At 60.9% G+C, this 54,637-nt stretch carries 62 protein-coding genes and 1 tRNA gene (2 of these 63 only partly in view); 30 read left to right on the top strand and 33 right to left on the bottom strand.

Going from position 1 to position 54,637, the window contains the following annotated elements:
* From CSING_RS13470 to CSING_RS13070, 7 genes are all read left to right on the top strand, one after another.
* Window positions 1-861 carry the 3' portion of a hypothetical protein gene (locus CSING_RS13470; RefSeq protein WP_144403088.1) on the top strand. Its footprint begins 318 nt before the window's first position, so 861 of the gene's 1,179 nt are visible here — the last part of the coding sequence; its start codon lies beyond the left edge, outside the window; the stop codon is at window positions 859-861.
* A gap of 153 nt (window positions 862-1,014) precedes the next feature.
* Window positions 1,015-2,544, top strand: coding sequence for an IS1634 family transposase (locus CSING_RS00590; RefSeq protein WP_042532986.1), 1,530 nt, complete (start codon window positions 1,015-1,017; stop codon window positions 2,542-2,544).
* A gap of 40 nt (window positions 2,545-2,584) precedes the next feature.
* Window positions 2,585-3,733 carry a hypothetical protein gene (locus tag CSING_RS13465; RefSeq protein WP_144403087.1) on the top strand — a complete coding sequence of 383 codons (1,149 nt, stop codon included), beginning with the start codon at window positions 2,585-2,587 and terminating at the stop codon, window positions 3,731-3,733.
* Window positions 3,734-3,800: 67 nt separating this feature from the next.
* A complete protein-coding gene (locus tag CSING_RS00580) occupies window positions 3,801-4,016 on the top strand; it encodes a hypothetical protein (protein WP_042528793.1) in 216 nt (71 codons plus the stop codon).
* A gap of 22 nt (window positions 4,017-4,038) precedes the next feature.
* Window positions 4,039-5,040 carry a ThiF family adenylyltransferase gene (locus CSING_RS00575; RefSeq protein ID WP_042528791.1) on the top strand — a complete coding sequence of 334 codons (1,002 nt, stop codon included), beginning with the start codon at window positions 4,039-4,041 and terminating at the stop codon, window positions 5,038-5,040.
* A 33-nt stretch (window positions 5,041-5,073) separates the two neighbouring features.
* Window positions 5,074-5,310: a type II toxin-antitoxin system RelB family antitoxin gene (relB, locus tag CSING_RS00570; protein WP_042528789.1), complete on the top strand. Its 237-nt coding sequence runs from the start codon at window positions 5,074-5,076 to the stop codon at window positions 5,308-5,310.
* Window positions 5,294-5,557 (top strand): type II toxin-antitoxin system RelE family toxin, encoded by a 264-nt coding sequence (locus tag CSING_RS13070; RefSeq protein ID WP_083311434.1) that lies wholly within the window; start codon window positions 5,294-5,296, stop codon window positions 5,555-5,557. Before relB ends, CSING_RS13070 begins: the two co-directional genes overlap by 17 nt.
* Here the strand turns inward: CSING_RS13070 and CSING_RS00565 are convergent.
* Window positions 5,554-5,868, bottom strand: a complete 315-nt coding sequence (locus CSING_RS00565; RefSeq protein ID WP_042528787.1) for a DUF4288 domain-containing protein — start codon at window positions 5,866-5,868, stop codon at window positions 5,554-5,556. The genes CSING_RS13070 and CSING_RS00565 overlap by 4 nt on opposite strands.
* 252 nt (window positions 5,869-6,120) lie before the next feature.
* On the opposite strand from CSING_RS00565, the gene CSING_RS00560 reads away from it, so the two are divergent.
* From CSING_RS00560 to CSING_RS14180, 4 genes are all read left to right on the top strand, one after another.
* A complete protein-coding gene (locus tag CSING_RS00560) occupies window positions 6,121-6,300 on the top strand; it encodes a hypothetical protein (protein WP_042528786.1) in 180 nt (59 codons plus the stop codon).
* Between the two features lie 233 nt (window positions 6,301-6,533).
* Window positions 6,534-7,265, top strand: a complete 732-nt coding sequence (locus CSING_RS00555) for a DUF1648 domain-containing protein (protein ID WP_042528784.1) — start codon at window positions 6,534-6,536, stop codon at window positions 7,263-7,265.
* Window positions 7,266-7,269: 4 nt separating this feature from the next.
* Entirely contained in the window at window positions 7,270-8,025 is a 756-nt protein-coding gene (locus CSING_RS00550; RefSeq protein WP_042528783.1) for an NAD-dependent deacylase, read from the top strand.
* Window positions 8,026-8,058: 33 nt separating this feature from the next.
* Window positions 8,059-8,379, top strand: a complete 321-nt coding sequence (locus tag CSING_RS14180) for a type II toxin-antitoxin system Phd/YefM family antitoxin (RefSeq protein WP_391497934.1) — start codon at window positions 8,059-8,061, stop codon at window positions 8,377-8,379.
* Here CSING_RS14180 and CSING_RS13790 read toward each other — a convergent pair.
* Both CSING_RS13790 and CSING_RS00530 read right to left on the bottom strand, forming a co-directional pair.
* Window positions 8,376-8,516, bottom strand: a complete 141-nt coding sequence (locus tag CSING_RS13790; RefSeq protein WP_169744719.1) for a type II toxin-antitoxin system Phd/YefM family antitoxin — start codon at window positions 8,514-8,516, stop codon at window positions 8,376-8,378. The genes CSING_RS14180 and CSING_RS13790 overlap by 4 nt on opposite strands.
* Window positions 8,517-9,358: 842 nt before the next feature.
* Window positions 9,359-9,446 (bottom strand) — tRNA-Ser (locus CSING_RS00530).
* Between the two features lie 168 nt (window positions 9,447-9,614).
* Here CSING_RS00530 and CSING_RS00525 point away from each other — a divergent pair.
* Window positions 9,615-10,511 (top strand): NAD(P)/FAD-dependent oxidoreductase, encoded by an 897-nt coding sequence (locus tag CSING_RS00525; protein ID WP_042528777.1) that lies wholly within the window; start codon window positions 9,615-9,617, stop codon window positions 10,509-10,511.
* Window positions 10,512-10,524: 13 nt separating this feature from the next.
* Entirely contained in the window at window positions 10,525-11,481 is a 957-nt protein-coding gene (locus CSING_RS00520) for an NAD(P)H-quinone oxidoreductase (RefSeq protein ID WP_042528775.1), read from the top strand.
* 10 nt (window positions 11,482-11,491) lie between these two features.
* Here the strand turns inward: CSING_RS00520 and CSING_RS00515 are convergent, their stop codons facing one another.
* The gene (locus CSING_RS00515) at window positions 11,492-12,703 is read right to left on the bottom strand and encodes an aminotransferase class V-fold PLP-dependent enzyme (RefSeq protein ID WP_042528773.1); all 1,212 of its coding nucleotides are present in this window, start codon (window positions 12,701-12,703) and stop codon (window positions 11,492-11,494) included.
* 196 nt (window positions 12,704-12,899) lie between these two features.
* Between CSING_RS00515 and wzm the strand changes: the two genes are divergently transcribed.
* Both wzm and wzt read left to right on the top strand, forming a co-directional pair.
* Window positions 12,900-13,751 carry a galactan export ABC transporter permease subunit Wzm/RfbD gene (gene wzm, locus CSING_RS00510; protein WP_042532983.1) on the top strand — a complete coding sequence of 284 codons (852 nt, stop codon included), beginning with the start codon at window positions 12,900-12,902 and terminating at the stop codon, window positions 13,749-13,751.
* 12 nt (window positions 13,752-13,763) lie between these two features.
* Window positions 13,764-14,561 (top strand): galactan export ABC transporter ATP-binding subunit Wzt/RfbE, encoded by a 798-nt coding sequence (wzt, locus tag CSING_RS00505; protein ID WP_042528771.1) that lies wholly within the window; start codon window positions 13,764-13,766, stop codon window positions 14,559-14,561.
* Between the two features lie 111 nt (window positions 14,562-14,672).
* Here wzt and CSING_RS00500 read toward each other — a convergent pair whose 3' ends face one another.
* Complete coding sequence (locus tag CSING_RS00500; RefSeq protein ID WP_042528769.1) at window positions 14,673-15,278, bottom strand: GNAT family N-acetyltransferase; 606 nt, start codon at window positions 15,276-15,278, stop codon at window positions 14,673-14,675.
* 33 nt (window positions 15,279-15,311) lie between these two features.
* Between CSING_RS00500 and glfT1 the strand changes: the two genes are divergently transcribed.
* The gene (glfT1, locus tag CSING_RS00495; RefSeq protein ID WP_201773960.1) at window positions 15,312-16,226 is read left to right on the top strand and encodes a galactofuranosyltransferase GlfT1; all 915 of its coding nucleotides are present in this window, start codon (window positions 15,312-15,314) and stop codon (window positions 16,224-16,226) included.
* A gap of 24 nt (window positions 16,227-16,250) precedes the next feature.
* On the opposite strand, the gene CSING_RS00490 is transcribed toward glfT1, so the two are convergent.
* Genes CSING_RS00490 through CSING_RS00475 form a run of 4 tightly spaced genes read right to left on the bottom strand, consistent with a single transcriptional unit; the run spans window position 16,251 to window position 18,472 of the window.
* On the bottom strand, window positions 16,251-16,709 hold the full coding sequence (locus CSING_RS00490) for a GtrA family protein (RefSeq protein ID WP_042528765.1): 459 nt from the start codon (window positions 16,707-16,709) through the stop codon (window positions 16,251-16,253).
* Window positions 16,710-16,719: 10 nt separating this feature from the next.
* Window positions 16,720-17,109 (bottom strand): GtrA family protein, encoded by a 390-nt coding sequence (locus CSING_RS00485; protein WP_042532981.1) that lies wholly within the window; start codon window positions 17,107-17,109, stop codon window positions 16,720-16,722.
* A gap of 44 nt (window positions 17,110-17,153) precedes the next feature.
* Window positions 17,154-18,029, bottom strand: coding sequence for a hypothetical protein (locus tag CSING_RS00480; RefSeq protein ID WP_042528763.1), 876 nt, complete (start codon window positions 18,027-18,029; stop codon window positions 17,154-17,156).
* 20 nt (window positions 18,030-18,049) lie between these two features.
* A complete protein-coding gene (locus CSING_RS00475; RefSeq protein ID WP_042528761.1) occupies window positions 18,050-18,472 on the bottom strand; it encodes a hypothetical protein in 423 nt (140 codons plus the stop codon).
* 36 nt (window positions 18,473-18,508) lie between these two features.
* Between CSING_RS00475 and CSING_RS00470 the strand changes: the two genes are divergently transcribed.
* The 5 genes from CSING_RS00470 (at window position 18,509) to CSING_RS00450 (ending at window position 26,497) form a co-directional block, all read left to right on the top strand.
* Window positions 18,509-18,787: a hypothetical protein gene (locus tag CSING_RS00470; RefSeq protein ID WP_042528759.1), complete on the top strand. Its 279-nt coding sequence runs from the start codon at window positions 18,509-18,511 to the stop codon at window positions 18,785-18,787.
* A 150-nt stretch (window positions 18,788-18,937) separates the two neighbouring features.
* On the top strand, window positions 18,938-20,353 hold the full coding sequence (locus CSING_RS00465) for an FAD-binding oxidoreductase (RefSeq protein ID WP_042528757.1): 1,416 nt from the start codon (window positions 18,938-18,940) through the stop codon (window positions 20,351-20,353).
* A gap of 14 nt (window positions 20,354-20,367) precedes the next feature.
* Window positions 20,368-21,126, top strand: coding sequence for a decaprenylphospho-beta-D-erythro-pentofuranosid-2-ulose 2-reductase (locus tag CSING_RS00460; RefSeq protein ID WP_042528754.1), 759 nt, complete (start codon window positions 20,368-20,370; stop codon window positions 21,124-21,126).
* 38 nt (window positions 21,127-21,164) lie between these two features.
* A complete protein-coding gene (locus CSING_RS00455; protein ID WP_042528752.1) occupies window positions 21,165-23,102 on the top strand; it encodes a galactan 5-O-arabinofuranosyltransferase in 1,938 nt (645 codons plus the stop codon).
* 44 nt (window positions 23,103-23,146) lie between these two features.
* Window positions 23,147-26,497, top strand: a complete 3,351-nt coding sequence (locus CSING_RS00450) for an arabinosyltransferase domain-containing protein (RefSeq protein ID WP_042528750.1) — start codon at window positions 23,147-23,149, stop codon at window positions 26,495-26,497.
* A 12-nt stretch (window positions 26,498-26,509) separates the two neighbouring features.
* On the opposite strand, the gene CSING_RS00445 is transcribed toward CSING_RS00450, so the two are convergent.
* Together CSING_RS00445 and CSING_RS00440 are read right to left on the bottom strand one after the other, a co-directional pair.
* Complete coding sequence (locus CSING_RS00445) at window positions 26,510-27,355, bottom strand: alpha/beta hydrolase (RefSeq protein WP_042528748.1); 846 nt, start codon at window positions 27,353-27,355, stop codon at window positions 26,510-26,512.
* A gap of 14 nt (window positions 27,356-27,369) precedes the next feature.
* Complete coding sequence (locus CSING_RS00440) at window positions 27,370-29,286, bottom strand: M13 family metallopeptidase (protein ID WP_042528746.1); 1,917 nt, start codon at window positions 29,284-29,286, stop codon at window positions 27,370-27,372.
* Window positions 29,287-29,328: 42 nt separating this feature from the next.
* Between CSING_RS00440 and CSING_RS00435 the strand changes: the two genes are divergently transcribed.
* On the top strand, window positions 29,329-29,823 hold the full coding sequence (locus CSING_RS00435) for a hypothetical protein (RefSeq protein WP_042528744.1): 495 nt from the start codon (window positions 29,329-29,331) through the stop codon (window positions 29,821-29,823).
* Complete coding sequence (locus tag CSING_RS00430; RefSeq protein WP_042528742.1) at window positions 29,820-30,662, top strand: PrsW family intramembrane metalloprotease; 843 nt, start codon at window positions 29,820-29,822, stop codon at window positions 30,660-30,662. The genes CSING_RS00435 and CSING_RS00430 overlap by 4 nt, the downstream gene beginning before the upstream one ends.
* Before the next feature lies 1 nt (window position 30,663).
* On the opposite strand, the gene CSING_RS14135 is transcribed toward CSING_RS00430, so the two are convergent.
* The 10 genes from CSING_RS14135 to CSING_RS00385 form a co-directional block, all read right to left on the bottom strand.
* Window positions 30,664-30,786 (bottom strand): hypothetical protein, encoded by a 123-nt coding sequence (locus tag CSING_RS14135; protein WP_265340016.1) that lies wholly within the window; start codon window positions 30,784-30,786, stop codon window positions 30,664-30,666.
* Between the two features lie 29 nt (window positions 30,787-30,815).
* Entirely contained in the window at window positions 30,816-31,601 is a 786-nt protein-coding gene (locus tag CSING_RS00425; RefSeq protein ID WP_052471349.1) for a hypothetical protein, read from the bottom strand.
* Window positions 31,602-31,630: 29 nt separating this feature from the next.
* Entirely contained in the window at window positions 31,631-31,939 is a 309-nt protein-coding gene (locus CSING_RS00420) for a DMT family transporter (protein WP_042528740.1), read from the bottom strand.
* Window positions 31,936-32,286, bottom strand: coding sequence for a DMT family transporter (locus CSING_RS00415; protein ID WP_042528738.1), 351 nt, complete (start codon window positions 32,284-32,286; stop codon window positions 31,936-31,938). The genes CSING_RS00420 and CSING_RS00415 overlap by 4 nt, the downstream gene beginning before the upstream one ends.
* Before the next feature lie 15 nt (window positions 32,287-32,301).
* The gene (locus CSING_RS00410) at window positions 32,302-32,610 is read right to left on the bottom strand and encodes an MGMT family protein (RefSeq protein ID WP_042528736.1); all 309 of its coding nucleotides are present in this window, start codon (window positions 32,608-32,610) and stop codon (window positions 32,302-32,304) included.
* A gap of 10 nt (window positions 32,611-32,620) precedes the next feature.
* Complete coding sequence (locus tag CSING_RS00405) at window positions 32,621-33,325, bottom strand: VOC family protein (protein ID WP_042528734.1); 705 nt, start codon at window positions 33,323-33,325, stop codon at window positions 32,621-32,623.
* Complete coding sequence (locus CSING_RS00400) at window positions 33,325-33,609, bottom strand: RNA-binding S4 domain-containing protein (protein WP_042532977.1); 285 nt, start codon at window positions 33,607-33,609, stop codon at window positions 33,325-33,327. The genes CSING_RS00405 and CSING_RS00400 overlap by 1 nt, the downstream gene beginning before the upstream one ends.
* 30 nt (window positions 33,610-33,639) lie before the next feature.
* A complete protein-coding gene (locus tag CSING_RS00395; protein WP_042528732.1) occupies window positions 33,640-34,314 on the bottom strand; it encodes a LysE family translocator in 675 nt (224 codons plus the stop codon).
* Between the two features lie 80 nt (window positions 34,315-34,394).
* Window positions 34,395-35,096 (bottom strand): SDR family oxidoreductase, encoded by a 702-nt coding sequence (locus tag CSING_RS00390; protein ID WP_042528730.1) that lies wholly within the window; start codon window positions 35,094-35,096, stop codon window positions 34,395-34,397.
* Window positions 35,097-35,101: 5 nt separating this feature from the next.
* Window positions 35,102-35,647 carry an NADPH-dependent FMN reductase gene (locus CSING_RS00385; protein WP_042528728.1) on the bottom strand — a complete coding sequence of 182 codons (546 nt, stop codon included), beginning with the start codon at window positions 35,645-35,647 and terminating at the stop codon, window positions 35,102-35,104.
* Window positions 35,648-35,819: 172 nt separating this feature from the next.
* Here CSING_RS00385 and CSING_RS00380 point away from each other — a divergent pair, with 172 nt between their 5' ends.
* From CSING_RS00380 to CSING_RS00370, 3 genes are read left to right on the top strand one after another with little or no spacing between them, the layout of a single operon-like run.
* Window positions 35,820-36,905 carry a Fic family protein gene (locus CSING_RS00380; protein ID WP_236683992.1) on the top strand — a complete coding sequence of 362 codons (1,086 nt, stop codon included), beginning with the start codon at window positions 35,820-35,822 and terminating at the stop codon, window positions 36,903-36,905.
* Window positions 36,906-36,928: 23 nt separating this feature from the next.
* Entirely contained in the window at window positions 36,929-37,507 is a 579-nt protein-coding gene (locus CSING_RS00375) for a sugar O-acetyltransferase (RefSeq protein WP_236683991.1), read from the top strand.
* Between the two features lie 9 nt (window positions 37,508-37,516).
* Window positions 37,517-39,733 (top strand): ATP-dependent RNA helicase, encoded by a 2,217-nt coding sequence (locus tag CSING_RS00370; protein ID WP_042528722.1) that lies wholly within the window; start codon window positions 37,517-37,519, stop codon window positions 39,731-39,733.
* Here CSING_RS00370 and CSING_RS00365 read toward each other — a convergent pair.
* Complete coding sequence (locus CSING_RS00365; RefSeq protein ID WP_042528721.1) at window positions 39,730-40,500, bottom strand: TSUP family transporter; 771 nt, start codon at window positions 40,498-40,500, stop codon at window positions 39,730-39,732. The genes CSING_RS00370 and CSING_RS00365 overlap by 4 nt on opposite strands.
* Between CSING_RS00365 and CSING_RS00360 the strand changes: the two genes are divergently transcribed.
* Window positions 40,499-41,575 (top strand): AbrB family transcriptional regulator, encoded by a 1,077-nt coding sequence (locus CSING_RS00360; RefSeq protein WP_042528719.1) that lies wholly within the window; start codon window positions 40,499-40,501, stop codon window positions 41,573-41,575. The genes CSING_RS00365 and CSING_RS00360 overlap by 2 nt on opposite strands.
* Here CSING_RS00360 and CSING_RS00355 read toward each other — a convergent pair.
* The 3 genes from CSING_RS00355 to CSING_RS00345 all read right to left on the bottom strand — a co-directional run bounded on the left by CSING_RS00355 (window position 41,555) and on the right by CSING_RS00345 (window position 45,207).
* Window positions 41,555-42,805, bottom strand: a complete 1,251-nt coding sequence (locus CSING_RS00355; protein WP_042532975.1) for an ATP-binding protein — start codon at window positions 42,803-42,805, stop codon at window positions 41,555-41,557. The two genes, CSING_RS00360 and CSING_RS00355, sit on opposite strands and share 21 nt — an antisense overlap.
* A gap of 95 nt (window positions 42,806-42,900) precedes the next feature.
* Window positions 42,901-44,568: a DUF885 domain-containing protein gene (locus CSING_RS00350; RefSeq protein ID WP_042528718.1), complete on the bottom strand. Its 1,668-nt coding sequence runs from the start codon at window positions 44,566-44,568 to the stop codon at window positions 42,901-42,903.
* Between the two features lie 69 nt (window positions 44,569-44,637).
* The gene (locus CSING_RS00345) at window positions 44,638-45,207 is read right to left on the bottom strand and encodes an LOG family protein (RefSeq protein ID WP_042528715.1); all 570 of its coding nucleotides are present in this window, start codon (window positions 45,205-45,207) and stop codon (window positions 44,638-44,640) included.
* Window positions 45,208-45,305: 98 nt separating this feature from the next.
* Here CSING_RS00345 and CSING_RS00340 point away from each other — a divergent pair, with 98 nt between their 5' ends.
* Window positions 45,306-46,376, top strand: a complete 1,071-nt coding sequence (locus tag CSING_RS00340; RefSeq protein ID WP_042528713.1) for an ROK family protein — start codon at window positions 45,306-45,308, stop codon at window positions 46,374-46,376.
* 52 nt (window positions 46,377-46,428) lie between these two features.
* On the top strand, window positions 46,429-47,493 hold the full coding sequence (locus CSING_RS00335; RefSeq protein WP_201773959.1) for an HNH endonuclease signature motif containing protein: 1,065 nt from the start codon (window positions 46,429-46,431) through the stop codon (window positions 47,491-47,493).
* Window positions 47,494-47,605: 112 nt separating this feature from the next.
* On the opposite strand, the gene CSING_RS00330 is transcribed toward CSING_RS00335, so the two are convergent.
* The 7 genes from CSING_RS00330 to CSING_RS00300 form a co-directional block, all read right to left on the bottom strand.
* On the bottom strand, window positions 47,606-48,184 hold the full coding sequence (locus tag CSING_RS00330; protein ID WP_042528709.1) for an HAD-IA family hydrolase: 579 nt from the start codon (window positions 48,182-48,184) through the stop codon (window positions 47,606-47,608).
* The gene (locus tag CSING_RS00325; protein WP_042528707.1) at window positions 48,117-48,524 is read right to left on the bottom strand and encodes a hypothetical protein; all 408 of its coding nucleotides are present in this window, start codon (window positions 48,522-48,524) and stop codon (window positions 48,117-48,119) included. The genes CSING_RS00330 and CSING_RS00325 overlap by 68 nt, the downstream gene beginning before the upstream one ends.
* A gap of 64 nt (window positions 48,525-48,588) precedes the next feature.
* On the bottom strand, window positions 48,589-49,071 hold the full coding sequence (locus CSING_RS00320) for a ferritin (RefSeq protein ID WP_042528706.1): 483 nt from the start codon (window positions 49,069-49,071) through the stop codon (window positions 48,589-48,591).
* A 60-nt stretch (window positions 49,072-49,131) separates the two neighbouring features.
* Window positions 49,132-50,601, bottom strand: coding sequence for a SulP family inorganic anion transporter (locus CSING_RS00315; RefSeq protein WP_042528704.1), 1,470 nt, complete (start codon window positions 50,599-50,601; stop codon window positions 49,132-49,134).
* Window positions 50,601-51,116: a phosphoribosyltransferase gene (locus CSING_RS00310; protein WP_042528702.1), complete on the bottom strand. Its 516-nt coding sequence runs from the start codon at window positions 51,114-51,116 to the stop codon at window positions 50,601-50,603. The genes CSING_RS00315 and CSING_RS00310 overlap by 1 nt, the downstream gene beginning before the upstream one ends.
* A gap of 53 nt (window positions 51,117-51,169) precedes the next feature.
* Window positions 51,170-52,573 (bottom strand): AMP nucleosidase, encoded by a 1,404-nt coding sequence (gene amn, locus CSING_RS00305; RefSeq protein ID WP_042528700.1) that lies wholly within the window; start codon window positions 52,571-52,573, stop codon window positions 51,170-51,172.
* 10 nt (window positions 52,574-52,583) lie between these two features.
* A complete protein-coding gene (locus tag CSING_RS00300) occupies window positions 52,584-53,009 on the bottom strand; it encodes a MarR family winged helix-turn-helix transcriptional regulator (RefSeq protein WP_042528699.1) in 426 nt (141 codons plus the stop codon).
* Between the two features lie 227 nt (window positions 53,010-53,236).
* Here CSING_RS00300 and CSING_RS00295 point away from each other — a divergent pair, with 227 nt between their 5' ends.
* On the top strand, window positions 53,237-54,019 hold the full coding sequence (locus CSING_RS00295) for an esterase/lipase family protein (RefSeq protein ID WP_042528697.1): 783 nt from the start codon (window positions 53,237-53,239) through the stop codon (window positions 54,017-54,019).
* On the opposite strand, the gene CSING_RS00290 is transcribed toward CSING_RS00295, so the two are convergent.
* Window positions 54,016-54,637, bottom strand: the 3' portion of a protein-coding gene (locus tag CSING_RS00290) for a Sir2 family NAD-dependent protein deacetylase (RefSeq protein ID WP_042528695.1). The gene runs 302 nt beyond the window's last position; the window shows 622 of its 924 coding nt (coding positions 303-924); its start codon lies beyond the right edge, outside the window; its stop codon occupies window positions 54,016-54,018. The genes CSING_RS00295 and CSING_RS00290 overlap by 4 nt on opposite strands.

Raw genomic sequence — 54,637 nt, 5'->3', positions numbered from 1 at the left:
TTGGTTGTCTTCGATTCAGATTTTCGCAAGCAATCTGAGAAACCACTCGAAGGTTTAGGCCTACCAACCCAAACAACTTCTGCTGGTTCTGTGGACAATAAAACAGCAGTATTTGTTTTTAATGAAAGCACGAGTGATAGTCCGTATTCGAGCCGCATTGTGCTCGCAACTAAGGAAACTACAAGCGCGGTACCTCGCGATAGGAGACCAGTCGCGTTAAGGGCTTGTACTAATGAAACAGCTGTCTGGCTAGAACGTGATGAAGATGACGGAAGCGGATTAACACTTGTGCGTATGGGAACCGACGGGTTGTTGTCTGAATCTCGCCTTGATACGCCTGCCGGAACAGTCGCATCCGAATACTTCTCTACTCTTGGCTGTGGGAAAGAAAAATCATATATTTCATTTCCTGACGATATTGGCGGTGCGGACGTTGTCTCGGTTGGTAGCCCGAATGAAAAACCAACTTTGATGCATGAAGGAAGGATCGAAGGGCTGCCGATACCAGGCGTAAATAGGTCATCTCGCTACGAAGAAGGAAGCGTGTCGTACTTTACAAGTCGAGGAACGATCGTGGCAGTTGATCTCGAGCATCAGGAAGTTAAAGAAACTGAACCCCTAATCGGCACAGATCGCCGTCCTGTATCTGCAACGATCGACGGCGGAAATGTACACATCGTGACTCAGCCGATTGACGGTGCTGAGGAGCTTCGCGTACATTCTTTTTCATTCAAGGACCCAGTTGCGGATAAGGATGGCACGCATATCGCGAAGCTTAGCCAGCTTATGCAAGGTAGTACTGCACATGGGGCATACACAATTCCGATGTCTATTTACCCTTTCGATAAACGGACGGATTAACGTCTAGAAGAGCATTATTTTTCGGCCTGACTTAGGTCATGGGTGGGTGAGTAACGTCACTCTTGACACTGTTACCTGTTGGTTTTCATCGGCGGGGAGGAATTTTTCCGCACTAAGTGGGTAGTGCCGGGGGTGTTCAGTAGTCTGATTTTTGTGAGTCCTTATATTCGCACCGTCAAGACCGCTTCTGGGGCGACGGCGGTGCAGGTGGTGTTCTCTGAACGCAAAGGTGCGAAAAGGATGAAGCATATCGGCTCAGCACATTCAGAGTCTGAGCTTGCGCTTTTAAGAGCTGAAGCTCAACGCATCGTCGATGGTGACCAACTCGCAATGGACTTCGGCGAGGTGAAACACATCCCACCGGCAACAGGCAGCGTTTCCAACCCGCTGCCGGTAGTCGGTCAGCGTGCCGGATACTTGCTGGACTGTATTGATGCGTGTTTCAACGAGTTAGGCCTTGCTGCAGCAAGCGGTGATGATCCGGTGTTTCGCGATCTGGTGCGTGCCCGGATCATCCATCCCGGCTCAAAGCTGGATTCCATCGAGACTCTTGCCGAGGTTGGCATCACCAGCGCAAGCTACCGCACTATCCAGAGGCGTCTTCCCACCTTCGCGACCGAATCGTTTGGGGAGACACTAACCCAAGTGTTGGCCCATCATGCAGGTATCGGGCCAGGCGCATTCATCTTGTACGACGTGACCACCTTGTACTTTGAAACCGATACTCCTGATGAGCTTCGCAAACCCGGGTTTTCCAAAGAGCGCCGTGTAGAGCCACAAATCCTTGTCGGGCTGCTTACTGATGCCACCGGGTTTCCACTGCATGTTGGCGCGTTTGCTGGCAACTCGGCAGAAACCCACACGATGCTGCCGATGATCACACGGTTCCAAGAGGCCTACCAGCTCGACGAGGTCACCGTCGTTGCTGATGCAGGCATGTTTTCAGCAGCGAACAAACAAGCACTCATTGACGCAGGGCTGCACTACATTTTGTCGGTGAAAACCCCCACCGTGCCAGAGGTAATTGAAACCTGGCGGCGGGAAAACCCCGGTGAAGACTACACCCACGGCCAGATCTGGACACAAGCCTCGGCAAGCGATGGGCGCAAACACACAACCCCAAATACGGTGACGCATTACCAGTACTCCCACGACCGGGCCAGACGCAGCCTGCGCGGAATCAAAGAGCAAGTCGCAAAAGCCAAACGCGCTGTTGACGGCGATATCGCTATCAAGCGCAACCGCTATATCGATCTTTCCGCCCCGAACAAGAAGGTCAACTACGCTCTTGCTGCCAAACACCGAGCCCTAGCCGGAATTAAAGGCTATGAAACCGACCTGACCGCTCTTGACGCCCAGGAGGTTATCGGGCATTACCGCAGGCTATTCAACATTGAGAAATCGTTTCGGATGTCGAAATCAGACCTGAAAGCACGCCCAATCTACGCCAGGAAACAAGACTCGATCACAGCACATCTCCATATTGTGATGGCAGCACTAGCCGTGGCCCACCTGATGGAGACCCGCAGTGGTCAATCCATCAAGCGCCTCGTGAGAACACTCAAGAAATACCGCAGCTTTCAACTCGTCATTGGCAGCGAAACCATTCACGCCGCCGTACCACTCCCGCCCGACCTCACCGCCACCATCCAGGCAATCACCGGCCACGAACTTCCGCACTAAATTGGCCTAAGTCAGGTTAGATTCAGAAAGTGAAAGCGCAATGCTCATAGCACTACTTCGAAAACTCCTAGCGGTTTACGCTCTAGGCGTCTGTGCACTTGTCGTTTCTTCGTGTGCGCAAGAGCGTTCACAAACATCGAAATCTTTTGCCACTTGGGAATGGGGTGGGATCGCTAGAGCTGTCTCTGCAGCTCCTTCCGCAAGCAATCCCAATTATGTTTTTGGAACGAGCACTGACGAGGTAGGCTCTCTCGCTGAACTTGCATCGGTGTATAACCCTTCGATGGAAAGACTTGGTGAAGGGTATGTAGCTCCAGATAAGGATCAGTTGGTTGTCTTCGATTCAGATTTTCGCAAGCAATCTGAGAAACCACTCGAAGGTTTAGGCCTACCAACCCAAACAACTTCTGCTGGTTCTGTGGACAATAAAACAGCAGTATTTGTTTTTAATGAAAGCACGAGTGATAGTCCGTATTCGAGCCGCATTGTGCTCGCAACTAAGGAAACTACAAGCGCGGTACCTCGCGATAGGAGACCAGTCGCGTTAAGGGCTTGTACTAATGAAACAGCTGTCTGGCTAGAACGTGATGAAGATGACGGAAGCGGATTAACACTTGTGCGTATGGGAACCGACGGGTTGTTGTCTGAATCTCGCCTTGATACGCCTGCCGGAACAGTCGCATCCGAATACTTCTCTACTCTTGGCTGTGGGAAAGAAAAATCATATATTTCATTTCCTGACGATATTGGCGGTGCGGACGTTGTCTCGGTTGGTAGCCCGAATGAAAAACCAACTTTGATGCATGAAGGAAGGATCGAAGGGCTGCCGATACCAGGCGTAAATAGGTCATCTCGCTACGAAGAAGGAAGCGTGTCGTACTTTACAAGTCGAGGAACGATCGTGGCAGTTGATCTCGAGCATCAGGAAGTTAAAGAAACTGAACCCCTAATCGGCACAGATCGCCGTCCTGTATCTGCAACGATCGACGGCGGAAATGTACACATCGTGACTCAGCCGATTGACGGTGCTGAGGAGCTTCGCGTACATTCTTTTTCATTCAAGGACCCAGTTGCGGATAAGGATGGCACGCATATCGCGAAGCTTAGCCAGCTTATGCAAGGTAGTACTGCACATGGGGCATACACAATTCCGATGTCTATTTACCCTTTCGATAAACGGACGGATTAACGTCTAGAAGAGCATTATTTTTCGGCTCTTCACCTCGCGTGGAAATCGCAAGTCTACTGCCTGGCTGATGCGCCTAGCCGGCGTTCCTGGCAAAGGTAAACTCGTCATCAAGGTCAACACACTGATGGCCATCAAGGGCGTGGATAACGTTCGAGTGAGCGTCGAGGTAGGACGAAGCACGATTCCGCCGAAGCTTAGAATATCGACACCAACCGGGATTGAAACCGAATTCTTTAATCAGAATCCGCTGCAGGAAACAATAGAAATCAAGGCAAAAGCCTAGGAAGAGCTCGGAGCACTTCAAAATGAGTTCACGCTACGCACGACAGGAAGCCCTCTGGGGAACCTCCACACAGCAACGGCTTCACACTTCCACAGTCGCCGTCATTGGTGCTGGCGGCCTCGGCTCACCTGCCCTGCTCTACCTGGCAGGCGCGGGCGTGGGGCGCATCCTGCTTTTCGACGACGACCTCGTCTCCCTCTCCAACCTGCACCGCCAGGTCATCCACACCACGGCGACCGTGGGCCAGCCCAAAACCGAATCCGCCGCAGCAGCCTTGAACGCTCTCAACCCGGAATGCACCATCGAGCAGTTCTCGCGCCTCACGCCTGATACCGCCCTGGCGCAGCTGCGCGGGGCCGACCTCATCATCGACGGCACCGATAACTTCTACTCCCGCCACTTGGCTTCCTGGGCCGCCCACGAACTGGGCATTCCACACGTGTGGGCCTCGCTCCTGGGCTATGACGCGCAGCTTTCCGTTTTCCACTCCGGCCACGGACCGGTCTATGAGGATCTCTTCCCCACCGATCCGCAGGTGCCCTCCTGCTCGCAGGCCGGCGTATTGGGTCCGGTCGTCGGCGTGGCCGGCTCCGCCCTGGCGGTAGAAGCAATCAAGCTCCTCACGGGCATCGGCACCCCGCTCATCGGCACGCTGGGATACTACGATTCCCTCGCCGGGACCTGGGAATACATCCCCGTGCGCGCAAGCGGCGTCATCCCGGCGCGCCCGGCCAACCCCACCGACGTCCGCGACGTTCCAGAGGGCGCCACGCTCATCGACGTCCGCACCGCCCCCGAGCGCGCCGCTTCCCTCATCCCCGGCTCGCAGCACCTCCCGCTCGATGACATCCTCACCGGCCACAACCCGCCCATCGACCCCGCCGACCTCGCCGTCCTCTACTGCGCCAGCGGCCTGCGCTCCGCCCAAGCCGTCGAAGCTCTGCGTGCCCGCGGCTTCAGCAACGTCTACTCACTGCGCGGCGGCATCGACGCCTGGCAAGAATCTCATCGCGATGGGGTCTAGACATGGGACTTCACCTCGTGTAATCATGTTTACATGAGTAGTTCAGTTATCAGTTTGCGTATTGACGCAGAGCAAAAGGAGCGCCTTGATTCTTTGGCGTCCAAGACTGGACGTTCTGGCGCGTTTTACCTCCGAAAGGCACTTGACGCTTACTTGGACCAGTTGGAATACGTCTATGCGCTGGAGGCCGAGGCCGAGGCCGCACGCCGTGGCGAGCTAGAGACCATTTCTCTTGAAGACCTAGAGGCTGAATGTGGCGTGGAGAATTAGCTTCACGCCGCGCGGTGCGAAAGCCTTCCGAAAGTTAGACAAACCAACGCAGAAGAGAGTCAGCAGGTTTCTTCGCGAAGTGGCAGAACTCGAAGACCCGCGCTCGCGCGGCAAGGGTCTCGTGGGGGATAAATCCGGTCTGTGGCGCTGGCGAGTCGGGGACTACCGCGTTATCGCGGCAATATACGAAAACACAGTCACTGTCACTGTTGTTGACTTAGGTCACCGACGCGAAGTCTACGATTAATCAGCCAACGGGTCGGTTCCGCCGAGCTTCATCTCGAAACGCTCGTAGTCCTCTAGGTTCGCAAAGTGCCGCGAGTAGAGATCACAATCGCGATCTACATAACCATAGAGGGCTGGCGCGACGTCCACGATGTGCCGTACCTTCACGTCCTCACCATCAGCCTGCTCGTTCGCCATCGCTTCAACGCGTTCTCGAGCCTTCTCGTCCGACTCCGCATACACAATATAAAAGTCCTCGCGGAAGAAGCTTTGGGCAGATGAACTGGACTTCTTAGCAAGCTCCATCACGACAATTCCAACATAAGGTTCCATTGCCGGCTACTGTCCTTTCCGGTTCTAGGTCAGATTGGACTCGACTCTACCTGCTCACCCAGACCATGTAACGCGGAAAACTCAGCCGGCCGCCTTAAAAGCTCACTGTCATGCAGACCCGCCAGTATTACGTCGCCACCACTGCGGTGTGTGCTCTTACGCTGGGGCCAAACTGCGGCGCAAGGACTCGGCCCCAGGTCCCATCCCTGACCGCTTCGATCCGAAGTCTGTCCTCAACGCAACGGCTCTGATATGCGCTATAGCGTTACCGCTGCAGGTGTCACCATCTTCTACTCCGCGCAAGCAGTCGACGCCCTGCGCGCCCGCGGCTTCAGCAACGTCTACTCGCTGCGCGGCGGCATCACCGCCTGGCAAGAACACATTTCCGAGCTTGAGTCCGAGGCCGAGGCCGCCCGCCGCGACATTCTCTAACCCCTCAGCCGGCGGCTCCCACCATCTCTACGCCGCCGTGCCACATGGTCCCTCTAGTTTGGTCCCCATACTCTGGTCCCTACTCACTGCAAAGGGACCTTTTACAGCCAGTTTCCTGCGCCCAGATGGTCCTTTTGCTCAGTGAAAGGACCAAAGTAAAGAGACCACTATGAAGGGACCATCTTTGCCCCCTTCATCGAACAACCAGTCACCCCCTTTGTAAGCTCACTGCCATGAGGATCCGCCAGTATTACGTCGCCACCGCTGTGGTGTGTGCTCTCACACTGATGTACATTCTGCTGCGCTGGGACTCGGTCCCCGATCCCATCCCGGTCCACTTCGATGGCTCGGGCAACCCGGACCGCTTCGAGCCCAAGTCTTTCTTCAACGCCACCGCTTTGGTGTGGATCGGCGTTGTATTCGCCATCGCGCTGCCGTTGTGCGTGCCGCCGATCTCGCTGGCGCGAAAGACAGTGCAGGTTCCGGCGGAGTCAGCGCTTCCTTTCTCCGAGGCCACCGCACAGCGCGCGGAGCTGCTCGCTGAAAAGACCGCCACGTTCATCGCCCAGACAGTGTTTGCCATGACGATCTGTTTATGCCTTTCCGCCGTCGGTACCGTCATACCGGATATCCCCTTCTCGGGCTTTCTCCTCGTGACCGCGTGGGTAGGCTTCACCCTGTTCATCATGATTCAGGGCGTCCGATTGACGCTGACATCCGCGAAGGACGTGAAAGCCATACCCACCGACCAGGATGAACACGTTCGCAACGAAGCACTCCGCCTTGCCGGTGGCATGGGAGTCTACAAAGAACCCAAAGACCCGATGTGCATGGCAGTCTTTTCCATGAATCCTTCGAAGCTGCAGATCAACACCGCGCACGAACCGGGCCGCCGCTACCTGTGGCGCATGGGCATCGCTCTCGCCGCATCCATAGCATTCTGCGTGCTCATCACCGTACTCTAGATGCATGGAGCACCTGTTTGAGCGCGCGCACTCGATTCTTTCTGATGCCACCCACGTCGAAGTTTTCACCGGCGCGGGCATGAGCGCGGACAGCGGCATCGCCACGTACCGCGATGCGCAGACAGGGATCTGGGAGAACGTGGATCCGGTGGCGATGGCGTCGATAAGCGCATGGCGCAGCGATCCTGAGCCGATGTTCGCCTGGTACCTGTGGCGCGCCCAGCTGGCGCAGCGGGCGGAACCCAACGCTGGGCACCGCGCGATTGCTGCCGCACGCGGCATGACGGTGACCACCCAAAACATCGATAACCTGCACGAGCGCGCCGGAAACCAGGACGTAGTCCACCTGCACGGCTCCTTGTTTGCCTTCCGCTGCACCGAGTGCGATACGCCATATGACGAGGACATTGCGTTCCCAACAGAGCCAGTTGAAAGCATCACGCCACCCGAGTGCCCCGTGTGCGGCGGCCTCGTGCGCCCGGGCGTGGTGTGGTTCGGTGAGGCTTTGCCCAACGACGAATGGGCCGAGGCCGAGCGCCGCATGTCCACCGCGGACGCGCTGCTCATTGTGGGCACCTCCGGCGTGGTCTACCCCGCCGCCGGCCTGCCACAGATTGCCCACGCGCGCGGCATCCCGATTGTGGAAGTTACCCCGCAGCCAACGGATCTCTCACCGCTTGCGGACGTCATGGTCACCGCCACCGCGGCGGAGGCGCTGCCACGCATCTTAGCGGGGCGGATCGATGGCAAAGACGAGTAGCAGCCGGAAATACCGCGGCTCTTGCCCACCGAAATGTACAAGATGTACATTTTCAGTATGAAAACGATGTCAGTGACGTCCAGCCAATTCCGCCAATCCCAAAGCCAAATTTTCGAAGAGGCACAGCACACACCCGTCGCCATCACTAGTCGTGGAAGCCGTGTTCGCGCTTTTGTCGTCTCTCCTTCATTTTTCGCCCGCGCAGTCGAAGCACTGGAAGATCGTGAGGACGTTCAGGCCGCTGAGCTTGCCCGAGGAGAGTCCGTAGAGATTTCACACGAAGACCTTAAAACAAAACTGGTTCCACCCTGCCAGAAGGTGAATACTCCACTTCGATTGGAAGATAGTTCTTAAACATCCAGATCGATGTCGTGCTCCTTAGCCTTCCCGTCCAGCACTTGCTCATAAGACTCCAATAGCCGGCGAGCATTGACTGGGGAGCCGAAAAGATAATCAGTCTCTACCCACGCCGAATAGCTATCCTCTGACATCACGAAACCGCCTTCCTTACCACAACCATTATTCCCCCCGGGAGGAGATGAATCCATGCTCTACCTTGTTCCAGGAGCCCTAGCCGGGATCATCTTTTACGCCATCCTCACAGTAGTGAGCTGGGCAATCGGGAAAGCCTGGCCACAACGACGTCTAGGCGCACATAGCCGGTTGGCCATCCACTGCTTAGTTGCTATCGCGTTTTCGATCTTTCTCGCCGTTGCTGGCGGCGGCGGGAACTGGGCCACGCACCTGCAAGTTAGCGGATTCCTATTGGCAGGATGCGTTCTGAGCTGGGTGACTGCAGCGAGGAGCAGCCGAGAGAATTCCTGAATCCGTGGAGCGATAACTTCCCTTAGTCGTCATTCCTCACATCCCTTATGGACACAAACCCTGTGAGTTGTTCTCCTGGAAGGCATATGGGCTTCTTCCCTGCATTTTCTCTTCGCTCATTAACGGAGAAAACGAATTGAGCGAACTGGGGAACAATCTGTACCGATGGAAAAAGCTCCCTTAATTGGTGAGTAATACGCCATCCCGCGTCGTACCATCGAAATCTATCGAATTGGTCCTTCCAACGCGGACGCTGGCGAAAGCTATCGGGTTTCTCGAGGAAATTCTGATGAAACTCCTCCGTCCACTCAAGGATTTCGCGCCCCAGATCGGACTCAATTCCTAAGTCTTCAGGCAGATAAAATCCGACTCTGTTAGCCCCAGAAACTATGAGTTCTTCAGACGGCCACAACGAACTTGGATGGCTGAACTCTGGGCGGAGGAATATTTGCCGATTGGCCATGGCACTAGAATAGCCCAGCGTCACTGCTAAAAATACGCAAGATTTTGGCGGAGGCGGCGGGATTTGAACCCGCGGTGAGTTTCCCCACGCTGGTTTTCAAGACCAGTGCATTCGGCCGCTCTGCCACGCCTCCTCGTCACGCGTCAGCATGCACCGCGCGCAACACGTTCAGAGTACTAGACTCCGCCGCAGGAGAAGAATTCGCCCCAACCGCGCACTGCAGTCTAGTGAGAAGCATCCGAAATCGTATGACGTCGAAGAAAAGCAATTGAAAAACTCCCTGCATGGTTTAATCGGGCCCATGCAGACAGTCGATACCCTCATCATCGGCGGTGGCGCGGCCGGCCTTCAGGCAGCCCTGGTCATGGTCCGCGCACGCCGCAGCGTCCTCGTTGTTGATTCCGCCACTCCCCGTAACCGCTTTGCCCATGAAATCCACGGAGTTATCGCTCTCGAGGGCACACCTCCGCTTGAGTTCCAGGAGCGCGGCAAGGAGCACGTGCGCAACTACGGCGTGCAGATCGTGAAGGCCACCGTGGATTCTGTCACCGATAATGACCGCACGTTGACCGCAACATTGAGCAACGGAGACACCGTCGCGGCGCGCTCCATCATCGTTGCTAGTGGTGTCGAGGACGTGCACCCAGCCATCCCGGGCCTGGAAGAAAACTGGGGAAATACGGTCCTCCACTGCCCCTATTGCCACGGTTACGAGGTGGCGGACAAGAATCTTGGCGTTCTCTGCATCGGCGAGTTCTCCCTGCAGCACGCGGCAATTCTGCGCCAGTGGTCGCAGAACATCACCTTCTTCACCAACGGCATGGAGCTCAACGAGCAACAGCGTTCACACCTCACCCGGCGAGGCATGGCGCTTGTCGACGGCCCCATCACCGCCTTCCACGACGGAAAAGTCCAGGTTGGAGACGACGACCATGCTGTTGATGCGCTGTTCTACATGCCTATCCCCCACCCGCACGATGAGTTCCTCGCTGACCTCAACCTCGAGCGCCACAGTCCTCCGTCAGGGATGGGCGGAAGCCTCATCAAGGTGGGCCCAGCCGGCGCCACCAGCCACGCGCGCATCTGGGCCGTGGGCAACGTGGTAAACCCACCAGCACAGGTGGCGATGGCCATGGGAGAAGCGAACGCCGCCGCCATCGCGGTCAACGCTTTCCTCGTCGAGGATGATTGGATTTAAGTACGGTGGTGGCATGAAAGCCATCATTCAGACCAATCTGGAAGACCCAAGCTCGCTGGAGCTGGGGGACGCTGATAAGCCGCAGCTCAAAGACGGCGAAGTGCTGGTCCAGGTCAGGGCCGCCGGCGTGAACCGCGCCGACCTGCTCCAAGCCCGTGGGCATTACCCGCCACCGCCGGGTGCTTCAGAAATTATCGGGCTGGAAGTCGCCGGCGAGGTCGTCGATGCAGGTGATACCGACATCACAGTTGGGTCAAAGGTCGGCGCACTTCTGGCCGGCGGCGGCTATGCCGAGTACGTGGCCGTGCCGAAGGGCCAGCTTGTGCCCATCCCCACCGGCTACTCCTTTGCCGAGGCAGCTTCCGTCGTCGAAGTGGCCTGCACCGTGTGGTCCAACATCGCCATGGAGGCCGGCCTCACAGAAGGCCAGACCATCCTCATCCACGGCGGTGCGGGCGGCATCGGCACCTTCGCCATCCAGGTGGCCAAGCAGCTGGGCGCCACCGTTGCCGTGACCGCCGGATCCGATGAGAAGCTCGAGACGTGTAAGGAGCTCGGCGCGGATATCCTCATCAACTACAACGAGCAGGACTTCGCCGAGGAACTAAAGAATCAGTGTGATGTCATTCTGGACATCATGGGCGCGAAGTACCTCAAGAAAAACCTCATCGCGCTGGCCAAGGGTGGCCACATGGTTACCATCGGCATGCAAGGCGGCACGAAGGCTGAGCTCAACATGGGGATTCTGCTCAACAAGCGCCTGACCCTGCAGGGCACGACGCTGCGCTCCCGCTCGGTGGAGGACAAGGCCGCCATCGTGGCCGACACCATCACGAATGTCTGGCCCTGGCTGGAGGACGGCAGCGTGAAGCACCACCTCCACGGCACGTACCCGCTTGCCGACGCCGCCAAGGCCCACAAGGCCCTCGACTCCGGCGAGGTCACGGGCAAGCTCGTCCTCGAGGTCTAGAACTTAAGCCCTAAGCCAGGGAGGCCACGACACGGGTCAAGTGCTCAATGTCGTGGTAGGTGCTGAACGGGCTCAGGGAAACTGTCACGGCGCCGCCGATTTCCTCCACACCCATCTCCGTCAGCAGAGGTGTGTGCGGAGCTGTCGTGGTGACAAGGCCGTTGTCGAAGAGCCGGCGGTGAATGACTTCCGCCGGAACGTCGCGCACGGCGAAAGTAAGCCGCGGGAGGCGGTCATCGGAGGCATCGGCAGCCGCCTCGCCTGTTACGCCCAAGATGTGGACTGCCGGCAGGGTGCCCAGCAGACTATAGAGATCACCGCAGAGCTCCTCCATGTAGGACGACAGTGCATCGAGCGAGCGTCCCAAGCGCACACGCCGTGAGCCGCGCTCGCCGCCGGCCAAGGCAGCTAGGTGATCCGCCAGCGGCCCCACGCCACCGGCCAGGCCCGGCGATACCGGGCCAACCACTAGGTCATCGAGGCGGCGGAACATTGCGGTATCGCGGAAGACCAGCGCCGCCAGCTGCGGCCCGCCCAGTTTGCCTAAATCTACGCCGAGGATATCCGCGCCCACAGAGTCGAATTCGATGCGACGGTAGGGGGCTACCGAGGAGACGTCGACAAGCGCCCAGGCCCGGGAACGCTCATGGACCGCATCAATAATGTCCGCCGTCGGCGTGACCGTGCCCAGCAGCTCATGCGCGGCGGGGAAGGCCACGAACCGCGTGGAACCATCGACCAACTCGGCGTACTGGAACGCCGGCAGCTCACCCGTGCCCAGGTCTGGCTGGGCCCAGCGGATGTCTGCGTCGAGGTGCGCGAATGCCCTGGACAGCTCCGGAGGATCGAGGCGCGAGAGCACCACTGAGGACTGACGGCGTACAAGCGGACGTAACGCTGCCGCCAGGGACTGGTAGAGCACCGGCAGGGACGGGCCGAGGATAACGCGCTCTGCCGTCGCACCCGTGAGGTCGGCCACGGCACGGCGCGCAGAAGAATACATGTCATCCGCCAGCAATTCGCCCGGCGCGCGGCGAGCCGAGTGCGCGCCGACGGTATCCTCCTGCGGCTTTACCGTAGCGGATGTACGGAAGGACCGCGCCACGCCCGAGGCCACGCGCTCCGCAATTTGCGGTGAAGAGTGGGCATTGAGGTAGGTCCATCCATCGGACAGACCAGTGTAGAGACCTCGCACACTGGCGACGTCATACTGTTCTGTCATGGTTAACCCTTCCTCCTCAAGCGGATGATCGCCTCCCTACTCTATACGTCTCACGTAAATCTTTCCTAACCCGTGATTTCCCCTGCTCGTCACCGTTTTCGCTGGTTACGGGCGTGTGTCTAGGTGTTTAGGTATCGTGCGCGCTAGGGTGAAGGGCGTGCAAGACAAGAAAAACCTGCGTGACGACGTCGCCCGCATGACCACCGCGCCTGCACCCGGCGAGGAGCCGGCCTCGCGGTCAATGACCATGTCGGCGGCTTTCGCCGACCTGCTGCAAGGCGCTCGCCAGCGCGAGCTGTGGTTCAAGCTGGGCATTCAGGACATCAAGCAGCGCTACCGCCGCTCGGTGCTGGGCCCGTTCTGGATTACCATCGCGACCGGCGTCATGGCCGCCGCTCTGGGCCTGCTGTATTCCATGCTCTTCCAGATTCCCGTGGCGGAGTTCCTGCCCCACGTCACCGTGGGCCTGATTATGTGGAACTTCATCTCCGGCGCAATCAAAGAGGGCTCGACGGTCTTCATTGATAATGAGGGCCTGATCAAGCAGCTGCCTGCCCCGTTGTCGGTCCACGTCTACCGCCTAGTGTGGCGCCAGACTTTGTTCTTGGGCCACAACCTCATCATTTGGTTGCTGCTCATCATTATCTTTCCTCGGCACCTGGGGTGGGAGTTCTTCCTGTGCATCCCGGCGCTGGCCTTGCTGCTGGTCAACGGCGTGTGGGTAGCCATGTTCTTCGGCATTATCGCCACCCGTTTCCGTGACGTTGCCCCGCTGCTGGAGGCTCTCACCCAGCTGCTCTTCTACGTCACGCCGATCGTATGGATGACCTCTACCTTGAAGGACCAGGGTGAGGCTGTTGCCAGCCGTGCGCGCATTGCGGAGCTCAACCCGCTGTATCACTACATGGAGATTGTCCGCGGCCCGCTCATTGGTGTGCACGTTCCCGCCTATCACTGGTTCATTGTCCTGGGCTGCACGGTTGTGGGCCTGCTTATCGCCGGTCTTGCCATGAAGCAGTGGCGCTTCCGCGTCTCCTATTGGGTCTAGAAAGGTTTGTCCATGGTTTCCATTGATACGTACAACGCCTGCGTGGACTTTCCCATCTTTGACGCCAAGTCCCGCTCATTAAAAAAGGCCATGCTCTCCACCGCCGGTGGCTCCATTGGGAAGAATGACCAGAACGTGGTCATGGTTGAAGCCCTCAAGGACATCAACCTTCACCTGCGTGAAGGTGACCGCGTGGGCCTCGTGGGCCACAACGGTGCCGGTAAGACGACGTTGCTGCGTCTGCTCTCCGGGATCTATGAGCCCACCCGCGGCGCTGCCGATGTGCGCGGGCGCGTGGCTCCTGTCTTTGACCTCGGCGTAGGCATGGACCCGGAGGTCTCCGGCTACGACAACATCATCATCCGCGGCCTCTTTTTGGGTCAGACCATCAAACAAATGAAAGCCAAGATGGATGAGATTGCCGAGTTCTCTGAACTGGGTGATTACCTCTCCATGCCGCTGCGCACCTACTCCACCGGTATGCGCGTGCGCCTAGCGCTGGGCGTGGTGACCTCCATTGAGCCGGAGATCCTGCTTCTCGACGAAGGCATTGGCGCCGTCGACGCCGCCTTCATGGCCAAGGCCCGCGTGCGGCTCCAAGACCTGGTGAAGCGCTCCGGCATCCTGGTCTTTGCCTCCCACTCCAATGACTTCCTGGCCCAACTGTGCGATACCGCCCTGTGGATCGACCACGGCCAGATCCGCTCGGTGGGCGAGGTCTCTGACGTCGTGGGCGAGTACGAGGGCCCCGAGGTTGGCGAGTACGTGCGCGACCTGCGTCGGCGCTTCGACAACGAGGAGAACGCCTAAGTTTCCGTGAAAACAGGCAACTATTCACTTGTTTTCACGAAATCCTCGCTGTTCCTACTGCCCTAGCTGCCAATCTTGCCGGCCCTCAGCGAATGGCTGACCAAACTTTCGTCACTTAGGGCACCTCACCCCGAGCATCGCACCCAGCTCCTCGGTCATGCCACTGACAGTCACTTCCGGCCCCGGATGGTAATCCTCTTTGCGCAGCACTGCCTTGTTGCCTTCGATGGAGTAGCGCAGCTTGCGTGATACCGCCTGGGAAGCCGCGTTGCCGGGATCCCACTCGGAGCACAACCGATGCGCGCCCAAGTACTCAAAGCAGAAGACCGCAGCCGCATGGCGAATCTTCGTGCCAATGCCGCGTCCTTGGAAGCGGCGGTAGATCCACGATCCGGTTTCGACCTCATGGTTATCGGGAAAATTCTTCGCCCGCAGATCTACCGAACCAATGACCTCACCGTCGAGGTGGACACCGAAGTCCAGCGACCATTCTTCCGGGGACATCTGAGCACGGTGCGCCCACCGGAAGCTCGGATCAGGTTTCTCCTTCAGCCACGGGAAGGTGTACTCCGGTAGCGGCTCTCCAAAAATCTCAGCAGCCGTGACGCCATGGATGGCGGCGATGTCGCCATCACGCAACACCCGCAAAGTCAGGTCTCCTACTTGTAGGGAGAGCTTAAAAGGTGCCCACATGTCTTCGACGCTTTTCACAGTCATGGCAACATTGTATTGAGCTATGCGGGTGGCACAATGGAACGCATGACTGCCACCCTGTCCCCGGCCGGAACAACGGCCGCTGTGATCGTCACCCACCAGCGCGTAGAGCTGCTGCGCGCCTCGCTTGAGCAGGTGGTGAACCAAACGCACCCAGTGCAGTGGGTCATCGTGGTGGATAACGGTGCGGAGCACGCAGTAGAGGATCTGCTCCACGAACTGGCGGGCGAGCGCGCCGTCTACGTTCCTTCGGAAACCAATCTAGGCGGTGCGGGCGGCTTTGCGCTGGGCTTTCTGACTGCACTCGCCCTGGGCGCGGACGCGGTGTGGTGCGCGGACGATGACGGCCGCCCCGCCGACCACCACGTGTTGGAGGAGCTCTACCGCGTGGCTGAGAAGAACAACCTGCACGAGGTCTCTCCCGCCGTGTGCAACATCGATGAACCAGCCAAGCTCGCCTTCCCGCTGCGCCAGGGCCTGGTGTGGCGCCGCTACATGAGCGAGTTGGAGGGGGACTTTCTACCCGGAATCGCCTCCCTCTTCAACGGCGCGCTGATCTCCGCTGAGGCGATGGAAATCATCGGCGTTCCGGACTACCGCCTGTTCATCCGCGGCGATGAAGTGGAATATCACCGCCGCCTGGTCAACTCGGGATTAAACTTCGGCACCGCCCTGACCACGAGCTACCTACACCCAGACGGTTCCGATGAGTTCAAGCCCATCCTCGGCGGCACGATGCACACGCAATACCCGGAGGGCGAGTTCAAGCGCTTCTTCACCTACCGCAACCGCGGCTACCTGCTGTGGCAGCGCGGAATGCGCAAGCTCCTGCCACAGGAGTTCGCGCGCTTCGGCTGGTTCTTCCTAGTCCAGCAGCATGACGTCAAGGGCTTTGTGGAGTGGCTGCGCCTGCACAACCGCGGCCGCAAGGAAGATTTCCGCCGCCCCTAATCCGCCGCGCCCTCAACTGCGGAGCTAGTCCACCTGAAAGGACTTGCGTGTGCTGCGGAAAATAACCCAGCGTTGAACAAAGAAGTTAATGAGCGTGGCCGTACCCTGGGCAATAACAAAAGCCATGGCCAGCGCCCACGAGGACGGCCATTCCAGGTTGTGGTCAAAGAAGGGAAACGCCCAGCGATACAGAAGGATATTGATCGCATAAGTCATGGCGTAGGTAGCGATAACGGCCGCAAAGCGACGCTTCGACGCATTCGCGTTGAAGGTCCACCGCCGATTGAGCAGGTACGCCACCAAGGTACCGGCCACAAAGCCCAAGGTGCGCGACGTTACCCCGCCGAAGAGGTCTAAGCCGATTTGAAAAAGCCACGTAATACCGACGTCAATGACCGCAGAGATTGCGCCCGTGATGGCGAACTTTGTTCCCTGCGCCTGCAGGGAGTTCGACCGGGAAAGGCGTTCGGCATGGTTGGGCATGTCAGGAATTTTACTTGTCCTTAAAAATGAACACGCGCTGAATAGCAAAGTTCGTTACCGTTGCCACACCCTGCGCAATGACGAAGGCAATGGTGTCTTTGAGCGCTCCCTCAAAGCCCATGCTGATGAGCGGAGCGTTGAGAACCCAATACAAGAAATTCTGAACCGCAAAGGTGGCGAGGTACAGCATGCCCACCGCGCCCGCGGTGCGACCGGACACGTGGGCACCGAAAGTCCACCGAGCGTTAGCGATGTAGGCGGCGATCGTGCCGAAGACCCAGCCGATGGCCTTCGCCAACGAGCGATGCAGGCCCAGATAAGTAAGGAATAGAGTGAGACCATAATCAATGGCCGCGGTGAACACGCCGACGGATACGAAGCGCACGAGCTGCGTCTTCAGAGTGGAGTCACCGGTAGAGGTTGGTTTAGTCACGGCGCAATACTCTACCCGCGCACGAGAGCCCGGTAAATGTCTAGGCGATCAACCGGTGCGGCGGCATCGACACCATAGGCCCCCAAGGACGCCAAAACGTCGAGAGACGCGGTACATAATTCCCGGATGTCAGAGCCATGAAGCTCCTCGCCGTCATCATCCACCCAGCCCAATGCTGCCATAGAGGTCTCCACCACCGAATCAGTCAGTGCGCGCCCACCCATACAGGACAAGGCCAACGCCATGGACCAGAAAGCATCCTTACCCTCATTGGTGACCTCTCGCGGCAGGGTGCGCAACTGGTTGAGCGTGGCGCCATCGACGTTAATCCCACGGTGCAGGTCAAGTGCTTGAAGGAGCGGTACGAAGTCATAGAGCCGCGAACGCTCAATGAGCGCGCGAATGGGAGCGGCAACGAGGTCAAGGACCTCATCGATTGTTTCTTGGCCGGTAAGTTCCGCATTGACGGCAGTGAGATCGAACGGAGTCTGGAAAGAACCAGAACCGCCCACACAGAGGGCTTCTGGCGTGCCGCCATCGCGCGGATAGGTCTCGACCACAACAATCTCGAAATCCCACAAGCCCCACGCATAATCAATCTGTTCACCCTCGCGGCGAAGGAACTCACGCACGGTATGGCTTGGATCAATGCGCTGGCCCCGAGCATCGCGGTGTTCAAAGAAGTGCCAAGGGGAGCTCTCTTCCGGCAATCCGAAACACACCTCGAGGATGCGGTGGAGCTCTTCCAGCGTCAGCGCATCGGAGAAACCAATCTGGCGGTGCACCTCGGCTTCCGCACGGACATTAGAGACTTGGCAGAGCAAGGTGCGAGCGGCGTCGCCACGATCGGCGCGGACCTGCGCCAGATCTGTGACCTTTGAGCTCATGGGCCCCACCATACGCACTTTTAGCTGTGGGCGGCGTGCTCGCGGGCCTCCAGCTCACTGAAAAGGAAGGTTAGAGCAGCACCAATGGCGCCCCACAGGGTCCACGGCTTGGACACGCCGCGGCGGCGGGTGAAGCTCACGATGCCCTGTTGGATCTTGATGTTCAACCAGCCACCGAGTACCAGAATGGCAAAGGCTACGGGGATGGCCCACGCAGGGACGTCGGGAAGCTCCGGCTCTGGTCGGTCCTCGTGGCTTTCTGCATTAGTAATAGCCACCAGCGCGCCGAATCCGAGGAAAGACAAGATGTAGGCGCACACAAGCGCGGTCTTGTTCTTAATCCAATCCGGGAATGCCGTCATAATTCCTACTGCAGCGGCCTGTGTAATGCGGCCGGGCAGGGTGTCATCCAGCGCGTAGTTGTCAGTCTTGGGAGTAGTCATATCGCCCTACTGTAGGCGGGCGGTAGGCTACCGTGCATGTACTCCTCTAAAAAAGAGCACCTCACCCCAGCACAGCGCGCGGCTCACGACGACCGCGCCGAAGATGACAAGCGCCACGGCCACTTCCTGGCCACTGAACACACCGCGCTGCCTCTCGACGGCTTCATGACCAGGCTCATTGCTGAGGAACTGCCGATCCTCGATTCCGCTTCACGCGGCCGGGTGTACGAGATTCTTCGCGAATATGAGGGGCCCGAGATCACTACTCAGGAGGAGCTCCCAGACGAGATTCGGGACATCATGGATCTGCACTAGCCCATCACCACACCCCACACGATCAGACAGTACGCCTGTCCGGTTTGTTTTGTATGTGTACCTAATCTCACGTTTTCCCTCACGCCATCTGTCTCTCTTGCTATGTAGGGTGGAGAATCGACCCATCACATCGAGTCAAAAGAAGAAGAGATGGAACTGCATACTACTGAGAAGTCCCTCTACGGTTGGGGCCGCACTGCGCCGTCAACCGCCCACGTCCTGTCCACCCCGGACATCGACGTCATCAAGTCCGCCGTTGCCCAGGTTGCTGAGGACAACGCCGACAAGCCTTCCCACCTCCGTCGCGGTGTCATCGCCCGAGGCATGGGCCGCTCCTACGGTGACCCCGCTCAAAACGGCGGCGGCTTGGTCATCGACATGCAGGCCCTCAACAAGATCCACTCCATCGATCCGGAGTCGGGCATCGTTGACGTCGACGGCGGCGTCACCCTGGACCAACTCATGAAGGCTGCCCTGCCGTACGGCCTGTGGGTACCGGTTCTGCCGGGCACCCGCCAGGTCACCATCGGTGGCGCCATTGGTCCGGACATTCACGGCAAGAACCACCACTCCGCCGGTTCCTTCGGTAATCACGTCACCTCTATGGAGCTGCTCGTTGCCGACGGTCGCGTCCTCCATCTGACCCCGGATGGATCAGATGAGGATCCAACAGGAGAACTCTTCTGGGCCACTGTTGGTGGCATGGGCCTGACCGGCATCATCCTGCGCGCGCAGATCAAGATGACCAAGACGGAGACCGCGTACTTCATCGCGGACACCGACCGCACGGATAACCTTGACGAGACCGTCGCCTTCCACTCTGACGGTTCGGAGCACAACTACACATACTCCTCCGCGTGGTTCGACGTCATCTCCCCGGAACCGAAGCTCGGACGCTCCACTATTTCCCGTGGCTCCTTGGCCACCCTGGCACAGCTCGAGGAGCTGGCCCCGAAGCTGGCCAAGGATCCGCTGAAGTTCAATGCTCCGCAACTCATGACCGTTCCGGACATCTTCCCGAACTTCACCATGAACAAGCTGTCTCTCATGGCCATTGGTGAGGCCTACTACCTCATGGGCTCTCCAGCCCGTAACCAAGTCAAGAACCTCACGCAGTTCTACCAGCCGCTGGATCTCATCGGCGAGTGGAACCGCGGCTACGGATCCAATGGCTTCCTGCAGTACCAGTTCGTCGTGCCGATGGACGCGGTCGAGCCTTTCAAGGACATCATCCGCGACATACAAAAGTCCGGCCACTACTCCGCGCTCAACGTGTTTAAGCTCTTCGGCCCGGGCAACAGGGCCCCGCTGTCCTACCCGATGCCGGGCTGGAACGTCTGCGTGGACTTCCCCATCAAGCCGGGCTTGGGTGCCTTCCTCGATGATCTGGACAAGCGCGTCATGGAGTTCGGCGGCCGCCTCTACCTGGCTAAGGAGTCCCGCACCTCGGCGGAAAACTTCCACACGATGTACCCAGGCCTGGAAGGTTGGCTCAAGACCCGCAACGACATCGACCCGACCGGTGTCTTCGCCTCCGACATGTCCCGCCGCCTCGAGCTGCACTAGAAAGGAATCACCTCATGCTGAATGCAGTAGGCCAAGCACAACACATCCTCCTTCTCGGTGGTACCTCCGAGATCGGCCTGGGCATCGTCGAGGAATTCCTCGATCGCGGCCCCGCCAAGGTCACCCTCGCTGCTCGCCCGGACTCCCCGCGCATCGCGCAGGCACAGGCCACCCTGGAATCCCGCGGTGCTGACGTTGAGGTCATCGATTTTGACGCTACGGACTTCGAGGCCCACCCGGGCGTCATCAAGCGCGCGTTTGAGCGTGGTGACGTCGACATCGCCATCGTCGCCTTCGGCACCTTGGGCGACCAGGAAGAACTGTGGCAGGACCAGGCCAAGGCCGTGGCTTCTGCGCAGACCAACTACACCGCACCGGTGTCCCTCGGCGTGCTCCTGGGGCAGAAGTTCAAGGAGCAGGGCCACGGCACCATCGTGGCGCTGTCCTCCGTCGCGGGCATGCGCGTGCGTCGCTCCAACTTTGTCTACGGTGCCTCCAAGGCTGGTGTCGATGGCTTCTTCATCAATCTCGGTGAGGCCCTGCGCGGTTCCGGCGCTAAGGTGCTTGTAGTCCGCCCGGGCCAAGTCCGCACGAAGATGTCGGCGGATGCCGGCGAAGCTCCGCTGACCGTCAACGTCTCTGACGTGGCCAAGGCCACCGTCAAGGCCGTTCTGGACGGTAAGCAATCCATCTACGTGCACCCGCTCTTCGAGTACGTGTCCTTGGGCTTCAAGTTCATCCCACAGGCGATCTTCCGAAAGCTACCGTTCTAAAGTTCCTCTAAGTCCGTGGCGTGTGGGAGACTTGTAGCATGACTGAGTCCCCCGCCATGGAATATGACGTCGACCGTCTGTCACGTCGCGCCTGCCTCGTGGGCATCGTCGCCGCCGCTTTCGGCGGCGGCCTTGTCACCCTTCTAGGGTTCTTTGCCTTCAAGACGGTCTCTCTACCGGCGTTTAGCACGTCCATGGTCACTCGTGCGTTGAGCACGACGGGCACGGTGCTCACTGTCGGTCTCGTCGGGGCTCTGTGCGTGTGGTGGCTCTTCGATGAGCACAAAGATGCGGTCAACCAGCGCCCGCGCTGGCGCACCTGGCTCACCACTGCCGTGTGTTACCTCTCCCCCGCGCTCCTCACCCTGGCCACCATCGGCCTGCCGCTATCAGCCTCGCGCCTCTGGCTCGACGGCGTCCAGGTGGACCAGGTGTTCCGCACCCAGTTCCTGACGCGACTGACGGAGACAAGCTCGTATGCGGACATGAACTACGAGGGCCTGCCCACCTTCTACCCCCTGGGTTGGTTCTGGATGGGCGGCCGCTTGGCCAACCTTCTCTCTATGCCCGGCTGGGAGGTGTATCAGCCATGGGCGCTGATCTCCCTGTCGGTGGCCGGCTGCATCTTGGTTCCGCTGTGGCAGCGCCTAGTCGCTTCTCTGCCCGTGGCCACCGCCATCGCGCTGACCACCACTGCAATCACGCTCACCATCGGTGCTGAAGAGCCCTACTCGGCGGTTATCGCCATGGGCGTTCCAGCCGTAGCCATCCTGTGTTCCCGCGCATATGACGGCTCCTGGCTTTCCACTCTTGCCATTGCCCTCTACCTGGGCATCTCCGCGTGTTTCTACACGCTGTACACGGGTGCTGTCGCGCTCACCATCGTCAGCCTCATCGCCCTTGTCGTCTGCGTCTCCGAGCGCACGTGGCAGCCCCTCGTGCGCCTCGCTGCGATTGCCGCAGGCTCGCTGGCCATCGCAGCCATTGCCTGGGCTCCCTACATCAACGGCGTCCTCCGTGCCTCCGCGCCCTTAGAATCCGCAGCGCAGCATTACCTTCCGGAGGAAGGCACCCAAATCCCAGCGCCATTCCTGTCGCTGTCCGTCATCGGACTGCTCAGCATCATCGGCCTGGTCTACCTCGTGCTGCGCATCGATGAGCCAGATCTCCGCGCACTGAGCACCGCGCTCGTAGGAACCTACCTGTGGACGGTGGCGTCCATGGTCATGACGCTGGCAGGTCACACGCTGCTGGGATTCCGCCTCGAAGTTATGGTGGTTGTCCTCTTCGCCACAGCCGGTATCCTCGCGCTCGCGGACGTCCGCCTCATGGGCCTTCCCACGCTGTATCCGGAGCGCTTCACTGAAAGCATGAGCAAGCGCGTTACGGCGGCCTTTGCCCTCATCTTGGGCATTGGTGGCATTTACTACGCACAGCAGATTCCGGCCACCAACGAGACAGCGCTGGATCATGCCTACACCGACACCGACGGCTACGGCGAACGCGCTGACCGCTACACCAGTGATTCTGCTGCCAACTACGGCAAGATTCGCCAGTTTATCGATGCACAAGGTTACGAAGCCGCGGACACCGTGGTGCTCACGGATGAAAAACTCTTCATGGCGTACAACCCCTACTACGGGTTCAACGCATTCACCAGTCACTACGCCAACCCGCTCGGTGAGTTCAACACCCGCAACCTGCAGATTGAAGATTGGGCTAAGCGGTCCTGGGAGCAGAACCCAGAGGAATTTGCGAAGTCTCTCGATTCATCTCCGTGGCGTGGGCCGGATGTCCTCATTTTCCGCGGCGATCTGGAAGAGCCGGGCGATGGCTACAAGACGCACTTGGCGGAAGACATCTACCCGAACCAGCCCAACGTGCGCTACCGCGCCGTCTTCTTCAACCCAGATGTCTTTGAGAAGGGCTGGGAAACCACCCAGATCGGTCCCTTCATTGTGGCGGCACGTTCCTAAGAGCGTTTCTCAATAAGGCGAGGCAGTGACGTAGACTGATCGCCGTGTCAGATAGGAAAACCTCAGCACCGCAGTCCCTGCGGCTCACCGCCATCATTGCCGGACTCATCGGCTTCCTGTGCTTTGTAGCCACGCCACTGCTGCCGGTCAATCAGACCCAGTCCTCCTTCGACTGGCCGCAGCAGGACTCCCTGCAATCCATCAACGCACCGCTCATCTCAGTGGCGCCGGAGGAGATTGAAGCAGAGATCCCACTGGGGGCCGTCGACAAGCTGCGCGATGGCCAGGACCTGCTCTACGGCACCATCCCGCCGGAGTCGAAGAAGGCCTCCAACCGCGGCATGTTCGTCCGTGCCGGCGAGGATGGCTTGTCGGTGACCAGCCTCGATGAAGTAGTGTTCTCCCTTACCCCGGAGCAGGTGGCCAAGCTGCCTGACGACGCCTCCCTCCGCATCGATTCCACCGAAGAGGCCACCACTGTCTCACTGGGCACGTACTCGAAGACCTCCGAGGAGGACCTGCGCCCGCAGGTCACCGGTGTCTACACCGAGATCGATAACACTCCGGAGAACCTGCAGGCGCTGGACAGCGACCTGCGCATCCACGTGGAGGTCAACTCCCGCTTCACCTCGTCACCAACAGCACTGAAGCTCATCGCCATGTGGCTGGGCTTGGCCATGGTCGTGATCAGCCTTGTATGTCTGTGGCGCATCGACCGTCTCGACGGCAAGCGCTTCGGCTTTATGCCGGAGACGTGGACGCAGATTCGCCCGCTCGATGGCGTGGTGGCCGCAGTCCTGGGCTGGTGGTACATCTTCGGCTCCAACACATCCGATGATGGCTTCATCCTCACGATGGGCCGCGTATCGGATCACGCGACCTACATGGCGAACTACTACCGCTGGTACGGCGTTCCTGAGGCACCGTTTGGCGCGCCCTACTATGACCTCGTCGCCTGGCTGGCGCAGCTGTCCAGCACGTCTGTTGTTGTGCGCCTGCCATCGCTCATCTCCGCGCTCATCATTTGGTTTATCCTCTCGCGGGAGATGCTGCCGCGCTTTGGCGGTCGCGTCAATGACCGGCGCCTCGCGCACTGGACCGCGGCGTTAATGTTCCTGGCCTTCTGGCTGCCCTACAACAACGGCATTCGCCCCGAGCCCATCGTGGCGTTGGGCGTCATGGTGACCTGGGCTTCCTTTGAACGCGCGATTTCCACGCACCGCCTTCTGCCTGCTGCCGTGGGCACCATCGTGGCCAGCATTACCTTGGCGGCAGGCCCCACGGGCCTCACCGCTGTGGGAATCTTCCTGGTCTGCCTCCCGGCGCTCTTCCGCATCATGGGCGAGCGCGCCCCGCAGGTGGGCTGGCTAGCTCTCATTGCGCCTTTCCTCGCCAGCGGCACGGCCGTTATGGTGGCGGCCTTTGGTGACCAGACCCTGGCCAGCGTCCTCGAGTCCACACGCGTGCGCTCCCAGGTCGGTCCCTCCCTGCCGTGGTATTCCGAGTTCGTGCGCTACGCCACGCTCTTTGAGCCTTCCGTGGATGGTTCGCTCACGCGCCGCTTTGCCATGTTCACCATGATCTTCTGCTTGGCGCTCATCATCTACGCCTTCATCAAGAACCACCGCGTGGTCGGCGCGGAGGTCGGACCTACCCAGCGCCTGCTGGCCATCATGGCGCTCTCGGCTTTCTTCCTCATGTTTACCCCAACGAAGTGGACGCACCACTTCGGTATCTATGCAGGTATTGCCGGTGTCATCGCCGCGCTTGGCTCCGTGGTGCTCTCCCAGATCGCCCTGCGCTCGCCCCGTGCGCGCACCTTCTCCATCGCCGCGGTCATTTTCCTCATGGCTATCTCGTTGGGCGGCTGGAATGCCTGGTGGTACGTGTCCTCCTTCGGCATCCCGTGGTGGGACCGCACCGTCCAGTTCAAGGCTATTGAGGCCAATACCGTCGTCCTGGCCATCGGCATGGTGGTACTGGCGATTGGCCTGTACCAGTCACTCATCCACGATTACCGCAAGAACAAGGCCGAGGCCAACGGCACACTCGAAGACTTTGAGAAAGCGTCCGCGGCCAAGGTTTCGCGCTGGGCTGGTGCTATGTCAGCGCCGATCGCTATCGCCTGCGCCCTCATCGTGGCGTTCTCCTGCGCTTCCTTTGCCAAAGGCTATGTGGCCCAAGCAGATTCCTACTCGGTGGGCAAGGGCAACCTGGCGTCCCTGCGTGGAGACACCTGCTCACTGGCAGATTCCACCCTGGTGGAGACCAACACCAACGACGCCTTCCTCACGCCCGTCAAGGGAGAATTCAAGGATTCGCTCGTTGACAAGAAGGAAGACAACTACGGTTTCGGCCCCAACCTGATCAAGGAGGATATCGAGCCGGAGAACCTCAACTCGGCGTCGGTAGGCGCCATTGCGAACAGCACCGGGGATAGCGCCGCCACCTCCAATGAACAGAAGGAGGCCACCACCACCGGCACCGCCGAACACGAGGAGAAGGCCACCGAGGTCACCGATTCCTCCGCGGGTGGTGTGCGTGGTACCCGCGGCGTGAATGGTTCGGAGATGCACCTGCCCTTCAACTTGGATTACACGAAGGTCCCGGTCATGGGCTCCTATTCGGAATCCCAGCGCTCCACCGCCACCATCACGACACAGTGGTACAACCTGCCGGAGGAGACCGAGGATACCCCCGTTCTGGCGGTGTCCGCCGCCGGCAAGATCTACCACCATGATGTCAACGGCGTGGAGCAGGAGGGCACCGAACTCACCTTGGAGTACGGCACGCTCAAGGATGGCACCGTGACGAACAAAGGTGAAGCCGAGCTTTCCGACGTCGGCGCAACCCCCAAGTGGCGCAACCTCCGCATCGCCCGCAAGGACCTTCCTGAGGAGGCCAACGTTGTGCGCCTCGTTGCGGTTGATGATTCCACCGACGAGGACGACTGGATGGCATTTACCCCGCCGCGCGTTCCGGAGCTGGCCTCTATCAACTCGCAGTTCAATGCCGAGACCCCGGCCCTGCTGGACTGGTCGGTGGCGCTGCAGTTCCCATGCCAGCGGACCTTTGACCACTATGCGGGCGTGACGGAGATTCCGGAGTTCCGCATTCTTCCCGACGCCGCCGCGCAGACCTCCCTGACGGACTTCCAGTCCTTCTCCGGTGGCGGTGCGATGGCCACAGCGGAGGCCGTGAACTATTCCTACGAGATCCCGAGCTACCTCAACAACGATTGGGCGCGCGACTGGGGCTCGATTGAGAAATACGAGCTGCGCACCAACTCCCTGGGCGAGGCCCCAGCGGAGGCGGAAATCGACCTCGAGGTCATCCAGCGCTCCGGGCTGTGGAAGAACTCAGAGATGAAAATTCGCCCCGAGTGGGAGCAGTAAATCTCGAGCCTCTTAGACGGCGGACTTCAAAAACTCCGCCGTCTCTGTAATGCGCTGGCGAGCTACCGCTGGGGTGGAGATGCGGTGCATCGACACGTACTCGGCTGTTTCCGCCCCGGGGATCTCCACGCGCTGAGCAATCTCGTCCTGCAGCGCGGTCTGCACAAGGATGCGCGAGTAAACACCGGGGAGCTTTTCCACGTCAATGGCGTAGTTATTGCGGATATCCTCCGGCAGCTTGGCTAGGGCGCCAAAGTCGGGGTAGGTGGCCAGGAGGGCGTCGGCAGGCACCAGCGCCGCAAGGGCCGCGCCGGAAGAATAACCCCACACCGTGACGTGCTCAGCGCCCTGGGCGCGGGCATAGTCGATGGCTTTCTGAACGGACTCGACCATCTGCGCCACGGTGTGCTCGGGCGCGAGCGGATAGTCCACATCAATGATGGTCGTGCCCGACAGCTGCGCCGCCGCGGCAACCTCAGGGCGCCACTGCATCTCCAGTGCCTGCCCATCACCGCGCCACCAGCCACCCGAATGCAGGGATACCGCCCAGCGGCTGCCGTCAGCATCGGACGGGGTAAAGACCGCGCCGACCTCAGACTCCGTGACCGTCACGCCCTCCGTGAAGGCGGTTCCGGGCAGCGAATGATCCACCGCAGAGCCCAGCACCATCATGGAGGCCTGCACGATACGGTCCGGCAGCAGTGCGCAATAGCGATCCGCCTCCGGCGAGCCACCACCGGCCCACGGTGGGCGGAAGTCCGGCAGCGGGTAGTGCACCTCCATGTAGGAGGAGAGCTGCTCCAGCTGCTGTTCCGGCGTTAGCTGGCGGTCTTGGCCGCCGATGGTCCACTCACTCATGGCCCCCAAGGGTACTACCAGATAGTGACGCGCTCCTCCGGCGCGATGCCGCCCTCCACATCGAAAGCCTCGTAGAACTCATCAATGTTGTCCGCAATAATGTTGCAGCGGAACTCCGCCGGGGAGTGCGGGTCGATGGCAAGGTACTGGGTCGCCATCTCTGGGCGGATAGCCGTGCGCCACACCCGCGCCCATGCCAGGAAGAAACGCTGCAGGCCGGTGTACTCGTGCTCCGCCAGTTCCGGCTCGGCACCCTCGGCCTCGAACGGCGCAACCTGGCCGTTGATGTCTAGGCCCTTGTCTGCGCAGTAGTTCTTGTAGGCCACCACGGCGATGCCGAGTCCGCCCAGGTCACCGATGTTCTCTCCGAGGGTAAAGCTGCCGTTCACACCCGCGGAATCGGTGCCCTCAAGCACCTTCGGCACCTTTCCCTGATACTGATCCACGAGCTTGGCGGTGAGCTTCTCAAAAGCGGCGCGGTCCTCCTCGGTCCACCAGGAATTGAGGTTGCCCTGGCCGTCATACTGCGAGCCCTGATCGTCAAAGCCGTGGCCGATTTCATGGCCGATGACCGCGCCAATCGCGCCGAAGTTCTCCGCGGCATCTGCGTCCGGGTTATAAAACGGCGGGCGCAGGATGGCGGCCGGGAAAGTGATGTCATTGACCACCGGGTTATAGAAGGCGTTGACGGTTTGCGGGGTGGAGAACCACTCATCGCGATCAGCCGGCTTGCCAATCTTGGCCAGCTCATAGTCGTGGTTCCAGGCGCTACCTGCGCGCACATTGGCCACAAGGTCCGCGCCCTTCGGCGAGAATTCCAGGTCAGAGTAGTCGCGCCACGTGTCGGGGTAGCCAATCTTGGCCTTGAACTGGGACAGCTTCTCCAACGCGCGCTCGCGAGTGGCAGGGGTCATCCACTCCAGCTGGGAGATGCGCTCGCGGTAGGCAGCCGTGAGGTAGTCCACGAGCTCATCCATCTCCGACTTCGAGGAGGGCGGGAAGTGCTTATCCACAAAGACCTTGCCAATTTCCTGGCCCACCATGTTCTCCGCCAAGCCCACGGCGCGCTTCCAGCGATCGCGCTGCTCTGTGGCGCCAGAGAGCGTGGTGCCATAGAACTCGAAGTTCTTACGGCCAATCTCCTCGGTAAGGTACGGCGCGCGGGAGAGCAGGATGTGCCACGTGGCCCACAGCTGCCAATCCGCCATACGGCCGACGGTAAACAGGCCCTCGAGGTGCTCAAAGTAGGAGGGCATCATGGCCACCACGCGGTGCTCGGGCAGGCCCCCACCGTTCAGGATGGCACGGGTAATGCTCGGCAGCTTATCGACGTCCCCCGGGTTGTACGTCTTCACCGCATCGCGGGCGGCCACCACATCCCAGTGCCCGGCCGCGATCTCCTTCTCCAGAGCCACGATGCGGGTTGCAGCTGCCTCCGCGCCGAGGCCGAAGAGGCGCGCTGGGTCAAGGAAGCCCAGCATGGTAGCCACGTGCTTTTCATAGGCATCCAGGATCTCCGCGTGGGCCTCCTCGCGGTAGTAGGCCTCATCGGGCAGACCCAGGCCAGACTGAATAATGTAGGCCACCGCCTCCTCGGAGCCGGAGTCCTTCTCCACCCAGAACGTCACCGGAGCGCCAATGCCCTCGCGCTCGAGTTTGCCCAGGTTGTGGGCCAGCTCTTCCGGGGTGGCGGCAACCAGCTTGTCTAGATCGGCGGCCAGCGGTGCGGTGCCAGCAGCGTTCACACCCTCGGTATCCATGTGGGAGGCATACAGGGTGCCGGGGCGTCCGGTGTCCTCCTTGACAATCTCGTGGACGAGCTCCTCGGCTTCGTCGCGCAGCGCGTGGAACGTGCCATCGACGGCGCGGTCATCGGGGATCACGTGGGACTCAATCCAGGGGCCATTAACAAATTGGTACAGATCCTTCATGCACTTCACTCTATGTCAGAAGCACGCGTTAATGTGGTGCCCATGACTTCCTATCGTTTCCCGCCGGCGAAGATGACAGGGCCCTTCTTCGCGGTGCTGGGCGCAACCGTCCTCGTCCTCGGTACGCCCGCAGTGCTGAGCCTGGCCCTGCCAGAACAGGAACCTGAGCTTGAAGACGTGGTGCTGGATGACCCCGACTGGCGCCAGCCCATCGACGGCCTCAAGTGCAGCGTCAACCATGATTCCATGGCCAACCAGGCGTGGGACTGTGGCGATACCTTGGTCGAGGCCTATGTGACCGAGGGCGTCGATGACGATGCTCTCGCCCTGCGCCGAGGGGTACGCGCCACATCCTTTGGACGCATGCCGGCGGAATCGGAGGTCACGGATCAGGACGGCATCCTTGTCCTTGGAACGTATGACGTCGTTCCGATCTACGCCTTCAGCGTCGCCAAAGGCGACCTCAACTATCAGATCATCTTCTCCGATGGTGAGCCCACCGATCTCGCCGAACAGTTTATGGAGGCCTTCCGATGAGCAAGATTTTCCGAGTCACCCTGTGGATCATCATTGGCCTGTGCTTGCCGTGGTCACTGCTCAACCTAGCCGTGACCTTCTTCGTCGCGCCGCTGCCAGGCCTAGTCAGCGTGCTCATCGGCGTGGGCTTCCTCGCACTGGGCCTTTTCCTGTGGAGCCGGAGTCCGATGTGGGCGCGGCCGGGGAAAGGGTGGGCGTCGGCAAGCGTGCTGTGGGGCGCCGGCGCCGCGGTATCTCTCGCGTTACTTACCGCCACACCACTTACCGATCTCAGCGTCGGCATCGGCTGGGAGGAGTCCATGATGTCCTGGGGCGGCGCCTATCCGGAGGAATTCGCCAAGGCCCTCGGCGTGGTTTTCGTCCTGCTGAGCTTCCGCCAGCTCAACCGCCCCTGGCACGGGTTTATCGTGGGCGCGCTCGTGGGCTGGGGCTTCGAAGTCTTAGAAAATACCCTCTACGCTTCCATGGGCGCCTTGATGCACCCCACCTCGGACTGGATTGGCATGCTGCAAATGTGGGGCCTGCGCCTCGTGGCAGGTCCGTGCCTGCACATGAGTTTTACGGCCATCGCCGGTTTCGGCATTGGCTGGGCTATCTATGCCGCCCATAAGCCCTGGTGGTGGCGCCTCGGCATCGGCGTGGGCGCGCTGTTCGTCTCCTTCTGTCTCCACTTCGCGTGGAACTACATGTGGGATGCGACCTGGCAGCTGATTACGCAGTACATCCTGGTGGCACTCATCATGTACCCGTTGGTCATCTACCTTGGCATCCGCGCCCACCGCCTTGCCAAGGCCGATGACACCTATTCACACTCGCCGGGAGCAGTGAGCCTGCAGTGACTTAGTCGAACGGGCCCTGCACAATCGCCGCGACGGTGGCGGCGATCGTGGTAAGGGAGCGCAGGGGTTCCTTCAGGACTGTAGGGCGTCCCCCGGCGCGGCGCGGCTGGAGGGTGAAAATCACCCGGGCGAACATATATTAGGTTCGTATGATTAGCACACATGGGAGGAGCTCGGTACACGGCGCTTGAGCTCCTCGCAGGCTCGATCGCGCAGGTCCTGCGGCGTCGGCGCGGCTGGTGGCGCGGGCACCTGGGGTGATGCGGGCAGGACCTCGACGGCCCCAAGGACATCCGCGGTGAGGTCGGCTGGGGAGCCATAGGTGTTCGCCGCCACGGTATAGCCCGGGCCAAAGGAAGCGGTGGCATGCACCTGGCGGTCATCCGACCAGCCAAACTTCGTCCCCAGAATGCCGGGTATCTGCGCGGTGCCGAAATCTTGGCGGTAACCATCGGCCGCTGCGGGCGCTGCCGTGGCCATGCCCTTCATAATGGGAGCGGCAGCCGGATCCGTTGAAATAACGCCCACGAAGCGCGCGAGATCCTCTGTTGACGTCGTGGTCTGACCCCAGTAGCCGTTGTGGTGGGTCTCTCCCAGGTGATACTCCGCGATGATGGACGGGATAGCCTGCGGATATTTCCGCTCCAGGTCACCCGCAGTGGCATCTTCGGAGAAGCGAATCATGTTCTCCACGCGGGCTTTGTCCTCCGGCGCACCGTATTTGAGCACCCACGTGCCCAGGTACAACTTCACCAGGCTCAAGGCTGGGCGTGACTCGTGGCTGTTGGGCGTGGAGACGACGTTGCCGTCGGCATAGCGCACGGTCATCTGCGTGCGCGGCGGAACCTTGTTTGGGTCAAAGGTCATGCCCTGGGCTGCTGGCGCAGCAGCGAGGGTGGCGGTGAGGGCGAGCGCGAAAGCTCCAGTTTTTGTCAACACCCGTCACAGCCTAGTCCTCGCCACAGCGTTTACCCCATGTCCACAAGGAGTACTCCCCCAATAATCAGCGCCACGCCCAGTCCTTTGAGCCACGTAAAAGGCTCGCGGAACAGCGCATAGGAGGCCAGCGCGGTGAGCGCGACGCCGGATGCGGTCCAGATGCCATACGCTACGCCGAGCGGCATCCCCTCCCGCAGGGCCAGCGAAAGGAAGACGTAGGAGGACACGTACGCCACCACGACCCACGCAATCCACGCCTTGTGGCCGTGTACGGCAAGCATCCGTAAGCCCAATGTTCCGGCCACTTCAATCAGGATGGCAAGAGCAAGCCAGATCACGGCGTCACCTCCGTCAGCTCAGGCTTCGGCTCGCGCCCGCCCATCTCCACGCAGGCCACGCCAGCGATGATGCAGCCCATGCCCACCACCATGAGCGGTGTGAGCTGCTCACCGAAGAAAAGCGCGGACAACCCCGCGGTAAGGACCACACCCGTGGCACCCCAGATGCCATAGGCCGCGCCCACATGCATGCCGCAGCGCAGCACCTGGTGCAGCGAAGAAAAGGCCACGATATAGCCCACCACCACGACGCCGTAGACCACCGGGTGCTCCAGCGCTACTTTGAGACACAGCGTCGCGGTGACCTCGCTGAGGATGGCGACGGTGAGGAAAAACCAGGCGCGCATCACGTGTCCTTTCACTTATGGGGCATGCTTGCCGACGTCCCCCAGATCCCCCGCATCCAGCCCACACTCCGCCAGCACTACACGATTTCCGTTGTGTGGAATCCCCTCCGCATCCCAGTGGTCCTGGGCAGCAGAAGAGTGGGTACGGCCTGTGCTGTTGACCACGCGCCACCAGGGCAGGTCAGCTCCCTTCGACATCACCCAACCCACATAGCGTGCGCCCACGCCAGCCACCTTGGCAATTTCGCCGTAGGTGGAGACGTTGCCGGGCGGGATGCGGCGCACGACTGCCCGCACATCATCCACGCGCGTATCGGTGCTCATTTTTTGTTCTTTAGATCTCGATGGGCTCGTCGGGGGCGTCCTCGACCTCGCACAAGGTCAGCGTGGCACCCGTCGAATCGGCGATGAGGCACAGGCGGCCGAAGGGGGACTCATAAGGTTCACGGATAACCTCACCACCATTGTCCACGGTGGCCTTGGCTGCCTGGTCCACATCCCGCACGCCCAGGTAGGTCTGCCAGAAGCTGGGGAGGTCCTCCGCATGCCAGAACCCGGCGAAGGCGGCACCTTCTTCTTCAGCGACGGCGTAGTGTTCATCGCCGCGGATCTCCCAGTCAAAGAGCTCACCGTAGAAGTCAACAGCGGAACGGAGGTTCTCCGAGACTGCCAGCTCGTGCCACACCGGGGTACCCGGCTCACCACCAGCCACGAAACGATCGAGCTCCGGCTGGACCAAGCCGAACATGGCGCCGCTGTTATCGAGCACGAGGGCAAGCGGCGCACCCAGCGCCAAGATCTTTCCACCGAGCTTCTCCACTCGGGCACAATCGGCCTCCAGATCGCGGGAGAGGAAGTATGTAGCCCACGTGTCCTGACCAGGAACAATCTCCGCGATGGGCAGGCCTTGCAGGCGGGCGATGCCCTCCTCAAACTCCCAGCCCAACACGGCCGAGTAGAACTTCTCCGAAGCCTTCACATCGGAGGACGCCAGAGTAATCCAGTAGGGCATTCCCACTTCTGCTTCAAAAGCCGGCATTAGAGGTTCCTCCACTTCTCCGGGTCAAAGTCATCGTCGGCGGTGGCTTCGTCGAAGTAATCATCGTCGTCGTCCTCGGCGGCGACGCGGACGCAGGTGTCGGTGACACAGATGACGTCGCCAAGCGCGAGCGTGGCCCCGCGCTGCGTGACAACCTCGCCGTTGACCGTAACCTGGCCTTGCTCGATGAGCTCCTTCGCCTCGCCGCCAGTGGCGACCAAGGAGGCCAGCTTGAGGAACTGGCCGAGCTTGATGGATTCTCCCCTAATTGAGACGTCTAGCATGCCGCCCAGCATACCCAGCCACCAGTGCGCCTAGAGAGCCAGGACCCCGCGAATGCCCTCTGCCAAAATGATCACACCAAGCAGCGCGAACACCACGCCACTGAAGATATCTACATTAGCTGAGTTCTTCGACATCCACTTCGACACCGCACGGGTGCACAGCGCGACGCCGACAAAAATCATGAGGCTTTCAACGATAAGCACGGAGCCCACCACGGCGTTGGCGCCGAATCCCATGCCGGGGTCAATAAAATTGGCAAAGATAGCGCCGAAGAAAATGACCACCTTGGGGTTAGAGAGATCACTGACCAAGCCCATGCGGTACGCGGTACCAAGTTTGATGATCCCGTCCGGGGTAAATCCGCGCGGCTGTGGGGCGCTCTTTTCGGTGCTCACCACAGTCGCCGGCGCCCGACGCTCCTTAATGCCACCGCTAATGGCAGAAAAAGCCATCCACAGCAGATAGCCACCACCAGCAACCTGCAGTGCTACGAGGATGACAGGATGCGCCGAAATCAGCGCGGTCAACCCCGCCAGCGAGGCCACCGTCCACACCACCAAGCCCGTCGTACTGCCAATGGCTGCCCATACGGCAGCACGCGTGGAACGCGCACCTAAACGAATTATCTGCACCACATCCGGTCCCGGCGAGGCCATCGCCGCGAACCACACACCCATCAAGGCCACTAGGGCGCTGAGAGCCACTTAACACCCCCACGTTCACATGCGTTGATATTTACGCACGTCAGTGTAGGAAGCATCTCACCTGCAGCGAAACAGATAATTTAACTTTGCGTGCGCGGCTTAATGGTCATGGTGTCAATGTTGACATGTTCCGGCAGGGACGCCACCCAGCGCACAGCCTCGGCGATGTCCTCCGCGGTGAGATTAAGTTCGCCATCGTAGACGGCCTCCGCGCGCGCTTGGTCACCGCGGAAGCGGTTGAGGGAGAACTCCTCCGTGGCTACGCGTCCGGGGTCAAGCTCGGTAACGCGGACGCCATGCTCCTCAATGCGCAACGCACGAGAAATCACGCGCACGCCATGCTTCGCGGCGTTGTAGCCGGACCCGCCCTCGTAGACATTCCAGCCGGCGACAGAGCCCATGTTGATAATGAGGCCACCCTCCAGCTTGGGCATAAGCGCCTGAATCATGCGCACGGTGCCGAGGACGTTCACCTCGTACATCCACTGCCAATCCTCGATGGTGGTCTCCACGAGGGGCTCTAGGCCCTTGGCGCCGCCGGCGTTGTTGACCAGTAGATCAACATGATCGAGGTGGGAGGCAAACTCCGCCACAGACTCGTCTGAGGTCACGTCCAGCGCATAGGCCTCGCCGCCGATGTCCTTGGCTAGGGCTTCAAGGCGATCCACGCGGCGCGCGCCGACGATGACATGCCAACCATCGGCAGCCAATGCTCTTGCCGACGCCTCCCCAATCCCCGACGATGCCCCTGTTACGACCGCGACGCGTGCTGTATCTGCCATGCGTTTTAGGATAGGGCTTCTTCCAGCTCGGCGCAGATGTTTGCCACGATCTCAGACTTGAAATCAGCCGGGGTGAACTCGCCCTCCGTCATATCGGTGGCGAGTGAGATGTCGAGCTGGGTGCGCAGCTGCGTCATGGAGAAATTCGCCATGACGAGGCGCCAGGCCTCCACCGCACGGATGCCACCACTGAAGCTGTAGCCTACGTAGGCAATGGGCTTGCCTACCCACTCGGCGCCCAGGGAATCAACCGCGTTCTTGAATGCGCCCGGCACGGAGCGGTTGTACTCCGGGGTGACGAAGATATACGCGTCACAGGCATCAATCGCATCGGACCAAGCCTGGACCCTCTCATCGTCATAGTTCTTGTTGGCCGCCATCGGAATGACCGACGTCGTGAGAACAGGGACATCGAAGGCCTTGAGATCGACGAGCTCATACTCCACGTCGCCGACGTTGCGGCCGTGGGCCAGGTCAGCGACCCACTGAGCAATAGCCTGCCCGGCGCGGTCCTCGCGGGTAGAGCCAAGGATGATGCCGATTTTTGCCATGTCAGTGAGCCTTTCCGCCCTCAAGGTGTGCCCCCACTAGGTAGTGGGCACGTCAACGTTTGTTCTGCCACGAGCGTACGCGGATATGTCGACGCAATCGACACGTCGCCGGGATATGTTTAAAATTTCGGAAAAAATCGACATATCCGCCCAACATGTCTATTCTTTTGCCATGGCAACCTACAGTCCAGAAATTCCCTACAACGAGCTTCCTCCCCTCCCGCCTGCGGACGTCGTGGAAACTGTCCCGGTGCTGAAGGCCATCATCGACGCCAAAGAAAAGCTCGCTGAACTGCGTACCGCGTGCCAACTCATCCCGAATCCGGAGATCATCACCTCCACGATCCCGCTGCGCGAGGCGCGCGCTTCCTCCGAAATCGAAAACATCGTCACCACTAACGACGAGCTCTTTCGTGCAGCGTGGCAGGTCGATACCGAGCCCTCCCCTGCCACGAAGGAGGCTCTCCGCTATAACTCCGCGTTACATGCAGGTTTGTCCTCGTTATCGCAGCGTCCACTATCAGAAAAGACGGCAAAAATCGTATGCAGCACACTTCTGGACACACAGGCCGAGGTGCGTTCCCTGCCGGGAACTTTCATCGGCAACCCCGTCACGCAACAGCGGCTTTACACGCCTCCCGAAGGCAAGGAGATTATCGAAGGTCACCTCGCGGCATGGGAGGACTATATCTATTCCACCCATAACGTGGATTCGCTAGTAAAAATGGCGCTCCTTCACTATCAATTCGAGGCAATCCATCCCTTCTACGATGGCAACGGACGCACCGGCCGTATCCTCAATGTCCTCCATCTCATCCAAGAGAAACTCCTTGAACTTCCAGTCTTGTATTTGTCCGGTTATATCGTCGGCAATAAGGCTGAGTACTATCGCTACCTCAATGCCGTGACGGCTGAGGGAGCGTGGGAGGACTGGCTCCTTTTCATGATCCATGGCGTGTACGCGGCGGCGGACGACGCTTCCTCGATGATCACCCAACTCCGTGCCATCCAGGAGAACACCGCACATGAAATACGCGCTGCGGGTGTCATTAGCCAGCCACACGAGATGGCTGAACTAATCCTCATCAAGCCTTACGTCCGCATCTCGGACGTGGTGGAGATGGGCGTCGTCAAGCGCCAAACCGCCAGCGCATGGTTAGCCCACTTGGTTGACCTGGGAATTTTGGAAGAGATTCAGCAGGGCCGCGGGAAAGTGTTCATTCACCGCGCCGCCCTTGAAGTTCTCACCCGCGAGTAGGGCAAAACAATAGGATGGTGAGCATGACTCACCCTGATACCGGATCCTTTGAACGCATGGCCAGCGGGCAGTGTTTCATGCCAGGCGTTAATGAGGAGGTCCGCGCGGAGCACCAACGCGGCTTTCGCTTGGTCAAGGAGCTCAACGAGTTGCAGAACACCGACCATGAACGCGCGAAGGAGATCCTGCGCGCGCTGCTCTCGCCCGAGTCTGAAATTCCCGGCCTCCATGCACCGCTCAACCTGGAGTTTGGTCGCAACGTCACGGTGGGCCGCGGCGTGTTCATCAACTTCGGGGCCACTATCCTGGCCCAAGCACGCGTGACACTGGGAGATCGTGTCATGCTGGGGCCGAACTGCTCGCTCATCACGGTGGGCCACCCCGTTAATGATCATGAAATGCGTGCGGACGGCTGGGAGATAGCCAAGCCCATCACCATCGGGGAGAACACGTGGTTCGGCGCGAACGTCACGGTCCTGCCGGGTGTCACCATCGGTGAGGACTGCGTTGTGGGGGCGAATACGCTGGTGACCACGGATATTCCGGACAAGTCGCTGGTGCTGGGCTCCCCGGGGCGCGTGGTGCGGAAGCTCGAAGGCTAGAATTCCACTGTGTTTGACCTCGCCACCATCGGCCGCGGCCTCCCCGTCCTGGAGACCATCGATTCCCTTCCTGCCGAGGGCCACGTGGTGGTCCAGGCCCCGCCGGGTACGGGTAAGACCACCCTCGTTCCGCCGGCCTTGGCCAACCAGGTACACGGCAAGGTACTCGTCACCGCGCCGCGCCGCGTGGCGGTGCGTGCGGCGGCCAACCGCCTCCAGGAGCTCTCCGGCCAGCGCATCGGTTATGCCGTGCGCGGGGATTCCCGCAAAGGCCAGGACGTCGAGTTCGTCACGCCCGGCGTGCTGCTGCGCCGCCTCCTGCGTGATCCGGAGCTCGAGGGTGTTGCTGCCGTGGCTATCGACGAGGTCCACGAACGCCAGCTCGACACCGACCTCGTCCTCGGCATGTGTCTCGAGTTGTCGCAGCTGCGCGAGGACTTCCGCGTCATCGCCATGTCTGCGACTGTCGACGCCGCCCGTTTCTCCCAGCTCATGGGCGGTGCGCCCATCCACACCACGGAGGCTGTGACCTACCCGCTCGACATCACGTATGAACCCGTGCCCGGCCGGGCGGCGGGGGATAGAGAATTCTATCGAGGCGTGGCAGACATCGCGGCGAGGCAGCACGAGTCCACCCTCGTCTTCGTGCCCGGCGTGCGCGAGGTGAACCTCGTCTGTGAGGCGCTCGCCGGCCACAACGCTTATCCCCTGCACGGCCGTCAGACCACCCAAGAGCAGGACGCCGCGCTCTACACCACCGAGCAGCGCATTGTCGTCGCGACCTCCATCGCGGAGTCCTCGCTCACCGTGCCGGGCGTGCGCACCGTCATCGATGCTGGTCTTTCGCGCGTGCCCAAGCGCGATGCGCAGCGCGGGATGAGTGGGTTGGTGACGGTGTCGACGTCGAAAAGCAGCGCGGATCAGCGCGCCGGCCGTGCCGGACGTGAGGCGCCCGGCACCGTCATCCGCTGCTACTCACAAGACGATTACCAGCACTTTTCCCCGCACGTTACCCCGGAGATCCTCTCCGCTGACCTCACGCAGGCAGCACTTTTTATGGACTGCTGGGGCGCGGGCCCGGACTTCCCCCTCCTGGATCCCCCTCCCGCCGCCGCGCTTGCCGACGCCCACCGCACCCTCTCCTCCCTCCACGCCACCGAAGAGCTGGCGCTGCTGCCGACGCACCCACGCTGGGGAGCCGCGCTTCTCCAGCACGGTGCTGGTGCGGCCAGCACGATTGCGCGCCTGGATGATTCCGATCCGAAGCGCCTCGCGCGCCTCGTGCCCAACAAGGGTCCGGTGGACCCAGGCGTGGTCGTGGCCACGGCCTTCCCCGAGTTCGTGGCCAAACGTGTGGCGGAAAAGGAGTACCTTCTGGCCAGCGGTACTCGCGCCCGGCTTCTCGATTCCGCTGACGCACGGGGGCTTCGCGGCCACGAGTGGCTCGCCGTCGCCGAGGTCTCGCTGTCCAATGCCGGCAACGCCATCATCCGCGCGGCCGAACCTATCACGGAACAAGACGCCCTCGATATCGTCGGCGTCACCGAGGAGACCCGCGCTTTCCTCGACGGCTCCAAGGTTCGCGGCGTGCGCGTGCGCGCGGCGGGCGCCATCGTGCTTTCTGAAACCCCGGTGAAGGTTTCTGGCGACGAAGCCGTGGAAGCCCTGCGCAACTCCGGCCAGGGCCTGGGCCTGTTCCACTTCAGCGAGAAGGCCCAAAACCTGCGCGATCGCCTGCGCCACCTGCGGGCGGCCTATGGTGAGCCGTGGCCGGACGTCGAGAGTAATAGCGCCAGCCTAGAGTGGCTCGAACCGGAACTGCGCCAGCTGGCCGAAGGGCAGAAGCCCGACATGTACCCCGCCCTGCAGCGCCTCCTGCCCTGGCCGGAGGCCAGCCACCTCGACGAGCTCGCCCCTGAGCGCCTGCCTGTGCCCTCGGGCCGCGATGCACGCATCGACTGGTCCGGTGAGCGCCCCGTGGTGTCCATCAAACTGCAGGAATGCTTCGGCCTGGCGGAATCCCCCGAATACTGCGGCCACCGCGTGCAATTCCACCTGCTCTCCCCCGCCGGCCGTCCGCTCGCTGTCACCGATGACCTTGCCAGCTTCTGGGCCGGGCCCTATGCCGGCGTGCGCGCCGACATGCGTGGGCGCTACCCCAAGCACCCGTGGCCGGAGGACCCGTGGAACGCAGTGGCCACGGCGAAAACGAAGAACCGTCTCTAACCCCACTGCTGCCAGGACAGGTACACACTCATCACGACCACGAGCGTGAGCAGCGCGTAGCGGATGAGCTTCGCACCGCCTCCCAACACCGTGTGGGCGCCGACCTGCGCGCCCACGATATTGGCCACCGCCAGCACTATCGCGAGCGCCCACTCCACGTGGCCACCCGCAATGAAGACCACGAGCGCACCGACGTTGGTGCACGTGTTGACCACCTTCGCCATCGCCGCGGAGGTGAGGAAATTCTGGGAGAAGATAGCGGTAAACGCCATGATGAGGAACATGCCGGTGCCGGGGCCGAAGATGCCGTCATAGAAGGCGATGGCCGCCACGGCCCCGAGTGCTGCCCACGTGCGCCAGCCACCGCGCCGGCCCTCCCCATCGCCGCTGCCGAAATCCGGGCGGAAGGCCACGAAAATACCCACCGCCACCATGAGAACGATGATGAGCGGGCGCATGACGTCCTTGTTCATGAGCGCGGCTGCCACAGCACCCAGCCCGGAGCACACGAGCGCGGTGAGCCCCATTCGGATGAGTTCACCTTTCGGCGGGCGAACCTTCTTGACCAAGGTATAAGCCGCCGACGCCGTTCCCGACACCGCCGCCACCTTGTTTGTCGCCAGCGCCGTCGCCGGCGCAAGCTGGGGTGCCACCGCCATGATGAGCGGGATAAGCACGAGCCCGCCGCCGCCAATCACGGCGTCAACCCAGCCGGCCACGCCCGCGCCGATGGTGAGAATGGCCCAACCGCTCAATCCAAAGTCCATGGCCACTATTAAACTCGACGGCATGTCTATGCGTGCACGGTGGTTCATTGTTGCCCCGGGGTCTGCAGCCCTCGGGGCGCTGTTCAGCTACGTGCACGTCCCCGCGGCGTGGATCCTGGGCGCCATCGTGGTCTCCGGAGCCATGGCCCTGACCACGGGCACCGAGCTCACCGTCAATGACCGCTTCTACGCCATGGCCCGCGGTTTCATCGGAATGATGGCCGGCATTCCGCTGACCCTCGTGCCTGCCTCCACGCTCCTCGGCTTCGTGCCGGCGGCAGTGACAATGTCCCTCATCACCGTGCTCATCGGCGTCAGCGGTGGCGTGCTCCTGCACCGCGCACAGCCCAAGGACATTTCCTGGGAGACGGGTATTTTGTCCATGCTGCCCGGCGGGGCCTCGCTCATGCCAGCCCTGGCCAGTGAGCTCGGGGCGGACTATCGCTATGTCGCGCTGACCCAATACCTGCGCCTTTTGGCGGTGTCGGTGTCGCTGCCGCTGGTGGTCTCGCTTCTCGACGCCCCCGCTGGCCACGGTGTCGACATGAGCATCGAGGGCGAGGTCACCTGGTGGATTGTGCTGCTCACCATCGCCATCGCGATCCTCGGAGAGCGCCTGGGCAAGCTCGTCCGCCTGCCCGCTTCCGCGGTGTTGGGCCCGCTGATTCTGACCGTGCTTGTCTCCCAGATCCTGCCTGCCGGGCACACCTTGGAACCGCTTTTTGTGTTCAAGATTATGGCGTTCATGTCCATCGGCTGGGTCTGCGGCGGCGGGCTCTCCGTGCCGGCACTGCGGTCCTTTGCCAAGCAGCTTCCCGCCACGATCCTCTTCATCGTCGTCGTCATCGGCGTCTGCGCGCTCACCGCGCTGCCGCTGACCGCGTGGCTGCACATCACCTACTTCGAGGCTTACCTCGCCACCTCGCCCGGCGCGCTGGAAACCGTCCTCGCTCTGTCCGCGGAGGGCGGCGCCGGCCCCGCCGTCGTGGCGGTGCAGATCATCCGGCTCATCATCGTCCTCGTCGTGGCCGGCTACTTGCCGCAGATCCTGGGCCTATTCCGCAAGCGCCGCTAGTGGAACTACCCACACTCCATCGGATCGTTGGAATGCCGGACCGCTAGGAATCACCACGATGAGAGCAGCCGGTGACGAGGACACCTTCTTTGCCACTCTTAACAAATGCGCCGCCGCTGCATCGACCTCGTTGTGCGAAAGTTTCGCCTCAAAGCCCACCCACGAACCGTCCCGGAGTTCCACTATCGCGTCAATCTCCTCGCGCCCCTTCATATCCCTCAAGTGGAATACTCCGCGTGCCCTTAATGCTTGCGCATAAACGCGCAGATCGTGCACTAGTTGCGCCTCAAAGAGAATCCCCAAGGTCTCTAAATCACCAAGCAGTTTTTCTGGCCCAACCGCCAACAATGCAGCTGCCAAACCAGGATCCGCGAGCTGACGCTTCGGCATTTGAACCATAGTCGTCTTAGATCGCGTCCTCGGCGACCACGCAGGTTGGTCTTCAACTAGGAACAGGCGTGTAGCAAAATCATGAATAACGTTGACAGTTTCTGCTGCCGGCATGGCGGCAGCACTGCTGAGTTCGCCAATGCGTTTGCGAATCGCTGCAGCGGTGGCCGGTTGGGCAACTAGCCCCGCATACGCGCGAAGAAAAGACTGGAAGCGGCGCGGATCGCGGCGCGGACCGCCAAGCTCTGGGTAATCGTGCTCGCTCATCTCCGTGATATAGGATTCCATCGCCTCTTGGGCATCTAGAGGATCAAGGCCGAAAAACTCCGGGAAGCCACCGGCAACAATCCAGCGAGCATAGTCTTCCACAGTGGCGTCTGTCCCAGCGGTAGGATCCTGACTGCCATTAATGATCGCGCCCAGTGATACGCGTTCAGCCAAATCTCCTCGCTCTGCCAAGCTCAACGTACGCAACTGGATCGAGCGAATACGCCCAGCCCCCGAATGCCGAGCGGCATCATCCTCAGGCGTCGAAGAACCCGTGAGGAGGAACTGCCCCTTTTCCCGCGACTCATCGACCGCATGACGCACCTCGTTCCACATTGCAGGAACAACCTGCCATTCGTCGATTAGTCGCGGCCGTGCGCCCTGAATCCCCAAAGCCGGTTGCATGCGCGCAAGGTTTGCTTCTGGAGTGTCACGGTCAAGTTGGATGACAGACTTAGCAAACTGGCGTGCCGTCGAAGTTTTTCCGCTCGCACGAGGGCCTTTCAGGAAGAGAGCTCCGGCGACGCGAAGCCCTCTCTCGACTTCGGCATCAACGATTCGGGGAAGGTACATGCCGAGTAGTTTATCCAAAAGATGGATAAAGTACAGAGCCACTAGTGGATAAATCCAAGAGTCAGGTGTGGATAAATCCAAGAGTCTGACAAAACTTAGTCCAAGATGGTCTCGCGCAGAATGGACATCGGCACCGAGCCCAACGCCAAGGCCTCAGAGTGGAAATCACGGACCTCCATGCCCTGCTCCACGGCCGCATCACGCGTCTGCTTCCACAGGCGCTGGCCCAGCGCGTAGGACGGGGCCTGGCCCGGCCAGCCCAGGTAACGGGTGACTTCGAAGTTAAGGTTGGCGTCATCCATCGCGGTGTTCTCGCGCATGAAGGTTTTGACGTGGGACTTATCCCAGGTGCCGGAGGTGGTGCAGTCCGGCAGCGCCTTGCCCAAGTGAAGTCCGATGTCCACGACGACACGGGCGGCGCGGAAGCGTTGGGCGTCGAGAAGCCCCATGCGGAAGCCCGGGTCATCCATGTACCCCAGCTCCGCCATGAGCGCCTCTGCGTATAGGGCCCAGCCCTCGCCGTGGCCGGAGTTCCACGTCACCGCGCGGCGCCACAGGTTCAGGTCCGGCTGCGTGAGCGCGGCACCAATCTGCAGGTGGTGGCCCGGCGCACCTTCGTGGTGGACGGTCGTGAGCTCCTGCCAGGTGTGGAACAGTTCCTGACCAGCAGGAACCGACCACCACATGCGGCCCGGGCGGGAGAAATCATCCGACGGCGAGGTGTAGAAAATGCCACCGGTCCCAGCCGGATCGATGCAGCATTCAATCTCGCGCACCTCGTCCGGAATGTCGAAGGCGGTGCCGTTGAGGTCCTTGATCACACGGTCCGCCGTGGACTGCATCCACTCCACCAGCGCATCCGTGCCGTGGAGCTGGTAACGCTCCTCCTCGTTGAGCTTGCGCATCGCCGCACGGACCGTAACGTCAGCTCCATAGAGCTGACGGGCAATCTTCTCCTGCTCTGCCTTAATGGAGCGCACCTGGTCCAGGCCCCAGTCGTAGGCCTCATCGAGGTCCACGGCGTCACCGACAAACAGCTTGGAGAAGCGCTCGTAGCGCTCGCGGCCCACCGCATCCTGCGACGGGGCCTTCGGCTGCAACTCATTGGAGAGCCAGTCGGCGAACTCACCGAACGCTTGCTTGGCCTTGGTGACCTCTGCAGAGTCAGCGTCGAGGCCAAGGTCCTCGAGCATGGAGCCGGCGTCAGCAAGCCGCTCGCACTGCACGAACACGTCAGAGATCTGGCGCTGCGGTGCCACCATGCCACGCGACGCCGCTTCAATCAGGGAGTCCTTGTACCCGTTAAGTGACGCCGGCACCTTCGACAGACGTGAACGCAACGCGTCGAGCTGCTCCGGAGTGTCATGCGGCATGAGCATGAGCGTGTCGCGGATAGTCTGCACCGGGGAGGCGATGTTGTTGAGGCAGCGGATGTCCTCACCGGCGTGGTGCAAGTCCATGTCCAAGCAGAGACGATCGCGCAAAACCTCGGCGGTGACGTAATCCACCTCGTCGAAGTCATCATCGTCATCAGACTCGTCGGTGGTGTCATCGAGGGCGTCGAGATCCGCCAGCATTTCACGGGTGCGATCCGCCACGGCGGAGTAGTACTCCGGCGAGAAATCCTCCAGCTCCCCATCGAAGCCGGGAATGCCCCACGCGGTGGCGTCGGTAGGCGTGAGCTGCGCGAGATCGTGAACGAAGTTATCGCACGACGCGTCCAACAGCGACGGCTGGCGCTCTGCGTTCTGGTCAAAACTCATAAGGGCGAAGTCTAACGAAGAACCTCCCCATTCGCCCAACCCAGCCGCGCCTTTTTACCAGGTTGTTAGCTAATTGTTGCCCCATTTGCTGCCGGGGTTAGTCCAGGAACCGAAAGCGTCCAGCACACCAACCGGCGTCGGCTCCACCACGAGGGCATCAAGGAAGCGCTGTTGAACGAAGCCCTCCTGCACCATCGCCGAATACATGTGCACGAAGGGCTGCCAAAAGCCCTGCACATCCACCAAGCCCACCGGGCCGTGAATGTTGCCCAGTTGCTGCATGGTGAGAACCTCCGTGAGCTCCTCCAAGGTGCCCACGCCGCCCGGCAAGCACACGAACGCATCCGCGAGTTCCTCCATGCGAGTCTTGCGCTGCGCCATCGTGTCCACGACCTCGAGCTGCGTGATGTGCTGGTGGGAAACCTCGAAATCAACGAGCTGCTGCGGAATGACCCCGATGACGTGTCCGCCCGCCGCCAGGCACGCGTCCGCGACGATGCCCATAAGCCCAACATCGCCGCCGCCGTAGACCAAGGTGAGGTCTCGGCGTGCGAGCTCCTCCCCAAGATCGTGAGCAGCCTGTGCATAAGCTTCCGAGTTTCCGGCGGCCGAACCGCAGTAGACAGCAACAGATTTCATGACTTCAACCTTATCGCAGCCCCGCCCCTAGACCATGATGTCTACTGGAACCCAATTTCTATTAGACAATGCGGTCTGTTGAATTTATACTTGACGCCATGATTAAGTCCGGCCCCGTGTTCACCCGCCCCCGTACCCCTGCGGCGAAGTGCCTCCACATCATTCGACTCAATCCTGTCGTCACCCGCAGCGAGCTGGTGGAAGCCACTGGGCTCTCCCAACCCACGATTACGCGCGCCACCGCTGCGCTGCTGGGCGCTGGGTTGATCCGTGAACGCACTGACCTCACTCAGTCCCGGGGGCGTGGGCGCCCGACCGTTCCGCTGGAGGTTGCGGATAATGACTGGATGCTGGGCGGCATCGCGGTGGGCACGGCATTTACGCGCATCGCTTTCTTCGACACCAAAGGCCGCACGCTCTGCGAGGAGGACGTGGCGACCCCGGTTTCCCGCCTCAGCGAGGGCGACATCATCGAGCACATCATCGCAGGCATGAACCGTCTGATGACTGGCGTGGACCGCCGGCTCGTGTCGGTCGGGGTGACCACGTCCGGTAGCGTCGACGAGTCTGGCCACGTCACCGCCCACAACCTGGGTTGGGACAGCATAGACATTACAAGCCGCGTGCAGTACCAGTTCGGCGTGCCGGTGGTGGTCTCCTCCGTCATCCCCGCCATCCTGGGCTCGGAGACGCAGTCCACGGAGATGGGCGCGGAAAAGCCTGTCATGGTGCTCTATGCGGATGACACGGTAGGTGCGGCGCTTACCGTCGGCGATGAGATTGCCCCGCTGGAGCTCACTGCCCCGGATTCTCTGGCCACCCAGGCCGTGCTCACCGCGGCAGGCGCAGAGTCCCTCCCGGACGCGGTGCAGGACCCAGATGCGCGTGCGCTTTTCGACGACCGCGCCCGCTCCCTCGGCACCATCGCCGCCTCCCTCGTGGCTGAGCATGCACCGGACACCCTCGTGGTCGCAGGAGGCGCATTCTCCGACGATCCGGCTGCCCCGAAGCTCTTCGCCTCTGCCGTGCGGCACAACACCGACCAAGCGGTGGAACTGCGTATGATTCCTTCGCCTTCAGAGATCGTGCGTGCGTGCACTCGTGCTGTGGCTTTGGATCCGCTGCTGCGCGTGCCGCTTGAGCTGGGCCGCGAGGCCAAGGCTGCCTAAAGTTTTCCTCTCCGGTTGCGGGGTGGTGTGTGGTGGTTTAGTGTTCTGGGTCATGGGGGATTTAGAGACCTATTTCTCCTTCCGCAACTCGGGGATTTCTTTGGTGGAGCAGGCGGTAGGAGGAGAACAACACCTACGCGCACGCGGTGCCGCACCGGCTGATGCCGCCGAATTAGCACGCCTGCACCACATCTACTTCGGGGCTACCAAGTTCACTGGTAAGCAACGCACCGCGCGTGCGCGTGCCCTGGACCAAGGCCACGATGTGGCCACGCTAAGCCTTATCGAGTCCTACACGTCGAAACTCAAGAATCAGTTGGATGCCTGGAACCTAAGGCTTAGACTTGCTGGCACCGACGCACACAACATCCCAGCAGTAGCCACCAAGCGCTTAAAAGAGCTCAAGCCCAAGCATGTGCCAAAACCTGGGGTGCGCATGACCTACCGTAAGCAAGGCCCGCACTCGCTGACTATTACTGGTGATGCGTTGATGATTACTGAGATGCACGGCACCTTAGAATCCATCAACCACACCAACCTGCTAGAGGCTTGCAAACAGGTCTTCTTCACCAACAACCATGGTGGAACAAAGCCTGCGGTGCTCACCAGCGTAGTGGTGACCTTGGATAAGCTTGACAAGATTGTCTCCGGTGACGGTGACGACATCATCCTGGAGTTAACTAATGGTGGGCGTATGACCGGGGCTGAGTTTTTGAACTACAAGTTTGCTGAAATCGGCTACGTCACCCTAATCCACCCCACCATCGGGCCGGTATGGCTACACCGCATGCAACGCTTCGCTGGGTTTGAGCAACGCATGATGGCTAGTGCGGAGCATCCCACGTGTGCGAGGGAAGGTTGTAATAAGCCGGCTGATTTTGCCCAGGTGCATCACCTGGTGCCGTGGAAGGCCGGTGGGGAAACTAACCCGCCGAATTTAACGATGTTGTGTGCCTATCACAATGGCGTTAATGATGATGACCCGGATAAACCCACCGGGGCTGGCTATGTCTTCCGCCTGCGCGGCGAGGTTGACTACATCCCGCCCTGGGCAGAACCAATCACCACCCAAGCTGCTTATCAGCAAGCCCGCAACAACCTGCCCCGGCCAGGCTAAAACCCCCAAACGCCGCCCACGCGGACGCCCACTCCAGGGCCCTCCGCGATATCGGCGATCGCAGAAACAGCAACCGCAGAAACGGGGATCCGGAGAAACGGCGATCCGAAGACTAAAAGCGCACCGAATCGATGCCCGTAAACACGTGGGCGTTGAGTCCCACACGCTGAGCACCCTCAACGAAGTCAGGGCGATCGTCGAAGAAGTGGGTGTCCTTGGCGTGAGCGCCGAGGGCGTCGACAGCCACGAGGTACGCCTCCGGGTCAGGCTTGGCCACACCAATATCGCAACTCAGCGTCACTGCGGCACACTCCTGAAGCCACGGCTGCGCTTCACGCACCTTGGCGCCTAAGGCTGCAGGCACATTGGACAAAATACCCACGCTGTGGCCCTCTCCGATGAACCCTAAAACCATCTCCACCATGTCCTCGTCGGCGGCAAGCAGGTGGTCAGTATCAAGATCCACCGCGTGGGAGACCTCAAAAGGCCCTAAGTCCGTCAAGGCGCGGATACGGCCCCAATACTGCGAATCACTGAGTTGCCCGGCGTCATAAGCGGGGCGAAACTCCTCGTAAATAGACCAAAAGTGATCCGAATCAGCGGGGCGGACGTAATCTTCAAGCTCAGCGTGTCCGGCGGGCGTGGCTGAGCGCATGAGCACGCCGTACAGATCGAAGAGCAGAGTGGCCATGCGCCCAGTGTAGCCACACTGCCACCGCACCCGTCAGCGTGCCAACAATGAACAACGGCAGGGAGACACTGACACGGCCCCACGGCAGCGCGCCCAACGTAGAAATGGCACCCACCAGGAATAATCCCCCCACACTAAACAGCGATCGGCTCAGCGCCGTCGACGCCGCCGCGGCACACACCAAGAGAGCCACGCCCGCAAACGGGCCCAGCATGATCGCCAGCGCGAAGAAGAAGGTCCCCAACGCCACATTCGTAGCAGCCAGCCAGATGCCACCAACGAGCGCCACCGCCAACCCAGCAAGGGCAGTACTCAAGAGCATCAGCCGCGTGTTCGTCATAAAAGCAATTCTCCCATCAACCGCGAGGGCTGTGGGAGAATTCGCGCGAAATTATATGGCTTCGTTACCGTTCTGCCAGCGTGCTGTCGATGTTCAGCAGGCCAGCGCCGTCGTTGCCAACAAGCTTGAGCTGGTCAATGACGCCCGATACGTTAGCTTCTTCCTCCACCTGCTCATCGAGGAACCAATTGAGCAGCTGGCGGGAATCCAGGTCCCCCACCGAATCGGCCGTGCGCACGATCTCACGAATCTGCTCCGAAACCTTCTGCTCGTGCTCCAAGGAGGCCTCGAAGGCATCCAGCGGGGTAGCCGCCTTCACGGCGCCAACCTCGATAGTCTCCAGCTCCACGCGGTAGCCGCGGTCCAGCAAGTGCTCCGCAAACTTCTCCGCGTGCTCGCGCTCTTCCTCCGCCTGCTTGAAGAACCATGCGCTCATCCCCGGAAAGGACAGGTTTGCCATCTCGTAGGCCAGCTGGGTGTAGATCGCAGCTGCGCCGTACTCGTTGTTGACCTGGTCATTCAACAGGGTCTGCAGTTTCTCATCCATGGGTGAATCCTTTCGCATCAACCGTCTGTGTGATGCCCACCATACAGAAAGATTCTCGAACTACGTCTTCAATCCGTGACTCAAACGGCGGTACCGTTGCTCATTCCCCGCATCCAGCCCACGGAAGGACACCGTGACTCCGCGCGCAGCGTATTTGCTCTCCACGGAGTCGAGCACCGCAACAGTCGAGGCGTCCCAAATATCGGCCCGACTGAAGTCCACGATGACCTCCTTCACCGGCAGGGTGTAGTCGAAGGAGTACACCAAATCATTCGAGGAGGCGAAAAAGAGCTGACCCCGCACCTCGTACACGGCCGTCGAACCTTCACTCGACACCAAGTCAACCGACACCACGTGCGCCACCCGTCGCGCGAACGCCACGGACGCCGCCACGACACCCAGGACCACGCCGACGGCCAGGTTGTTCGTCACCAGCGTGCCAACCACGGTCACCAGCATGACGATGGTTTCCGCCAACGGCATGCGGTGCAGAGTGCGCACCGAGTGCCAGTCCACCGTGTGGAAGGACACCATGAACATCACGGCCACGAGCGCGGCCATGGGGATACGTCCCACCGTATCGCCCAGCACGAGCATGAGGATGAGGAGGAAGACGCCGGCGAGGAACGTCGACAAGCGCGTGCGGGCCTGGGATTCCTTGACGTTGATCATGGTCTGGCCAATCATCGCGCACACGCCCATGCCGCCAATCGCAGCCGCCAGCATATTACCAATGCCCTGGCCCACGGATTCGCGGGTTTTATCGGAGTGGGTATCGGTGAGGTCGTCGACAAGCTTGGCGGTGAGCAGGGACTCCATGAGACCCACCAGCGCCACGCCGAGGGCATAGGGCAGGCACAACATGAAGGTATCCATCGTCCACGGCACGTCCGGGATCACGAACCCAGGCAGCGACGTGGGCAGCTCGCCCTGGTCCGCCACGTCGGGCACATCCCAACCGAAAGCCACGGTGAGCACGCTGACCACGAGAATCGCCACGAGCGGGGCGGGCACAGCCGTCGTCACCCGCGGCCACAGCACCATGACGACCAGGCCCAGCGCCACGAGCGCATAGACCAGCCACGGCACGTTCCACAGGTGGGACAGCTGCGCGGTAAACATGAGGATGCCCAAAGCGTTGACGAAGCCCAGCATGACGCTGCGGGGAATGAAACGCATGAGCTTAGCGACGCCCAACAGCGCCATCACCACCTGCAGAATTCCCGCCATCCAGATGGTGACGAGGACGTACTGCAGGCCATGCTCATGTGCCAAGGGCGCAATGACCACGGCGACGGAGCCCGCCGCGGCGGAGACCATGGCGGGGCGCCCACCGGTGATGGCGATGGACATCGCCATGATGACGGAGGCAAACAAACCCACCTTGGGGTCCAGGCCGGCAAGGATGGAGAAACTTAAAACTTCCGGAATGAGCGCGAGCGCAACAGCAAGCCCGCCAAACACTTCCTTGCGGAAGCGGGCGGGCGAGGTGAAGGCCGCGCGGAAAGATCCGGCGGAGGCTTCTGGCATTAATGACCTTCCTTGTAGGAGCCATCGCGGGTAATGACGGGCAGGACGGACCACGCAAAGTTGATCCACTGGTCGGTCTTCTTCCACGAGAAGTCTGGCTCGAAGATGGTGGTGGGCTTGGTGTAGATGACGGCGGACTTGACCTCAGAGGCGGTCTTCTCCAGAAGATTCACCACGAGGTCGAGGGTCTTGCCGGAGTCAGCGACGTCATCGACGACGAGGACCTTCTTGTCCTTGAGCGAATCGGTATCCAGCTGCGGGTTGAGCAGGATGGGTTCGGGGAGGGTCTCGCCGATATCGGTGTAGAACTCCACGTTGATCGCGCCCATTTCCTTGACGCCGATGGCGTAGCCGATGGCACCGGCCGGGATGAGACCACCGCGGGCCACACCGACGATGAGGTCGGGGAACCAGCCGGAATCCACAATCTCCTGGGACAGGTAGCGGCTGGCCTCGCCGAAGACCTCCCACGTCAGGTTTTCGCGTTCCGGGTTCCACCAATCCGGTGTGCTCATCGTCTAGGTCTCCTTCGCCAGAGTTGTCATTTCCACCAGTTTAACCGCCAACCTCAGCGGAACGGAACCTCCGCTACCGTTCGGCGCAACTTGCGGGTGCGCAGGCGCTCCGGGTTTTCCGCCAGAGCCTCCACCGCGCGGACCGCACACATGACGTGAGCCTCCTTGGAGTTGGAGTAAAAGGCCTGCGCCTGGGCCGGAAGCTTGGGCACGGCATGCAGCGGAAGGTCCGAGACCGACAGCAACGTGCCGTAGGGGATGCGATAGCGATAACCGTTGGCGGCCAACGTGCAGGATTCCATGTCCACGGCCACGGCGGTGGAGTGGCGCAGCCACTCCCACAAATCGCGGGAGGTGCGCCATTCCCAGTTGCGGTCATCGGTGGACAAAACCGTGCCGGTGCGCATGAGCGAGTTATCTTCGCCATAGACCGAGTCCACGGCGGCCTCCAGCATGCGCTGAACCTCCGGGATGGCGGGAATAGGATTACCTGCAGCCACGGTGCCATCGAGGATGTGGTCCTCGCGCTGATAAGCGTTGCCCAGGATGAGGTCACCAATGCGCATGCGGCCATCGAGCCCGGCACAGTGGCCGATCATGATCCACGCTTCCGGACGCAGCACCGCCAGGCAATCCGTGATGGTCTTGGCATTCGAAGGGCCCACGCCGATGTTGATCATTGTGATGCCATCGCCGCCTGCCGTGATGAGGTCGAAGCGCGGCATTTGGTAGCGGGAGGTGAGGGTGAGCTCGTCGACGTCGAGAAGCACGGCGTCATTGGGATGAATCGTCTCCCCCGTGGGCAACACCAGCGCCGTGTAGCGCGAATCCTCCCGCGCGAGCTCACGCAGGCCGAACTTCACAAACTCCGTGGTGTGCATGGCATAGTTGGTGAACAGGATGTACTTCTGGACCGAGTTCACCTCGATGCCGGTGTAGTGCTCGATGCGCGCGCAGGCGATGTCGAAGCGCTGCGGGCCAAAGTGGAACAGCGGCTTCTCCTTGCCGTGGAAGGCCTTCCACGCGCCATCGACGATGCCATCGTGCACCGCATCCAAGGTGGGACGGGGAATCTCTCCACGATTCTCCGGCAGGGGTTCAGCACCCCGGATGTATTCCGGCGGGATGCGCTCATCCGATTGGCCCACGTAGATATCGCAGGGGTAATTGCTGGTCAGCCTGGTCAGCTGCTCAAGCAGGTAGCCGCGGATGAGCCACGGCTTGGAAATGACCGCCGAGTAGCGGCCCTCCTGGTCCACATAACCGAAGGGTTCGGAGCGGTCGATGGGGCTCCAGTCGCGGACCTGCACGATGATCTTGGGGTAGACCACGTGACGGTAGGCGTCGAGGTCTCCCGAGGCCAGCGCTTCGCGCGCCAGATCGCAGGAGCTGTCATAGAGCTCGCAGAGGCGGTTGACCGCCTCGGTGACGGAGTGGGCATGCTGCAGGTCAGTCATGCCGGCCAGTCTAGTGCGGATACTCCATTTGGGAGGCGTCTCCGGCGTCGCGGACAATCTCCAGGGACTCGCGGAACTCAACAAGGTCCACGCCGGACTGGCGGTACTCGTTGAGGATGGTCTCCGGGATGCACACCGCGCGCGGTTCGAGGTCAATGCCCTTCTGGGTGATGGTGACCTTGCCGTCTTCGACGGTGGCCAAGCCGGACTCCTGCAGGCCCTGCACGAGGCCTTCGTAGGTGCCGGTCTCCGGCTGGAGGCGCTCCTCCATGGCCTCCAGGGTGATCGGCTCCTTAACTTCCCACAGAATCATGAGCATGAGGTACTGCGGGTAGGTGATGTCGAGCTCCTTGAGCAAGGGATCATAGGCGCGAATCACCGAGCGCGCGGCACGGTACAGCGAAAAACACAACTGGTCTTCAAGGTGGAGAGACATATCAGCAAGGATACCTTAAAGATTTTTTCGTGCGCAATGGTCTGAACTGAGAAAAGGTGCCCGTGTGCTCAAGAAACGCCCCGTCACAGGCGAAATCAAACCTTAACGTATGTGCAGAAGGCGGTACATACAGGCAGGGAGTGGTGCGGGCGATCCGGAGGTGACAAGGCGGGCCCGTCGCCGCTCGGGTGTAGCGGGGTGGCACAAAAGGCGTAAAATGTATCCACATGTCCACTCCCCCGCTTCCCCTCGGCGCCCGAATGCGCGCCCGCGGCGTGTGTGAAGACGACTGGTCCGCGCGCCCCACCGCCGAACGGTCCTGGCCTGTCATCCTCATCCATGGAACGTGTGACACGAAGGGCGTGTGGCAGGTCCTCGCCGGCATGCTGAGGGAGGCCGGCTGGGCGGTCTTCGCCCCCGATTACGGCACGCGCGCCACCGGCCCCATTCCGGATTCGGCGCGGCAGGTGGATGCCTACATTGATGCTGTCCTGACGGTGACCGGTGCTGAGAAGGTCATCCTCGTGGGCCATTCCCAGGGCGGTTTGCTCGCGCGCTACTGGATGCGCATGCACGGTGGCGCGGGGCGCGTCCACCACGTCGTGTGCGTCAGCGCGCCCAACCACGGCACCACGCAGGGCGGCATCGCCAGCCCCCTGTTCAAGAGTGAGCGCCAGGAGGACGTGGTGCGCTCGCTTATCGACGGCTGGTTCGGCCCCGCCGGCATGCAACAAATCGTCGGCAGCGAGATCGTGGAGGCCACGAACCGCGAGAGCGAAGTGGAACCCGGCGTGAGCTATACGTGCATTGCCACGCGGTCCGACGCCGTCGTGGTCCCGCCCACCACCTGTTTCCTCACCGGTCCGAAGGTGCGCAATGTCTTTGTCCAAGACGTCGAGCGGCGCGCGCTCATCCGACACGAGGACATGCCCATGGACAAGCGAGTGTGCGGGATCATTCTGGAGGACCTAGAGCAACTCGCGGAGGCGAGTGGTGCGAGAAACGATTAGAGGTCGAGGGCGTCGAGAAGCGCATCGAAAGCCGGACCCACCTGGGTGCGCCACAGCGTGTCCACGCGGTCATCGGCGCGGCCCGGCCCGCCGTTGATGGTGGCCACGCGCTTGCCCTGCTTCTTGGCCTCAAGCACGAAGCGAAACCCGCTCATGACTGCCAGCGAGGACCCCGCAACCAGCAGAGACTCGGCGGCCGCGACCATCTCATAGGCGGCGTCCTTCTTCGCGGTGGGCACGGGCTCGCCGAAATACACAACATCCGGCTTGAGGCGTTGCGAGCCGCAGCGCACACACCCGGGCATCACGAATTCCGCAACCGCTTCCTTGCTCAGCGCCACGTCACCGTCCGGGTTCACGTCCGCCTTATCCACGACCCACCGCTGCAGGAACCCCGGATTCGCCGCGGCGGCGCGGGCATCGTAGTCTGCCCGCCTCTCCTCATAACCACAGCTCAAGCACACCACGTGTTGCATATCTCCGTGCAGGGTAATGAGGTTGCGTTGGCCCGCCTCCTCGTGGAGGCCGTCCACGTTCTGGGTCACGAGGCCCTCAAGCAACCCGGCGCGCTCAAGCTCCACGAGCGCGTAGTGCGTGCGGTTGGGGGCGGCGGCATTC

This window comes from Corynebacterium singulare (assembly GCF_000833575.1).
Classification (GTDB): Bacteria; Actinomycetota; Actinomycetes; order Mycobacteriales; family Mycobacteriaceae; genus Corynebacterium; species Corynebacterium singulare.
This window is presented reverse-complemented; position numbering and strand designations above follow the sequence as displayed.

Coding starts and splice junctions, on each gene's coding strand:
- CSING_RS13465 (WP_144403087.1), top strand. CDS start 2,585: ATGCTCATAGCACTACTTCGAAAACTCCTAGCGGTTTACGCTCTAGGC.
- CSING_RS00580 (WP_042528793.1), top strand. CDS start 3,801: ATGCGCCTAGCCGGCGTTCCTGGCAAAGGTAAACTCGTCATCAAGGTC.
- CSING_RS00575 (WP_042528791.1), top strand. CDS start 4,039: ATGAGTTCACGCTACGCACGACAGGAAGCCCTCTGGGGAACCTCCACA.
- relB (WP_042528789.1), top strand. CDS start 5,074: ATGAGTAGTTCAGTTATCAGTTTGCGTATTGACGCAGAGCAAAAGGAG.
- CSING_RS00565 (WP_042528787.1), bottom strand. CDS start 5,868: ATGGAACCTTATGTTGGAATTGTCGTGATGGAGCTTGCTAAGAAGTCC.
- CSING_RS00560 (WP_042528786.1), top strand. CDS start 6,121: ATGCGCTATAGCGTTACCGCTGCAGGTGTCACCATCTTCTACTCCGCG.
- CSING_RS00555 (WP_042528784.1), top strand. CDS start 6,534: ATGAGGATCCGCCAGTATTACGTCGCCACCGCTGTGGTGTGTGCTCTC.
- CSING_RS00550 (WP_042528783.1), top strand. CDS start 7,270: ATGGAGCACCTGTTTGAGCGCGCGCACTCGATTCTTTCTGATGCCACC.
- CSING_RS14180 (WP_391497934.1), top strand. CDS start 8,059: ATGTACAAGATGTACATTTTCAGTATGAAAACGATGTCAGTGACGTCC.
- CSING_RS13790 (WP_169744719.1), bottom strand. CDS start 8,516: ATGTCAGAGGATAGCTATTCGGCGTGGGTAGAGACTGATTATCTTTTC.
- CSING_RS00525 (WP_042528777.1), top strand. CDS start 9,615: ATGCAGACAGTCGATACCCTCATCATCGGCGGTGGCGCGGCCGGCCTT.
- CSING_RS00520 (WP_042528775.1), top strand. CDS start 10,525: ATGAAAGCCATCATTCAGACCAATCTGGAAGACCCAAGCTCGCTGGAG.
- CSING_RS00515 (WP_042528773.1), bottom strand. CDS start 12,703: ATGACAGAACAGTATGACGTCGCCAGTGTGCGAGGTCTCTACACTGGT.
- wzm (WP_042532983.1), top strand. CDS start 12,900: ATGACCACCGCGCCTGCACCCGGCGAGGAGCCGGCCTCGCGGTCAATG.
- wzt (WP_042528771.1), top strand. CDS start 13,764: ATGGTTTCCATTGATACGTACAACGCCTGCGTGGACTTTCCCATCTTT.
- CSING_RS00500 (WP_042528769.1), bottom strand. CDS start 15,278: ATGACTGTGAAAAGCGTCGAAGACATGTGGGCACCTTTTAAGCTCTCC.
- glfT1 (WP_201773960.1), top strand. CDS start 15,312: ATGGAACGCATGACTGCCACCCTGTCCCCGGCCGGAACAACGGCCGCT.
- CSING_RS00490 (WP_042528765.1), bottom strand. CDS start 16,709: ATGCCCAACCATGCCGAACGCCTTTCCCGGTCGAACTCCCTGCAGGCG.
- CSING_RS00480 (WP_042528763.1), bottom strand. CDS start 18,029: ATGAGCTCAAAGGTCACAGATCTGGCGCAGGTCCGCGCCGATCGTGGC.
- CSING_RS00475 (WP_042528761.1), bottom strand. CDS start 18,472: ATGACTACTCCCAAGACTGACAACTACGCGCTGGATGACACCCTGCCC.
- CSING_RS00470 (WP_042528759.1), top strand. CDS start 18,509: ATGTACTCCTCTAAAAAAGAGCACCTCACCCCAGCACAGCGCGCGGCT.
- CSING_RS00465 (WP_042528757.1), top strand. CDS start 18,938: ATGGAACTGCATACTACTGAGAAGTCCCTCTACGGTTGGGGCCGCACT.
- CSING_RS00460 (WP_042528754.1), top strand. CDS start 20,368: ATGCTGAATGCAGTAGGCCAAGCACAACACATCCTCCTTCTCGGTGGT.
- CSING_RS00455 (WP_042528752.1), top strand. CDS start 21,165: ATGACTGAGTCCCCCGCCATGGAATATGACGTCGACCGTCTGTCACGT.
- CSING_RS00445 (WP_042528748.1), bottom strand. CDS start 27,355: ATGAGTGAGTGGACCATCGGCGGCCAAGACCGCCAGCTAACGCCGGAA.
- CSING_RS00440 (WP_042528746.1), bottom strand. CDS start 29,286: ATGAAGGATCTGTACCAATTTGTTAATGGCCCCTGGATTGAGTCCCAC.
- CSING_RS00435 (WP_042528744.1), top strand. CDS start 29,329: ATGACTTCCTATCGTTTCCCGCCGGCGAAGATGACAGGGCCCTTCTTC.
- CSING_RS00430 (WP_042528742.1), top strand. CDS start 29,820: ATGAGCAAGATTTTCCGAGTCACCCTGTGGATCATCATTGGCCTGTGC.
- CSING_RS00415 (WP_042528738.1), bottom strand. CDS start 32,286: ATGCGCGCCTGGTTTTTCCTCACCGTCGCCATCCTCAGCGAGGTCACC.
- CSING_RS00410 (WP_042528736.1), bottom strand. CDS start 32,610: ATGAGCACCGATACGCGCGTGGATGATGTGCGGGCAGTCGTGCGCCGC.
- CSING_RS00405 (WP_042528734.1), bottom strand. CDS start 33,325: ATGCCGGCTTTTGAAGCAGAAGTGGGAATGCCCTACTGGATTACTCTG.
- CSING_RS00400 (WP_042532977.1), bottom strand. CDS start 33,609: ATGCTAGACGTCTCAATTAGGGGAGAATCCATCAAGCTCGGCCAGTTC.
- CSING_RS00390 (WP_042528730.1), bottom strand. CDS start 35,096: ATGGCAGATACAGCACGCGTCGCGGTCGTAACAGGGGCATCGTCGGGG.
- CSING_RS00385 (WP_042528728.1), bottom strand. CDS start 35,647: ATGGCAAAAATCGGCATCATCCTTGGCTCTACCCGCGAGGACCGCGCC.
- CSING_RS00380 (WP_236683992.1), top strand. CDS start 35,820: ATGGCAACCTACAGTCCAGAAATTCCCTACAACGAGCTTCCTCCCCTC.
- CSING_RS00375 (WP_236683991.1), top strand. CDS start 36,929: ATGACTCACCCTGATACCGGATCCTTTGAACGCATGGCCAGCGGGCAG.
- CSING_RS00360 (WP_042528719.1), top strand. CDS start 40,499: ATGGCCACTATTAAACTCGACGGCATGTCTATGCGTGCACGGTGGTTC.
- CSING_RS00365 (WP_042528721.1), bottom strand. CDS start 40,500: ATGGACTTTGGATTGAGCGGTTGGGCCATTCTCACCATCGGCGCGGGC.
- CSING_RS00355 (WP_042532975.1), bottom strand. CDS start 42,805: ATGTACCTTCCCCGAATCGTTGATGCCGAAGTCGAGAGAGGGCTTCGC.
- CSING_RS00350 (WP_042528718.1), bottom strand. CDS start 44,568: ATGAGTTTTGACCAGAACGCAGAGCGCCAGCCGTCGCTGTTGGACGCG.
- CSING_RS00345 (WP_042528715.1), bottom strand. CDS start 45,207: ATGAAATCTGTTGCTGTCTACTGCGGTTCGGCCGCCGGAAACTCGGAA.
- CSING_RS00340 (WP_042528713.1), top strand. CDS start 45,306: ATGATTAAGTCCGGCCCCGTGTTCACCCGCCCCCGTACCCCTGCGGCG.
- CSING_RS00335 (WP_201773959.1), top strand. CDS start 46,429: ATGGGGGATTTAGAGACCTATTTCTCCTTCCGCAACTCGGGGATTTCT.
- CSING_RS00330 (WP_042528709.1), bottom strand. CDS start 48,184: ATGGCCACTCTGCTCTTCGATCTGTACGGCGTGCTCATGCGCTCAGCC.
- CSING_RS00325 (WP_042528707.1), bottom strand. CDS start 48,524: ATGACGAACACGCGGCTGATGCTCTTGAGTACTGCCCTTGCTGGGTTG.
- CSING_RS00320 (WP_042528706.1), bottom strand. CDS start 49,071: ATGGATGAGAAACTGCAGACCCTGTTGAATGACCAGGTCAACAACGAG.
- CSING_RS00315 (WP_042528704.1), bottom strand. CDS start 50,601: ATGCCAGAAGCCTCCGCCGGATCTTTCCGCGCGGCCTTCACCTCGCCC.
- CSING_RS00310 (WP_042528702.1), bottom strand. CDS start 51,116: ATGAGCACACCGGATTGGTGGAACCCGGAACGCGAAAACCTGACGTGG.
- amn (WP_042528700.1), bottom strand. CDS start 52,573: ATGACTGACCTGCAGCATGCCCACTCCGTCACCGAGGCGGTCAACCGC.
- CSING_RS00300 (WP_042528699.1), bottom strand. CDS start 53,009: ATGTCTCTCCACCTTGAAGACCAGTTGTGTTTTTCGCTGTACCGTGCC.
- CSING_RS00295 (WP_042528697.1), top strand. CDS start 53,237: ATGTCCACTCCCCCGCTTCCCCTCGGCGCCCGAATGCGCGCCCGCGGC.